The organism is Deltaproteobacteria bacterium PRO3, assembly GCA_030263375.1.
In the GTDB taxonomy this organism is placed as follows: Bacteria; UBA10199; UBA10199; order DSSB01; family DSSB01; genus DSSB01.
The window spans coordinates 1-55928 of record SZOV01000008.1 but is presented as its reverse complement, the minus strand read 5'-3'; the positions used below and the strand labels follow the sequence as shown (position 1 = coordinate 55928).

Here is a 55928-nt window from a genome sequence, read left to right as displayed (position 1 = left end):
CTCCTGCGGAAATTCTCGCTCCAGGGTCTCGAGGGCCTCGGGCTCCTGCAGGCGCTCCCAAAGGCCGCGCTCCGGATCGCGCCGGCAGAGGAAGAAGAGGGCGGCGTCGGAGAGGAGGAAGAGCGGCGAGCGCAGGACGCCGACCAGCGAGAGGTCGTCCGCGGGATCGGCGAGGAAATAGACGAGGCGGTGCAGGTCGAGGATCTCCTGGCGCTCGAAAAGGTTCTGTCCGCCGCGGACGCTGTAGGGGATGCCGCGGGCCTGGAGCTCGCGGATCAAGGGCCCGGCGGAAGAGCTGGCGCGGTAGAGGACGGCGATTCGGTCGAGCGGCAGCTCCCCGCGCCGCGAGGCGACGGCCTCGGCGACGCATCGGGCCTCCGCCGCGGCATAGCTCTCGGCCCCTTCGCCGTCCCCCTGCGGCCGAATCTCGACCAGTCGGGCGAGGCTCTCGGCGGAAGAGGGGCGTTGGGCGACGGAGTCCCGCGCCTCGGGAAAGGCGCCGCGCGAGAAGGCGTTGACCAACCCGAGTACCTCGGGCGTCGAGCGGAAGTTGACGACAAAGTCGAATTTCTCGCCGCCGCCGGCCAGGATCTCCGCCTCGGTCTTCTGCAAAAGGTTTCGGTCCACGTCGCGGAAGCGGTAGATCGACTGCTTGGGGTCGCCGACGCAGAAGAGGCGCAACCGCTTCCCCGCCGCGCGTCCCTGGGCGCGCAGCGCCTCGATGAGGCGGATTTGGATCGGCGCGGTGTCCTGGAATTCGTCGACGAGGATGTGCGCGACCGGTTGGAGGAATTGTTTCAGCGTCTCGGGCGGCCGCTGGAGCAATTCGAGGGCGCGGCGCTCCATGTCGGCGAAGCTCATCCAGCCCAGGGCGCGCTTCTGCGCCTGGATCTCCTCCCAGAGGGGCCCGCCCAGCCGCTCCACCGCCTCCAGCAGGAGCCGCTCTTCCTCCTCCGGCGGCGGCAGGGGCAGGCCTTCCTCGGGCTCCATCGGAAGGAAGGCGAGGTAGCGCTCGAGGATCAAGCCCAGGTCGCGGATCCCGAAGCGCCGGAGCAGCCGGAGGGCGTCGGGGTCCTCGGCCTCGAAGCGCCGCCGCAGGTAGGCGCGGAGGACGGATTCTTGCAGGGCGGATTCGAGGGCCTCGTCGACGATCTTGACGGCGGCGCGCTCGCCGGCGCTGCGCGAGGCCTCGATGATCCGCAGGCAGTATTGATGGATGGTCCCGATCGGCCCGTTGAGGATCTTCGCGCGGTAGTCGCGCAGCACCTCGTCGGGCAGCCCGGCGAAGCCGGGGTGCGTGCGCAGCCGCGCGACGATGCGCTCTTTCAATTCGTTCGCCGCCTTTTCGGTGAAGGTGAAGGCGACGACCTGGGCCGGCTCGAGGCCGGCCTCCAGCAGGGCGAAGTAGTGCTCGACCAGCAGGTAGGTCTTGCCGGCGCCGGCGTTGGCGACGATGATCGCGTCGCGGTCCAGCAAGCCGACGGCGCGGGCCAGCAGGGCCTCGTGCCCGTCTTCAGTTTCTCGGTTTGTCGTCATAGCGGCAGATCTCGCGGTATTCGCAGCGGGGCCCCAGGCATTGGGCCGGCGTCAGGGAAAAATCCCCGCGCAGGATCCTTTGCAGGATATCGATCGCGGCGGTCTCCAGCCGCGCCTCCAAGGCCTCGAAGTCCTCGTCCTTCAAAAAGCTCTTCGCCTGGGCGGTCGGTTTCTTTTTCAAGTAGTCCTGGATCGCCTCCCGCCTCGCCATACCCTGGTCTTTTTTCGTCTCCTTGAGATCCCAATAGAGCCCGCCGAGGGCCTCGGCCCGCGGGTAGAGCAGGCGGCGCACCGCCCGCAGGTAGATCCAGAGCTGCAGGCTGAGCCCTTCCCGGATCTCGCGGGCCAAGTCGGAGGTCTTCGAGGTCTTGTAATCGATGAGCAGAAACCGGCTCTCATCCTCGCTGACGTCGATGCGGTCGACGGCGCCGGTCAAGGGCAGGGAAGGGCCGCCGGGCAGATCGAGGGTCAGCGGCGGCCGGCCGCCGCGCCCGAAGCCCCATTCCAGGTGGCGGGGGATGAGGCGCGCGGGGGCCTCGCTCCAGGCCGCCTGCTCTTGCTCAAGCAGGGCCTGCGCCGTGCCGCGCAGCCGTTCGAGTTGGTCGGTGAGCAGGACCCGGGGGACGCGGGAGGCCTCGGCCAGGGCCGCGTCGCGCAGTCGGGCGAAGGCGGTCTCCAGCGCGGCCCGGGTGTCCTCGGGCGTGGGAAAATTTCCGCGGCTGAAAAAATTCTCGATCAAGCGGGCGAAGCTCTCCTCGAGGAGGCGGTGGCTCAGGCTGCCGCGGCGCCTCGGGTCGATCTCGAGGTCTTCCTCCGGCTCTTCCTTCAATTGCAAAAAACGCTTGGCGAAAAAACGCCAGGGGCATTTGGCAAAATCGTCGAGATAGGTGGCGCTGAGCGGCCGGCGCAGCAGCTCGTCGAGAATAGTCCCCCCGAGCGGGAGGGAGCTCAAGCGGCCCGAGTCCAGGCCGGGCTCGGCCCCGCGGTGCCGGCGCGCCTCGCGGGCGGCGTTTTCCGCGAAGTAAGGGTGCCGGCCCTCGCGCCGCGGCGCGAGTTCGACCTCCGGTTCCCGCCAGGTCGCCGCGTCCAGATCGGCCAGGAGCGGCGAGGGGGGCAGCGCGCGGCCGGAGAGCGAGAGCTGCGCGTAGCTGAGCGTCGCCTCCTCCTCCGCCAAGTGCAGCAGTTGGCGGAAGGCGAGGCCCTCCTCGTGCAAGGTGAAGAAGCGCAGGCTTTCTTCTTCGAAAAAGGCGGGCGAAGGAGGAGAAGGATACGAACCCTCGTTCATCCCCGCTACGGCAATATGTCGCCGCCGGGCGAGACCGGGGCGCTCGAGGCGGCGCAGCGGCAGGCGCTGCGCGGCGCCGGCGGGAGCGGCGAGGCGGAGCTCGAGCAGGTCTTCCTTCAACTCCGCCAGCCAGGCGGCGCGCGGGCGCGCCTCGGGGGCCGGTGCCTCGGCCCTCGCGCAGTCCAGGAGCCAGCGGCGCGCGGCATCGAGGTAGCGCAGCGAGTCGAAATCGGCGTTCGCCGCCAAGGTCTCCTGCAGGGATTGAAAGACGGGGGCGGCGTCCGCCGCCAAAGACGAGAAGGGAATCGGCGCTTCCGAAGCTAAGTCCCCGGCCAAGCCGGCCAGGATCCGGGCGGGCAGCTGCGTGGCGGTGGAGCTCACCGCGAGCTCGGCCTCGAGCAGGGGCCCCACCGGGCTGAAGGCCGGCGTCCAGATCCCCTCGCGCGCCTCGCGCAGGACGCCGCGGGCCTCGTGCAGCGGCGTGGCGTAGGGCCGGATCTCCAGGCGCGGCGGGCGCGGCATCGGGAGGCTCTCGCCGTCTTCGGCCAGGGACTGCAAGCGTTGCAGCCAGGGTTCGAGCCGGCGATCGGCGTCGACGAACTGCTCCGGCGGCGGGAGGAAGAGGTGGATTTCCATGCGCGGGTAGGCACGCAACAAGGCCTCGATCGGATTGAGCAGGGCGACCTCGGGAAAGCGGAAGCCCAGAAACCAGCACTCTTGGACGAGCTCGAGACCCGAGGCGCGGCTTCTTCCCAACAGCCCCCAGGCCTCGGCCATCTGCCGCTCGGCGGTCCAGGCGCCGAAGTCCTCCGCGAGTATTTTTTGGAATTCGCCGTCGACCCGCTGTCCCAATCCCGCGCGGCCCCTTGTCCGTAGGTCGGCTAGGCGGCGCAGGTCTTGGAGCTCGCGCAGGCACTTCTGCAGCGAGGCGCCGTCCAAATTCCAGTCCGGCTTCAGCCGCGCGAGGGCGCGCCGCAGGGCCCGGCGTTGGACCGGCAACGTCGCCAAAGGCCTGGGCGCCGGGTGCTCCAGCAGGAGCGTCTGCGCGAGGGAGTGGAGGGTGAGCAGGCTCTTGCCGATCAGGACGCCGCCCAAGGCCTCGCGGCTCAAAAACCGTTCTTCGAGGTCCTGGCGGCTCTCGGCGTCGGGCGTGACGATGCGGAAGCTGTCGCGCAGCTTGAAGTCGATGTGGCGGCGGATCAGGGGCGCGAGGATCTCGTCGAGATAAGGGGCGACGGAGGGGACGTAGCGCAGGCGCAGCGGCACGCCGTCAGCCCCTTTCGACGGGGGGCAGGGGGGTTTTCCCCGGCCCTTGGCGGGAGACCAGCGCGACGGTGTCGGCGAGCAGGCCGAAGAAAAAGACCACCATCGCCGCGAGCCAGAGGAGGACCGTGGTGTCCCCGATGTTGCGGTGCCAAATATCGTAGACGCTGAAGGGGATCGCCACCGCCGCCAAGGCCAGGCTGGAAGGAATGAAGATCTTGAGCGGGGCGAAGAGGGCGATCATCCGGACGATCAGCAGCATGGTGCGGAAGAAGTCGCGGAAGGAGACGCGGCTCTTTCCGGTGGTGCGGCTCTTGAGGCCGACGGGCAGATAGCGCACCTGATAGCCGCTGCGCATTACCGCGAGGGTAATGGTAGTGGTGAGCGAGAAGCCGTTGGGCAACAGGTGCAAAAACTGCATCGCGAGCTCGCGCGGCAGGGCGCGCAGGCCGCAATTGAGGTCGGGGATCTCGTGGCCGACCAGGTAATTGGCGACGCGGTAGAGAAACCACTTCCCCGAGCGCCGGCTCAAAGCCCCCGAGCCCTTGGGGCGTTCACCGACCGCCATGTCGCAGTCCTTCAGGGCTTCGACCAATCGGCCGATGTCCTCGGGATGGAATTGATCGTCGGCGTCGAAGAAGACCACGGTCTCGTGGCGGGCGTGGCGGATCCCCGTCTTGAGGGCTCCGCCGTAGCCGAGGTTGTAGGCGTGCCGGACGACCTCGGCGCCGGCGGCCTTCGCGAGCTCGGCGGTACGGTCTTTAGAAGCGTCGTCGATGACCAAAATTTCGTCGTGGGGCCGAAGCGCCTTGAGCTGCCGGACGACCGATTCGATGGCGGCCTCTTCGTTGAAGGCGGGAACCAGGATGCTGACAGGATTTGCCGACATGGAGGCCTGGTTCTACACCCTCCCGGAAACGATGGCAAGTTCTTGACTCCCTTACGTTTCACCCCTAGAAAACCCCGGATGCGGAAAGTCCTCATAGCTTTGGGCCTGGCCCTTCTTGCCGCGGCGGGAGGCCCGGCGCGGGCCGACGCGCCCGGCGCGAAGTCCGCGGAGAGCGTCCCCGCCTTGCCCCCCGAAAGTGCGCCGGCGCCCGCGGGGCCCTACGGCAGCATCGTCTTTTTCCCGGCCAGCGAGAGCCGTCCCTCCGACGAGCGCTTTCGGGTGCAGGCCGGGCAGGAGATCCCCGTCTGCGTGAGACTTTCCGCCCAGGCCTCGGCCTATCTGGAAAAGCTGAGCGCGAAGGCGATCGGCTTCCTCCTGATCCTCGAGGACAGCTCCGAGCCGCCCAAGCGCCTCTCCATCGCCCTGGGCAATCGCCTGCAGCGCCTCAAACCCGACGCCTCCGGCTGCTTCGGCGGGGAGTGGAAGCTGCCCGAGACGGTGCAGCCGGGCGTATACCAGGTCGCGGACTTGTTTTGGGCGACGAGCGACGAGAGCTTCTACTCGCTGCGCAATTATCTCTACGAATTCCAAAGGGTCGAGGAGTTGGAGGTTCAGAATCCGCGGATCGACGGGGAGGCCCCCAAGCTGAGCCGGATCGTGACCTATAAGCGTCCGCCCTATAAAGCGCAGTTTTATTCCGGAGTGCTGAGGATCCGCTTCGAGCAGGGCTTCGAATTCGAGGACAAGGTCGCCGGCCTCGAGAAAAACTCGCTGCGCGTCTTTTACCGGGTGGAGGTGGACGGGACGACGGTCGACCTCCTCGAGGCCAAGTGCAAGCCGGTGCCGCAGAGCAAACGCCTGCGCTGTATGATGGACATCGCCAATCCCAATATCCTTTGGGGCCTCAACAAGGTGACCTTGCACCTCGAGAGCCTTTCGATCCGGGACAAGGCCGGCAACGCCCTTTCCCTGAAGGGGGCGGAGGCCATCCTGGCGCAGGCGCCGGGCTCGACGGTGACCGTCGAATTTTCCCGCGGTAAGAAGTGGCCGAAAAAGCCGGAACTCGATTTCGAAAAGGATCCCAACGTACCGCCCAAGGCGAATTTTTAGGTTGTTTTCCGCAGGGCGAAACAGTAAGTGCTGTCGCGATTTTACAATCCGGCCAGGTAGCCAAGTGGTAAGGCAGAGGTCTGCAAAACCTCTACACGGGGGTTCGATTCCCCCCCTGGCCTCTATTCGCTCGCTCGAAGTAAATTCGAGCGGGCTAAAGCTCAGGGGGCGGATTCCATCCTCCCCCTTCAACCCCCATCGGTTGGGGTATATTTTCATTAAAGCCCGGGTGGCGGAATTGGTAGACGCACAGGACTTAAAATCCTGAGGTCCGAAAGGGCCGTGCCGGTTCGATTCCGGCCCCGGGCATATTGTCCAGCTAATCCCCGCAGGCCAGCCAAGCGAAAAATTCCGCCTGCTGCGGCGCCAGCGCGGCGGCGATCACGCCGTTGTTTCGCTTCCACTGACAATAATAGGTCTTTATCTCGGCGAGAGACCCCGGCGAGAGCCCGGGGCGACCGGCCACCCAGGCCTCCAGGCCGCCCTTGGCCGCGTCCCCCGTTTTAACGATGGCGAGCTCCCCTCCGCTTAGCGGCCTATGGCCCTGGATCCCCAACTCTTCCAAACGCATTCCCAGCATCTCGATCCGGGGCTCCGGCGAGGGAAGCCGCAGATCCGCGACCGCCTTGGCCCAGGGCGCGGCGACTCGAACCCCGTCGGCCAGGCGCGGATCCGTCGCCTGCGCGTAGAGGTAATAGCAGACCTTTCCCGAGCCTTGGGCGGGCCAAGCGCAGGGCAGGGGAGGGCTGGATTGGAAGTTCCAGAACCGCGGTTCTCCGGAAGGAAGAGCCGGCGGGGCGACTGTGCGCCACTCTTTCGCCGCCAGGGCGTTGACCTTTTCGGATAGAGAGGTGCTCTGAGCCATCACGACCCCCGCAAAACCCGCCAGGGAACAGAGGAGGGCCAAAAGACCCCGGACTGCCGGTGGAGAGAGGCCTCCTGAAAATAATCCGCGAAAAGACACGGCTTCCTTGTCCGTCTTTTACCCTTCCGATTCAAGCTATTTTCCCGATTTATTAAAATAGGAATTGAAGAAATCTTTGACTCGAGGCAAATCTTTCCAAAGGACCTATGCCGCCAACATCCGAAGATATCCTGCTCAGCGAAGACGAGATCGCCGCCGGGGTCGCCCGCCTCGCCGAGGCGATCAATCGGGACTACCAGGGGAAAGAGCTGGTCGTCATCGGCGTCTTGAAGGGGGCCGTCTTGTTCATGGCCGACCTGATCCGCCGGCTGCGGATGCCCTTGCGTTGCGACTTTCTGCGCATCTCCAGCTACACCCGGGAGGGGACCTCGGGCGACCTGCGCCTCGAGTTTGACCTCACTCAGCCCATCGCGGGGCAGCACGTCCTGGTCCTGGAGGACGTCGTCGACACCGGCAAGACCCTCCAGTTCATCCTGCCTCACCTGCTGAGCAAGGGGGCGGCCTCGGTGCGCTTCTGCAGCCTACTCAAGAAACGCGGCTCGCCCTCCGGGCTGGCTTTGGATTACCTTGGATTTGAGGTCCCCGACGACTATGTGATCGGATATGGCATGGACCTCGACGGCCTCTACCGAAACCTCCCCTGGATCGAGCGCCGGCGGTCGACAAAACCCTAGACAAGACAGGGGCTTGTCTTTATAAACCGAGGGGAATATGAAACCCGAGAATATCCTTAGATTATTCCAGGACACCGCGGAGCGTCGAGGCGAGGAGGCCTGTCTCCGCTTCAAACAGGGCGGCATCTGGCGCTCGCTCAGCTGGACGCAGACCCTCGCTCAAATCAAGCACCTGTCGGAAGGGCTCAAAAAGCTGGGCATCCAAAGCGGCGACCGGGTGGCGCTGCTCTCCAACACCCGCTACGAATGGACCCTGCTCGACATGTCCATCCTCTCGCTGGGCGCGGTGACGGTTCCCATCTATCACAGCTCGGTCTCCGAAGAGATCCAACACATCCTCAACGACAGCGGCGCCAAGGCCGTCTTCGCCGAAAATTCCACGCAGCTCGAGAAGGTCCTCAAGGTGAAGGCCAACCTCCACAACGGCCTCCAAAAAATAATTTTGCTCGACGGGAAGGTGATGGGCGACGGCCTCATGACCTTCGACGAGTTCAAGGCCCTGGCCGAGGGCGTCGAGAGCGACTTCGGCGTGCGCATTCGTCAGATCGAGCTCGACCAGCTGGCCACCCTGGTCTACACCTCCGGTACGACCGGCCCCCCCAAGGGCGTCATGCTCACCCACGGCAATATCGCCTACGAGGTGGACGCGGCCGAGAAATCCTTCCCGATCGACCCCAACGACGTGAGCCTGATGTTTCTGCCCTTGGCGCACATCCTCGCGAGGGTCATTCAATTCTTCCAGCTGAAGGTCGGCTTCACACACGCCTACGCCGAGAGCATCGAGAAGCTCCTCGAGGACATCGGCGAGATCAAGCCGCACTTCATGGTCAGCGTGCCGCGCATCTTCGAGAAGATCTACACGAAGGTGATGAACGACGTCGAAAGCGGCTCCGGCTTCAAGCGCAATATCTTCTATTGGGCGCTCGAGGTCGGCAAAGAGCGCTCCGATTACGTGCTCAAAGGAAAACCGCTGCCCTCGGGGCTGAAGCTGCGCTATTCCGTGGCCAGCAAGCTCGTCTTCTCCAAGCTGCACAAAAAGCTGGGCGGGCGAATTCGATTCTTCGTCTCGGGCGGCGCGCCGCTTTCCAAGGACATCGCCGAGTTTTTCCACGCGGCGGACATCCTCATCCTCGAGGGCTACGGCCTCACCGAGACCACCGCGGCGGTCAATCTCAATCTGCCCAACCTGATGCGCTTCGGCTTCGTCGGCAAGCCGCTCCCATATATCGAAGAAAAGATCGCCCCCGACGGCGAGATCCTGGTGCGCGGGCCGATGATCTTCAAGGGCTATTGGAACAACCCCAAGGCGACGGCCGAGGCCCTCGAGCCGGACGGCTGGTTCCACACCGGCGACATCGGCGAGTTTGACGAGCAGGGGATGCTGCGCATCACCGACCGCAAGAAAGACATCATCGTCACGGCTGGCGGCAAAAACGTCGCCCCGCAAAACATCGAAAACCTCATGAAGAGCAAGCCCATCTTCAGCCAGGTGGTGGTGCACGGCGACCGCCGCAAGTACCTGACGGCCGTCGTGACGCTCAACCCCGACGAAGTGAAGGCCAAGGCCAAGGAGATGGGCATCCCCTTCGAAAATTATTCGCAACTGGTCCAAGAACCCAAGATCTACGACTGGGTGAAGAAGGTCGTCGACGAGATCAACCACGAGCTGCCCAAGTACGAAACCATCAAGCGTTTCGCCATCCTCGACAAGGACTTCTCCATCGAGACCGGCGAGCTGACCCCGACCCTCAAGGTCAAGCGCAAGGTGATCAACGAGCGTTACCGCGACCTGTTCGACAGCCTGTACAGCGACTGAGCGATTTTATCCCAAACATAGGAGGAAACCGTGGAACAACAAGCCCAACCTCAAAACACCGGCGGAAGCTCGGGCGGCAGCGGATTGGCGCCCAACATCGCGTCGATGCTCTGCTACCTTTGCACCTTCGTGACCGGGATCATCTTCCTGATCATCGAGAAGGACAACAAGGACATCAAGTTCCACGCCTGGCAGGCGATCTTCCTGGGCGGCGCATATTTCGCCTCCTGGATCGTGTTCATGGTCCTGGCCTTCATCCCCTATGTCGGCATCGTCAGCGGCATCCTGAGCATCGTGGTCTATATCGGCCTCTTCGTCATCTGGCTGATCGCGATGATCAAGGCCTACCAGGGCCAGCGCTGGCTGATCCCGGTCATCGGACCGATGGCCGAGCAGCAGGCCAACAAGTAATTTGAGCCATCCATGAGAGGTCTCGGGGCGATAGCTTTCGTCGCGCTCTTGTTTGCGGGCGCGGCGCTGGTACCCTTGGCTTGGATCGAGGGGCTGCCGCTCTGCATGATCCGCGAGGCCACCGGCTGGGATTGCCCCGGCTGCGGCTTAAGCCGGGCCTTTCTGGAGATGTTTCATGGTCACTGGCGCCAAGTCTTTCAGCTGAACGCCCTGGCGCCGGTGATCGCCCTATATTTGGCCGTCTTGGCCGCGGATCGGTTTTACACCGCCCGGGCCGGCCGCCGGCCCCTCTGGTACAGCGCCGGGGGCAGCCGTTGGATCAGCTCTTTGTTTGGAGTCCTGGCTTTGGGACAATGGCTCTATAAATCCGGACTTCACTTGGTAAAAATACTCTAACGATTGAAGGAGACGAAATGTCGACCCCGAAAGAAATCTTCGAGCAAAAAATTCCCGAAAAACTGAAGGCCAACGAGGCCAAGATCGCCGGCAACACCGCGATCTACGAGTTCAACATCACGGGCGACGGCGGCGGGGTCTGGTCGATCGACCTCTCCGGGCCCGACAAGAAGGTCGTGGCCGGCTCCACCGGCAACGCCAAGTGCACCGTGACGGTGGCGGCGGCCGATTTCTCCGACATCATCGATGGCAAGCTCAATCCCCAGATGGCGTTCATGACCGGCAAGCTGAAGGTGGGCGGAGACATGGGCCTGGCCTTGAAGCTGGGAGCCATCCTCGGCTAGATATCAAATTTTGCGGATTTCTAAGGGAACCTTCGGGTTCCCTTTTTTTTACCTCGAATTTCGAAATTCGAATTTCGAATGCGGTCCGCTGCCCGAAATTCGCATGCGAAATTGGAAATTGGAGGAGGGGAGGGCTCAACCCTCGCCTTCCGAGGCCTTGGCCTCCTCGGCGTAGACGAAGCTGGACTTGAGATACTCCCGGTTGAGCTTGGCGATCGTCGTGATCTTGATGCCGGCGGGGCAGGCCGCCTCGCACTCGTAGGTGTTGGTGCAGCCGCCGAAGCCCTCGGCGTCCATCTGGGCGACCATGGCCTGGGCGCGCTTGTAGCGCTCGGGCTGGCCTTGCGGGAGCTCGGCGAAGTGGGTCACCTTGGCGGCCACGAAGAGCATGGCCGAGGCGTTCTTGCAGGAGGCCACGCAGGCCCCGCAGCCGATGCAGGCGGCGGCGTCCATGGCGCGGTCGGCGCTCTCTTTGCCCACCAGGATGCAGTTGGCGTCCTGGGCGTTGCCGACGTTCACCGAGGCATAGCCGCCGGCGGAGATGATGCGGTCGAAGGCCGTCCTATCGACGACGAGGTCCCTGAGGATGGGGAAGGCCTTGGCCCGCCAGGGCTCGATGACGATGGTGTCGCCGTCCTTGAAACGCCGCATGTGCAGCTGGCAGGTGGTGGTCTCGCGGTCCGGTCCGTGGGCCTGGCCATTGATCATCAGGCTGCACATGCCGCAGATGCCCTCGCGGCAGTCGTGGTCGAAGGCCACCGGCTCCTCTCCTTTCTTCAAAAGCTCTTCGTTGAGGACGTCGAGCATTTCGAGGAAGGAGGCGTCGGTGGAAACTCCCTGCACGGGATAGGTCACCAGCCGTCCCTGGGCCTGCGGGCCCTTTTGGCGCCAGATCTTCAAGGTGAGGTTTAATTTCTTTTCCATTTATTTATAACTCCGTTGAGTCAGGTGGATCGACTCGAAGGCCAGCGGTTCCTTGTGCAGGACCGGCTCCTTGTCGTCGCCCTGGTGCTGCCAGGCCGAGACGTAGAGGTAGTTCTCGTCGTCGCGCTTGGCCTCGTTCTCCTCGGTTTGGCTTTCCTCGCGGAAGTGGCCGCCGCAGGATTCGCGGCGATTGAGGGCATCGCGGCACATCAGCTCGCCCAGCTCGATGAAGTCGGCCACACGGCCGGCCTGCTCGAGGCTTTGGTTCAGCTCGGCGTTGCCGCCCGGGATCTTGACGTTGCTCCAAAATTCTTCGCGCAGGGCGCGGATCTTGGCGATGGCTTCTTTAAGTCCGGCCTCGCTGCGCGACATACCGCACTTGTCCCACATGATGCGGCCCAGCTCGCGGTGGAAGCTGTCGACGCTGCGATTGCCGTTGATCTTCAATAACCGCTCGACGCGACCCTTGGCGGCATGCAGGGCCTCCTCGAACTCTGGGCCGTCGGTCGAGACCTTGGGGAGCTTGCGCCCGGCCAAGTGATGCCCGACCGTGTAGGGCGCGATGAAATAGCCGTCGGCCAATCCCTGCATCAGGGCGCTGGCGCCCAGGCGGTTGGCGCCGTGGTCCGAGAAATTGGCCTCGCCCAGGACGAAGAGGCCGGGGATGGTGCTCTCCAGATGATAGTCCACCCAAAGCCCACCCATCGTGTAGTGGGGGGCGGGGTAGATCTTCATTGGCGTGTGGTAGGGATTTTCGCCGGTGATCTTCTCGTACATGTGGAAGAGGTTGCCGTACTTCTGCCGGATCACCTCGCGGCCGTCGCGCTTGATCGCGTCGGCGAAGTCCAGATAGACCGCCTGCCCGGTCTCGCCGACCCCGCGGCCCTCGTCGCAGACCGCCTTGGCGTTGCGGCTCGCCACGTCGCGGGGCACCATGTTGCCGTAAGTCGGGTACTTGCGTTCGAGGTAGTAGTCGCGCTCGTCCTCGGGGATGCCTTCGGGCCGGCGCTTGTCGCCCTTCTGCTTGGGCACCCAGACGCGCCCGTCGTTGCGCAGGCTCTCGCTCATTAGGGTCAGCTTCGACTGGTAGTCGCCGTGCTGGGGGATGCTGGTCGGGTGGATCTGCGTGAAGCAGGGGTTGCCGAAGTAGGCGCCGCGCTTGTAGGCCCGCCAGATCGCGGTGGCGTTGCAGCCCTTGGCGTTGGTCGACAGGTAGAAGACGTTGCTGTAGCCGCCCGTGCAGAGCAGGACGGCGTGGGCGGCGTGCTTTTCAAAATTACCGTTGGTGAGGTCCCGTGCGATGACGCCCCGGGCCACGCCGTCGACCAAGACCAAGTCCAGCATCTCGTGGCGCGAATACAGCTTGACCTTGCCGCGCTCGACCTGGCGCATCAGGCTGGAGTAGGCGCCCAACAGGAGCTGTTGCCCCGTCTGGCCGCGGGCGTAGAAGGTGCGCGAGACGAGGACGCCGCCGAAGGTGCGGTTGGCCAGGGTGCCGCCGTATTCGCGCGCGAAGGGCACGCCCTGGGCGACGCACTGGTCGATGATGTTGGCGCTGACCTCGGCCAAGCGGTAGACGTTGGCCTCGCGGGCGCGGAAATCGCCGCCCTTGACGGTGTCGTAGAAGAGACGGCCGACGCTGTCCCCGTCGTTTTGGTAGTTTTTGGCGGCGTTGATCCCGCCCTGGGCGGCGATGCTGTGGGCGCGGCGCGGGCTGTCTTGAAAGCAGAAGACCTTGACGTTGTAGCCCAACTCGCCCAACGAGGCGGCGGCCGAGGCCCCGGCCAAGCCGCTGCCGATCACGATGATGTCGTACTTGCGCTTGTTGGTGGGGCTCACCAGCTTCAGCTCGTTCTTGCACTTGGTCCATTTCTCGCTGAGCGGACCGCTGGGGACGCGGGCGTCGAGGCTCATAGCTGCACTCCGTATTTCTTAAGCATGGCCCAAACCGGGAAGGAGGCGAAGCCCAGGGCGAGGACGACCGCCAAGACGACGCCGACTTTTTTGATCAGCGGGGTGTATTTGGGGTGGTTCCAACCGAAGGTCTGGAAGACGCTCTGAAAGCCGTGGAGCAGGTGCCAGCCCAGGAAGAGGCTGCCGACGAAGTAGACGCCGGCCGAGACGGGGTCTTGCAGCAGCCGCAGGGCCTTGGCGAAAGGCTCTTCGCCGTCAGGGCCCGGGTTGCGCAGGTGAAAGCGAAAGTCGGCCAGGTGCAGGAGGATGAAGCCCAGGAGGATGGCGCCGGAGACAAACATCAGCGCGGAGGGCGTGGCCGCCGTGCGATCCTGTTTGGAGCGGCGCATCTGGTAGCCCTCGGGGCGCGCCGCACGGTTTTCGCGGGTGATGCCGACGGCGATGAGGATGTGGGCCAGGAAGAGGGCCAGCAGGCCGAGCTCGGCGACCAGGACGAGGCCGGGCTTGGAATGCAGGGCGTGGGCGTAGTTATTGTAGTCTTCGATTCCGACGTAGAGGAGGAGATTGCCGGCGAGGTGGACGATCACGAAGCCGATGAGCAGGAGCCCCGTCAGGCCCATCACGAATTTCCGGCCGATCGAGGAGCCCAGGGCCTTTATAAGCCAATTCAAAAGATACTCCTTTCCCAACGAAACGCAGCCTGCCCATAGCGCAGGAGTATTGGAAAAAACAAATAAAATTTCACCGCTTCGCGCGAAGGCGGGGCCGGAAACCGGACAAACCCTTCAGCGCCGCGCCAGGGCCTTCGAAACACAGCTTAGGGCCGGGCCTTGCGACCTGCAAGGGCTCGGCCCCAGGGGCATTGCGGATTTTGGGCAAAAAAAAACGGGGCGCCGTCGTAGCGACGCCCCGTAATCTTTAGGAACGGAGAATCATTCTCACAAGCCGCCCGAGGCCTTAGTCCTTCGCCTCCTCGAACTCGGCGTCCACGACGTCCTCCTTCTTGGGCTCGGAGGAGGCTCCGCCCTCGGAGGCCCCGGCCGAGGCCTGCTCGGCGCCGGGCGCCGCGCCCGAACCGGAGGCGGCCTTGTAGAGCTGCTCGGCCATCTTGTGAGAGAGGGTCGTGACCTTCTCCATGCCCGACTTCATGTCGTCGACGTTGTTGGCCTCGATCGCCTTCTTGAGCTCGGCCACCGCGGCCTCGATCTCGGAAACCGTCCCCGCGTCGACTTTCTCCCGGTTTTCCTTGAGGGTCTTCTCGGTCGAGTAGACCAGGGAGTCGGCGTGGTTCTTGACCTCGATTTCCTCGCGGCGCTTTTTGTCCTCGGCCGCGTGGGACTCGGCCTCCTTCACCATCCGGTCGATGTCCTTCTCGTTCAAGCCGCTGGAGGCGGTGATGGTGATGTGCTGCTTCTTATTGGTCGCCTTGTCCAAGGCCGAGACGTTGACGATGCCGTTGGCGTCGATGTCGAAGGTGACCTCGACCTGCGGCACGCCGCGCGGCGCGGGCGGGATTCCGTCGAGGATGAATCGGCCGAGGGTGCGGTTGTCTTTGGCCATCTCGCGCTCGCCCTGCAGGACGTGGATCTCCACGCTGCTCTGGCTGTCGGCCGCCGTGGAAAAGATTTGCGACTTGCGGGTCGGGATGGTCGTGTTGCGCTCGATCAGCTTGGTCATCACGCCGCCCAGGGTCTCGATGCCCAGGGAAAGCGGGGTGACGTCGAGCAAGAGCAGGTCCTTGACGTGCCCGGAGAGCACGCCCGCCTGGACGGCGGCGCCCAGGGCGACGACCTCGTCGGGATTGACGCCCTTATGGGGCTCTTTTCCGAAGAACTTCTTCACTTCCTCCTGGACCCGCGGGATGCGGGTGGAACCGCCGACCAGGACGACCTCGTCGATCTCGGAGGCCTTCTTGCCGGCGTCGGCCAAGGCCTTCTTCACGGGCTCCATGCTGCGCATAAAGAGGTCCTCGCAGAGCGCCTCGAACTTGGCCCGGGTCAGCTTGATGTTCATGTGCTTGGGCCCGGTCTGGTCCGCCGTGAGGAAGGGCAGGTTGATCTCTGTCTCCATGACGCTGGAGAGCTCGATCTTCGCCTTCTCGGCCGCTTCTTTGAGGCGCTGCAGGACCATGCGGTCCTTGCTGACGTCGATGCCCTGGTCTTTCTTGAACTCCGCGATCAGGTAGTCGATCAGGCGCTGGTCGATGTTGTCGCCGCCCAGATGGGTGTCGCCGTTGGTCGAGATGACCTCGACGACGTTCTCGCCGACCTCGAGGATCGAGATGTCGAAGGTGCCGCCGCCGAAGTCGTAGACGGCGATGATCTCGTTTTTCTTCTTATCCAGGCCGTAGGCGAGGGCGGCCGCCGTGGGCTCGTTGACGATGCGCTTGACGTCGAGGCCGGCGATCTTGCCGGCGTCTTTGGTCGCCTGGCGCTGCGAGTCGTTGAAGTAGGCCGGGACGGTGATGACCGCCTCGGTGACCTTCTCGCCCAGGTAATCTTCCGCCGCCTGCTTGAGCTTCATGAGGATCTTGGCGGAAATCTCCGGCGGGCTGTAATTCTTCCCTTGGATCTCGACCGCGGCGTCGCCGTTGCCGGCCTTGACGACGTGGTAGGGGACCATCTTGATCTCCTCGCCGACCTCGTCGTACTTGCGGCCCATGAAGCGCTTGATCGAGTAAACGGTGTTTTCGGGGTTGGTGATCGACTGGCGCTTGGCCACTTGGCCGACCAGGACCTCGCCGTCCTTGCTGAAGGCCACCACCGAGGGGGTGGTGCGGTTGCCCTCTTGATTGGCGATGACCTTGGGCTGGTCGCCCTCCATGATGGCCACCACGCTGTTGGTGGTGCCCAGGTCGATACCGATGATTTTGCTCTTGTTAGCCATAATCGAATGAATTCCTTTCGTGGGGTAGGGAGCCTCCGAGATTTTTTCGAGTATAATTCAATGCCTTAGGAAGGTCTCCCAAAAATCCTAAGCGAGATATAAGTCCCTCCGCCGGGATGTCAAGGCTTACACCCCGAAAATATCGTGGAATTTCAGGGGAGCTCTTCCTCGTCGCCCAGCTTGGCCAGCTCGTCCAAAAAATCGAGGTTTTCCTGGTCGTCTCCCTTGGGGGTCTCGCCGTGGTGGAAATACAGCTTGTCGATGGCGGTGCGCTTGACGCTCTCGTCGGGCTTGGCCACGAAGGAGTCCCTAATGACGACGGGGGCCGCGGGTTTGGGGGCGGGCGCGGCGGCGCCCTCGGGTTTCGCCTCGGCGGCGGCCTCGGCCTCGCGCTGAAAGTGATACCAGAGCTCCAAGCGGCGCAGGGGCGAGGCGTGCTTGTCCAACACCGCCTCGAGCAGGGCCTTGAAGGCCGCGTTGTAAAGCAGCTCTTCCCCTTTTTTGAATCTGGGCAATATCTGGGCGTTGACGATCTGCCGCCAGGCCTCGAGGGTCAGGTTGGTCTCGAAGCGCAACACCTTTTGATACAGCTCCCCGGTCCAGGCCAAGGGCCGGGGGCCGTCCTTGAGGCGCCGCGGGTCGAAGGGCTTCTTGATCTGGGCCTGGAAGAAGTAGGGCTTCAGGGAGTCGAGATCCGCCCGTTTGAAACGGTAGAGCCCCTTGCCCCTGGCAAACTTTTGGCAGGCACCCTTCCATTGGTTGAGCGAAAAGCGGCGGGCGTCGATGAAGCCTTGCTGATAAACGTCGGCGATGAGGGCCTCGGAGGCGCTTCGGACGCCTTCCTCTTCCTCGGGGGTCAATTTTTTCCAGACGTAGTCTAAAAGTTCCATGATTCTTAGGGGATATCTGTCCGATCCGCATTGACAATCCCAAAATAATGATTATCTACCTCCGAGGCTTTTGGCAAAGGTCAAATCGTGAAGCGGGATTATTACGAAATTTTGGGCGTGCAGCGCGAGGCCTCGAGCACCGAGATCAAGACCGCCTACCGTAAAAAGGCCCTCGAGTACCACCCCGACCGCAACCCCAGCCACGAGGCCGAGGAGCTGTTCAAGGAGGCCTCCGAGGCCTACGAGGTCTTGAGCGACCCCCAAAAACGCGGACTCTACGACCAATACGGCCACGCCGGCCTACGCAATCAGGGCTTCCACGGCTTCGAGGACGTGGGCGACATCTTCAGCCACTTCTCCGACGTCTTCGAGGATTTCTTCGGGATGGGCGGCCGCCGCGGTCGCAGCCGCACGGGCCCCGCCGCCGGCCGAGATATCCGCTACGACCTCGAGATCGGCTTCCTCGAGGCCTTTCACGGCGTCGAGAAGAAGATCGAGGTCGAGCGCCAGGAAGAGTGCGCCCGCTGCGGCGGGCAGGGCTACCCCAAGGGCCAGGAGCCCATGGTCTGCCGCCACTGCGGCGGGAAGGGCCAGCTCTACCATTCCCAGGGCTTCTTCACCATCTCCACCGCCTGCGCCGCCTGCCAAGGGCAGGGCCGGGTGGTCAAAGAGCACTGCCCCGAGTGCCGCGGCCACGGCACGGTGGCCAAGGCGAAAAAGATGACCGTCAAGGTGCCCCCCGGCGTCGACACCGGCACCCAGCTCTGCCTGCGCGGAGAGGGTGAGGCGGGCAAGCGCGGCGGTCCGCCGGGCGATCTCTACGTCGTCTTGCACGTCGAGGAGGACGAGCGCTTCCAGCGCCACGGGGCCGACCTGCACTTTCAAAGCAAAATCTCCATGGCCGCGGCGGCCTTAGGGTTGGAGATCGAGGTCCCCAGCCCCGAGGGCGTCGAAAAGCTGCGCATCCCGCCGGGGGCCCAGACCGGCGACGTCCTCAAGCTGGCGGGGAAGGGGATGCCCAGCCTGCGCGACAAGCGCCGCGGCGATCTCCACGTCCACCTCTTCGTCGAGACCCCGAAGGACTTAAGCGCCAAGCAGCGCGAGCTGCTCGAGGCCTTCCTGCGGGAAGGCGGCGAAACGCTTAAGGAAAGTTCCTTTACCAAAGCCTCAAAAAAATCTAAGAAGTCCAAGGGTTGGTTTTAAACCCCAAGCCCCCGGCGGCTCGTTGAAGCCCCAGCGACATTCCTATTCCACGGGAGGACGGCATGCAGCATGAGATTCAGCAGAACCTCGAGCGGGTGAAGGCCTATCAACCGGTGCTCAGCTCGCTGCTCGAGGAGATCTCCAAGGTCGTGGTCGGCCAGCGCTACATGGTCGAACGCCTCCTGATGGGCATCCTCCTCGAGGGCCACATTCTAGTCGAGGGCGTCCCCGGTCTGGCCAAGACGACCACGGTGCGGGCCCTGGCCAAGGTCCTCGATGTTAGGTTCCAGCGCATCCAATTCACGCCCGACCTCCTGCCCGCCGACCTGATCGGCACCCAAATTTTCAATCCCAAGACGCAGGAGTTCACCGTCAAGCAGGGGCCCATCTTCGCCAACGTCATCCTGGCCGACGAGATCAACCGCGCGCCGGCCAAGGTGCAGAGCGCCCTGCTCGAGGCGATGCAGGAGAAGCAGGTCACCATCGGCAACAACACCTTTCCGCTCGAGCCGCCCTTCGTGGTGTTGGCGACGCAGAACCCGATCGAGCAGGAGGGCACCTATCCGCTGCCCGAGGCCCAGGTCGACCGCTTCATGCTCAAGCTCAACGTCTCTTACCCCAGCAAGGAGGAGGAGATCGCCATCATGGACCGGGCCCGCAGCGGCCACTGGGAAGAAGTCGCGGCCAAGGTCAGCCACAAAGAGCTGGGCGAGATGCGCCGCCTGATCGCGCAGATCTACCTGGATCCCAAAATCAAGGACTACATCGTCCGCATCGTGATGGCGACGCGGCATCCGGCCGAGTTGAAACTTGGCCTGGAGAGCTACATCCAATTCGGCGCCTCCCCGCGCGCCAGCATCTACCTGGCCGAGGTCGCGCGCTGCTACGCCTTCCTGCAGGGTCGGGCCTTCGTGACGCCGCAGGACGTGAAGACGATGGCCCATGACGTGCTCCGACACCGGATCCTCTTGACCTACATGGCCGAGGCGGAGGGCCTCTCCAGCGACGAGGTGTTGAAGAAGATTTTGGATCAATTGGAGGTACCTTAATCTAAGTGTCGAAGTGTCTAAGTGCCTGAGTGTCAAAGTTTCTTTCGCCCTATTTTATTTTTTTACATGGATACGGCGAAAAAAACTTAAGCACTTAGACACTCAGGCACTCAGACACTTAAAGCCGTATGCTTCCTCCCGAGATACTAAAAAAGATCAAGCGCATCCAGCTTAAGACCAACTACCTCGCCAACGAGATCTTCGCCGGCGAGTACGAGAGCGCCTTCCGCGGCCGCGGGATGGAGTTCGAGGAAGTGCGCGAGTACCAGCCCGGCGACGACGTCCGCACCATCGACTGGAACGTCACCGCGCGCAGCGGCCGGCCCTTCGTGAAGATCTACCGCGAGGAGCGCGAGATGACCGTCATGATCCTGGTCGACATGTCGGCCTCGCTGGACTTCGGCACCCGCGAGCGCCTCAAGCGCGAGGCCGCCGCCGAGGTCGCGGCGGTCCTGGCCTACGCGGCGATCAAGAGCAACGACAAGGTCGGCCTGATCCTCTTCACCGACCGGGTCGAGAAGTTCATCCCCGCCAAGAAGGGCCGCGGCCACGTCTACCGGGTCATCCAAGAGATCCTGAGCTTTCAGCCGCAACACCCCAAGACCCAGATCCGCGTTCCCCTCGAATACCTGATCCGGGTCATGCACCGCCGCTCCATCTGCTTTCTGATCTCCGACTTCCTCGACCAGGGCTACGAGCGCGCCCTGGCCATCGCCAAGCGCCGCCACGACATGGTCTGCATCCAGCTCCACGACCCCGCCGAGGCGGAGTTCCCCAAGGCGGGCTGGCTTAAGTGGCGCGACCCCGAGACGGGCGAGCTGCAATGGGTGAACAGCTCGCGCCCGGGCTTTCAGAAGAAATTCGCCGAACTCGCCCAAGATCTGCTGCTGACGCCGCAGCGGACCTTCCAGTCCCTGGGCGTCGACTCGGTCCTGATCGACCAGAGCAAGGACTACATCCACCCGCTGCTGCAATTTTTCCGCTTCCGGGAGAAACGACAGTAAGCCATGCCCACGCCCCTGCCCAAGCTGGAAGAGATGACCGACATCCTCGACCTGAAGGACATCCAGGCCTGGGACGTCCGCTGGATCTGGGCCCTGGCCGCCTCGTTGGCGGCGATCTTGATCTTCCTGCTGCTCCGCTCGCTGTGGCGGCGTCCGCGCAAGGCCAAGGCCGAGGCGGCGGTTCCCTTGTCGCCGCTGGAGGCGGCCCTCAAAAAGCTCGACGAGCTGGTGAATAGCCGCTTGGCCGAGTCGGGGCAGGTGCGGCGCTTCTACTTCTCCCTCTCCGACCTGTTTCGCGAATTCATCGAGCGCGAGCTGGAGATCCCGGCCTGCGAGGCCACCCTCGAGGAGCTGCGCCCCAAGCTTAAGACCTCGCCCTGGCTCGACCCCGACCGGGTACGCGAGGCCGTCGGCCTGCTCGAGTTGGCCGACATGGCCAAGTTCGCCCAATACGTCCCGCCGCGCGACGAGCTGGTGAAGAGCGTCAAGCTCGCCCGGGCTTGGATGACCCAGGTCGCCGAGGGGCGTGCCCGGGCCCTCGCCGAGAGCCTGGCCCGAAAGGAGGCGAGCGCCTAGGATGTTCCGTTTCCTCTATCCCTGGGTCCTGACGGCGCTGATCCTCCCGGTCGGCCTCCTCCTGCTCGAGCGGCTGCGGCGCGGTCGCGGTTACTTCCGCTTTCCCCTGGCCACGGCCCTGAAGCCGCTGTACCGGCGGGGCGACGGCCTGGCGATGCGCCTTCCTTCCTGGCTGATGGCCCTGGCCCTGGCCTGCCTGATCGTCGGCCTGGCCCGCCCGCAGCGGGGGCGGGCCGAGACCGAGGTGACCAGCGAGGGCATCGACATCATGCTGGCCATCGACGCCTCCGGCAGCATGGCGGCGATGGACTTCAAGCTGGACGGGGAGGCGGTCAACCGCCTGGTGGTCGTCAAGAAGGTCGTCTCCGAATTCATCCGCGGGCAGAAGGGCGACCGGCTGGGCATGGTGGTCTTCGGCGAGGAGGCCTATACGCAGTGCCCGCTCACCCTCGACTACGACGTCCTGACCCAGCTTCTGGACCACGTCGAAATCGGCATCGCCGGAGACGGCACGGCGATTGGCGACGGCCTAGCACTGGCGGTGAAGCGCTTGAAAGATCTCCCGGGCAAGTCCCGCGTCGTGATCCTGCTGACCGACGGGCGCAACAACGCCGGATCGGTCTCGCCGGAGAAGGCTGCCGAGATAGCCAAGACCTTCGGCATCAAGGTCTACACCATCGGCATCGGCACCAAGGGTCCGGTGCCCTTTCCGCAGCCGGGCATCTTCGGCAATCGCCTCATCTACGTGAACCTCGACATGGACGAGGAGACCCTCGAGAAGATCGCCGAGACCACCGGCGGGCGCTACTTCTACGCCACCGATACCAAGAAGCTGGAGGCCATCTACAAAGAAATCGGCCAGCTCGAAAAGACCAAGGCCAAGGTCAAGCATTATGAGATCTACGAGGAGTGGTACGCCTATTTCGGCTTCGCCGGGCTGGGCCTGCTGCTTTTCGAATCCCTGCTCGCGGCGACCTGGCTGAGGAGGCTGGCCTAGGATGCGCTTCAACCACCCCGACTTGGTTTTCCTGTTCTTCCTGGTGCCCTTGCTCCTGGCGCTGCTCTTCTACCAGGCCTACCGCCGGAAGAAGGCCTGGCGAGCCCTGGCCGACGAGCCCCTGCGCGCCAACCTGATGCCCCAGCGCGCGCCCTGGCGCATCGCCCTCAAGAACGGCCTCAAGGTCCTGGCCCTCGTCTTTATGATCCTCGCCCTGATGGAACCGCAGTGGGGGATGAAGGAAGAAGAGGTCACGCTCAAGGGCGCCGACCTGATGCTGGTGCTGGACGTCTCTAACTCGATGCTGGCCCAGGACCTCAAGCCCTCGCGGATGGAACGGATGAAGCGCAAGCTCCGCGACCTCTTGCAGATGCTGGCGGGGGACCGGGTCGGCCTGATCGCCTTCGCCGGCCGCAGCTTCCTGCTGTCCCCGCTGACCATCGACTACGGGACCCTCGAGATGTTCGTCGACGAGCTCAGCCCCAACACCATCCCCGTGCAGGGGACGGACCTGAGCGGGGCTCTCTCGCTCGCGATCAAGGCGATGAGCGACAAAGAATCGGCCAAGGCGATTCTGGTATTCTCCGACGGAGAGGATTTCAGCGAAAAGCTCGACAAGATGATCGAGACCTTAAAAGAGAAGAAAATCAAGGTCTTCGCCCTGGGCTTCGGCACCCCGGAGGGGGCCCCCATCCCCGAACCGGGCGGAGGTTTTAAGACCAACCCGGAAGGGGAAATGGTCGTATCTAAGTTGAAGGAGGAGGCCCTCAAGGACCTCGCCCTTAAGACCGGCGGGGCCTACGTGCGAACGGTGAGCGGAGACGAGGACCTGCGCCAGCTCTACGTCAAGGGGGTCCGCGGCGCCCTCGAGCTGAGCGAGCTGAAGGCCGCCCGCAAGCAGGTCTGGGAGAGCCGTTTTTACTGGCCGCTGGGGATCGCGCTGGCCTTCCTGGCGCTGGAACGCCTGATCTCCGAATCGCGACGCCCGAAAAAGGGACTGAATTTCGCCAATGGATATTAACCGGACGCTAAAACTTCTCGGCATCCTAGCCCTCACGCTGGCGGCGGTGGGCGCGATTCCCGTCCGCGCCTGGGCGGGTCCTTGGGACACTTGGCGGGAATACCGGGGGCGCAAGGCCTACGAGGAGAAGAACTACCCGGAGGCCCAAAAAAACTTCGAGGAAAACTTGAAGGCCGACGCCGACGCCCAAGACTACTACAACCTGGGCGCGACGCAGTACCGGATGGGCGCCTTCGACAAGGCCCGCGAGAGCTTCGAGGCCGCGGTCAAGACCGGAACGCCGACGCAGCAAGAACAAGCCCTTTACAATCTCGGCAACACCCAATACCGCTTGGGCAAGCTGCCGGAGTCGATCCAGGCCTACGAGCAGGCCCTGAAGCTGAAACCCGACGACGCCGAGGCCAAGCTCAACCTCGAGTTCGTCAAGCGCCGGCTGCAGAAGCAGCAGGAGGCCCAGCGGCAACAACAAGAACAGCAACAGCAGCAGAACCAACAAGGCGAACAACAGCAACAACAGGCCCAGGGCGGCCAGCAAGACCAACAGCAGCAGAGCTCCGGTTCGGACCAGCAAAAACAAGACCAGGCCCAATCCCAGGGGCAAAAACCCCAGGACCAACAGCAGCCAGGGCAGGGCGGTCAAAAACAGGAGCAACAGGACTCGCAGCAGGCCCAAGGCGGCCAAGGTCAAGACCAAAAGAAAGAGGCGCCACAGGCGGAGCAGGAAAAGCCTCCGCAAGAGGGCCAAAGCGGCCAGCAGCCCGAGCCACAAAAACAGGCGGAGGCGGGAGAACAGGGCAAGCAAAAGCAAGCCCAACAAGGTTCTAAGCCGGATTCCGGATCGCAGGCCCAGCCCCAGGGCGCCGAGGGCGAAAAGCCGCAGCCTCAGGCCCAGGGCGGATCCCAAGGCCAAGCGGAGCCGGAAAGGTCTGGAGACCAAAAATCCCAGGGCCCGCAGGCCGGCCAACAACCGGATCGAGCCGAGGGCGAGCCGAAAACACCGGAACCCGGCGAAGGCGAGCAGGCCGGAGACAGACAGGCCCAAAAGGATTCCCCCGAGGGCCAGGGGCAAAATCAGGGAGAGACCTCGCAAGGTTCCCAGGACCGCGGCGAAGCAGGGCAGGGTCAGAAGAAGCCTAACCTCGAGGGCCAGCTGGAGGCCGCCGGCGAGGCGCCCAAGGAAGGCCAAGGCGGCGGCCGCCAAGGCAGGGTCAAGGCCAAGCCCGGCCCGGGCGAGCAGGAGGCCGAGCGCTGGCTGGAGATGATCGAGGACAAGAGCGAAGCGATCCGCAATAAACAGATTCGGGAGGCCATGGGCCGTTCCCGGACTCCGGAGAACGACTGGTAGGCGATGCGCAAATTTCGTCTTTACATCTTGGGAGCGCTGACCGCCGCGTGGCTCGGCATGGGGCCCGAGGCCCTGGCGCAGCCCACGGTCCACGTCGAGGTCGACCAAAACACCGTCTCGATGGACGACACCCTGACGATGACCGTCGAGATCCGCGGCGGCAGCGCCCTGACCACGCCTGAGATCCCGCCGCTCGGCAACTTCGACGTCGTCGGCCGCTCGACGGCGAACTCCGTCGAGATCGTCAACGGCGAGATGTCGGTGAGCAAGACCTTCACCTACGTCCTCTCCCCGCGCCGCGTGGGCGATTTCCAGATCGGCCCGGTCAAGGTCTACATCGAAGGGCAGGAATACAGCGCCGGCCCGGTCCGCGTCCGGGTCACTCCGGAGGGCGGCGGGGGAGGTCCCGGCTACCAGACCCAGCCGAGTTTCCCCCAAATGCCCGGCTTCCCCTCGACGCCGCCGGGCTTTCCGCAGCTGCCCGGCATGCCCCAGCCCTGGCCCCGCCAGCCCCCGCAGGCCCCGCCCGACGAGAAGGCCTACGCGGACACCTTCGTCACCGCCGAGACCGACCGCAAAGAGGCCTACATCGGCCAGCAGGTGATCTTCACCTTCAGGCTCTACTCCACCGTCAGCATCTCCGGCGCCACCTTGAGCCTGCCCGACTTCAAGGACTTCTTCACCGAGGAGCTGATGAAGGAGCGCAAGTACGAGACCGAGCTCGGCGGCCGGCGCTACGCCGTCAACGAGTGGCGCTTCGCCCTGTTCCCGACCAAGGCGGGGGACCTGCAGACCGGCGAGACCAAGGTGAAGGGCAACGTCCCGGTGCGGATCCAACGCGGGCCCTTCGACGATCCCTTTTTCCAGGGTTTCGCCATGACCAGCAAGCCACGGACCTTCACCGCGGCCAGCGTGGGGATTCACGTAAAGGAGCTGCCGCCGCCGCCCCAGGACTTCACCGGCCTGGTCGGGCAGTTCGCGATCTCGAGCACGCTCAGCAAGGACAGCCTCAGCCTGGGCGAGACCAGCAACCTGAAGATCGAGGTCGCGGGGAAGGGCAATATTCGCGAGGCCACCCTCCCGGATTTGCAAAACCTGGATTACTTCAAGGTCTATCCCTCCAAGCCGGAGGTGAAGCTCGACAAGAGCCTCCAAGGCCTCTCCGGCAAGAAGACCTTCGAGTACGCCCTGGTCGCCGAACGGCCGGGGACGACGGTCATCCCCGCGCAGGAGTTCAGCTACTTCAACCCGGACACGGGGACCTACGAGAAGCTGAGCACGGCGCCGCTGACCGTCCACATCCTCGGCGGACCCTCTTCGGAAAAATTGGTAACGGCGGGTCTCGAGGACTCCAAGGCCCCCGCCGCGGCGCAGGGGCCGGCCTTCGACCTGCGGCCGATCAAACCGGCCGCGGCGGTCCTCTACAGCCAGGCCCTGCGCCCCTGGGAAGGCGCGACCGCCTGGGCCCTGCTGTTGGGCGCGCCCCTGGGCTTCCTCGGCCTGATCGGCTGGGGCCGCTACCGCGCCCGCTAGCTGGCCCACGCCGACGATCGCAAGCGCAGCCGCGCCTTCAAGCAGGCCAAGGCCGCGGTGCAGAGGCTGGGCGGGGAATCGGACTTCTCGAAGCTGAGCCTGGTCTTCAAACAATACTTGAGCGACCGCTTTTTGGTGAAGGGCACGGCGCTGACGCCAATGGAAATCGAGGATTTATTGAAATCCCGCGGCGTCCCCATCGAGACCTACCGCCGCGCGGTGTATTTCCTCGAGCAGCTGGACATGTGGCAGTACGGCGGCGCGGCGGAGAAGCGCCCCAGCGACAAGATGTTGAAGCTGGAGGCGATGGATTTGTTAAGAGAGATTGAGAAGGCGACGTAGGGACGTAGGGGCGAACCTTGTGTTCGCCCCAGGGCAAGGATATTGCCATTGTCCAACGAGTTTCTACAAACAGGCTCCGGCAGGAGCGAACACAAGGTTCGCCCCTACAACAGCGTCCGAATATTTATGAACTTGAGAAAAATCTTCATCCTCGGCTGTCTTGCGTTCTTTCCCGTCTCCGCCCGCGCCGTCACGCCCGCCGAGCTCGCCAACCAGGCCCAGGCCGACTACCAGGCCGGCCGCTACGAGAACGCCATCCGCGCCTGGAACGAGCTGGGCGAGATCGGCTTCCACAACGGCGACCTCTACTACAACGTCGCCAGCGCCTACTGGCGCCTCGGCAAGGTGGGGCAGGCGCGGCGCTACTTCCTCGGCGCCCGCGACTGGTCGCCACGGGATCCGGACATCCGCCACAACCTGGCCTTCCTCGAGGCCAAGGTCGAGAAGACCCCGCCGGCGGAGGGCCCCCGCGCCCTGCTGCGCAAGATTCCCTGGTATCGCCTTTCCCTCAACGCCTCCGAGGCTTTGGTCCTGGCCGCCGCGGGCAGCCTGGGGCTCTTCGGCTTCCTGACCGCCCATCGGCTGAGGCGCCGGCCCGCCTTCGCCGTCGCGGCGGCCTGCTGCGCCTTGCCGCTGGTTTACGGGATCTTCCAATTCGCGCTGCGCCGGCCTCCCGATTGGCTCTCCGAGCCCGCCCTGATCGTCGCCCCCCGCGTGGCCCTGCGCGAAAACCCGCTGCCCGACGCCGCCAGCCGTGAGGAGTTGAAGGACGGCGCCCTGGTTCGGCTGCGCAAATCGCAGGGTGATTTTGCGCTTGTCAAAAGCGCCTCCGGGAAGGAAGGTTGGGTCGAGAGATCGAGCCTTGGGGAGATTCCATGAAGGCCGCCGAGCCGACGCACCAATTTTTCAAGACCTGGGACGGCTATGAGCTGTACTACCAGTCTTGGATTCCCGAAAAAAAGAAGGGGAGCCTCGTCGTCCTGCACGGCCTGGGCGAGCATTCGGGCCGCTACCGCTTCTTCATCGACTACTTCCTCGACCAAGGCTGGGCGCTCTACCTGATGGATCAACGCGGCCATGGCAAAAGCCCCGGCCCGCGCTCCCACGCCGACCGCTTCCAAGACTTGGTCGACGACCTCGAGCGCTTCGTCGGCCTGGTCCGCGAGCGCGAGGCGAAGCTGCCCTTGTTTCTCGTGGCCCACTCCTTCGGCGGGCAGGTCGGGGTCAACTACCTGGCGCGCAGGCCCAAAGAGCTGAAGGGCGCGGTACTCTCGAGCCCCAATTTGAAACTGGCCCTGCCGGTCCCGGCCCTGAAGAAAATCCTCGGCACCGCCGCCTCCCGCTTTCTGCCCGAGGTCCTCATCCCCAACGACATCCACGCCTCCTGGGTCTCGCACGACGAGGCGGTGGTCCGCGCCTACGAGGAAGACCCCCTGGTCGCGCGCAAGATCAGCCTGAAGCTCGGCGCCGAGATTTTGAAAAACCTCGACGAGGTGATGGCCCTGGCGCCGGAAATTAAGACGCCGCTCTTGATCGTCCACGGCGGCGACGACAAGATTACCGCGGCCGAAGGCAGTCGGGAGTTCTTCGAACGCGTCGAGATCAAGGACAAGCAGCTCAAGGTCTATCCCGGCTATTTCCACGAGACCTTCAACGAGGTCGGCAAAGAGAAGGTCTTTCGCGACATCGAACACTGGCTGGAAGCGAGGTTGCACAAGTGAACGCGGAGCGCCGGCGACGGCTCAAAGAACTGATCCTGAAATTCAGCTACCAGAAGCGGGAGGTGCGCCTGGCCTCGGGCCGGATGAGCGACTTCTACTTCGACGGCAAGCAGACCACCCTCCATCCGGAAGGCGCAACCCTGGTCGGGCAGCTGATGGGCGAGCTGGCGGCCGAGCATTTCGCCGAGGCCCAGGCCGTCGGGGGCCCCACGCTGGGCGCCGACCCCATCGCCACCGCGATCGCCGTCACTTCTTTCCTGCGCGGCTTCCCGCTGCTCAGCTTCATCGTCCGCAAAGAACCCAAGGGCCACGGCACCATGAGCTGGATCGAGGGGGCGAGCCACCTGAGGCCGGGGATGCGGGTGATTTTAGTCGAAGACGTCATCACCTCGGGCGGCTCCATCCTGAAGGCCTGCAAGGCGGTCCGCGAGGCCGGCTTAGTGCCCCTGGGCGTCATGGTGATCGTCGACCGGGAGGAGGGCGGGCGCGAGGCCCTCGAGGCGGAGGGTTTGAAAGTGCGCAGTCTCTTTACCAAAACGGAATTGTTGGCGTGAGGAACACCCCATGAAAAAGCGCGTCCTTTGGCTGCTCGTGCTCTCGCTGTTCTCGGGAACGGCCCTGGCGAAGGACACCGTCTTTCCCGTCCAAGATCCCTACGGCAAGGTCCTCCGGCGCTACACCAAGAAGGGCGAGTACTATAACTGGCAGGACCTCCAGGCCACCTTGATGATCTACGCCACCTACGCCTCCGACGAGTTCCGCGAGGCCTTCCGCGCCGAGTACGACAAGGTCTATCCCTTGGGCCAGGACCAGCGGGCAAAGGAGCGGGCCGCCCCTTGGCTGGCCGCCGATCCCGAGGCGACCTTCTTCGTCGCGCTCTACGGTCGCAAGCGCGAGATGATGGAGTTGGGCAACGAGAAGTCCCTCCAGGATTTAAGCCTCGAGGCGGGAGGCCAGGTCTACAAGCCCAAGACGGTCGAGAAGATCCCCCTTACGGCCTTCGAGCTGTATTTCTTCAACTACCTCAACCTGTGGTACCAGGGTTATCGCGTGGTGTTTCCCTACGAGGGCCTGCGGGATCGGCAGGTGCCCTTTTCTTTGCGGATCCACGGCGTGGCGGGGGGCGGGACGCTCAAGTTTCAGTAGGGGCGAACCTTGTGTTCGCCCCTACGGCTCCAGGATCGTATCCCGGCGATAGAGCTCGGAGGGGGAGGGGAAGTCGAGGTTGTAGTGCAGGCCGCGGCTCTCCTTGCGCCACAAGGCCGAGAGGATGATCAGCTCGGCGACGCAGGCGATGTTGCGCAGCTCCAGCAGGTCGGAGGTCACGACCGAATTCCAGTAATATTCTTTGATTTCTTCCTTGAGCAGCTCGATCCGCTTTTTCGCGCGCAGCAGGCGCTTGTTGGTGCGGACGATTCCGACGTAATTCCACATGAAGTGGCGTATCTCATCCCAGTTTTGCTTGATGACCACCGCCTCGTCGGAATCGGAGGCGTCGCCGGGATTCCAGGCGGGGATGTCCACGCTCGGCGCCGCGGCGTCCGCGAGGCGCTCGGGGGCGTGCTTCGCGGCCAGGTCGGCATAGACGACGGCCTCGAGCAGGGAATTGCTGGCCAGGCGATTGCCGCCGTGCAGGCCGGTGAAGGTGACCTCGCCGCAGGCGAAGAGGTTCTTCAAGGAAGTCTCGGCCCGCTCGTTCACAACCACGCCGCCGCACATGTAGTGGGCGGCGGGGACCACCGGCACCGGTTCGCGGCAGAGGTCGTAGCCGAATTCCAAAAGCTTCGCGCAGATGTTGGGGAAGCGCTCGCGCAGGTATTCGACGGGGATATGGGTCATGTCCAGAAGGACGTAATCGTCGCCACGTTTTTTCAGCTCGTAATCGATGGCTCGGGCGACGATGTCGCGGGGTGCCAGCTCTTTGCGCGGGTCGTAGCGCTCCATGAAGGTCTCGCCGCTCTTCAGGCGCAGGATCCCGCCCTCGCCGCGCAGGGCCTCGGAGAGCAGGAAGGACTTGGCCTTGGGGTGATAGAGACAGGTCGGGTGGAACTGGACGAACTCGAGGTTGGCCACCTTGGCCCCCGCGCGCCAGGCCATCGCCAGGCCGTCGCCGGTCGCGATATCGGGGTTGCTAGTGTAGAGATAGACCTTGCCGGCCCCTCCGGTGGCGAGGACGGTCACTCCCGAGGTGAAGGTCTCGACGCGGCGGTTCACCGTGTCGAGGACGTAGGCGCCCAGGCAGCGGTTGGGCTGGTTTTCCTCGATGCCCAGCTTGCGGGAGGTCAGCAGGTCGACGGCGAAGTGGTGCTCGAGAATTTGAATGTTGGGATGGGCCTTGACGGAGGCGAGCAGGGCCTGCTCGATCACCCGCCCGGTGAAATCCCCGGCGTGCAGGACGCGGCGAGCGCTGTGGCCGCCCTCGCGGCCCAGGTCGAAGTCGCCCGACTCGCCGCGGCTGAACTCGACGCCGAAGTCGATCAGCTCTTGCACGACGTGCGGTCCCTCGCCGACGACGCGGCGGACGACGTCTTCATGGCAGAGGCCGGCGCCGGTCTCGAGGGTGTCCTTGACGTGGGATTCGAGGTTGTCGGAGGGGGAGACGACCGAGGCGATGCCGCCCTGGGCGTAGTTGGTGTTGGACTCGGCGCTGTTCTTTTTGGTGAGGACCGCGACGCTCCCGTGGCGGGCCGCCTGCAAGGCGAAGCTCAATCCGGCGATGCCGCTCCCCAAGACGATGAAATCGTAGTGCCGATTCATAGTGTCAAGTGCCTAAGTACCTAAGTGCCTGAGTGTCAAAGTTTCTCATGCAAAAATGGTCCTTGTATTTCATCGTACTTGGAAAAGCGCCGGTTTCCTGCATCTTCGAAACATATTACCTTGTCAAGCATCGAAGTTTCTTTTGCCTAATTTCAACTTTTTATCGTATTTTGCGCCCAGAAACTTAGGCACTCAGGCACTTAGGTACTTAGACACTTAGAAATTCAGACATGGACAGCTTGAAGACCGCCAAAAAGCGGGAGTATTTCAACCTCCCCAACTACCTCACCCTGGGCAGGATCCTGCTGATTCCCGTCGTTTTGGTCCTGATCGCCAAGATCTCCCCCGAAAAGAGCGTCCGCGACAACCTGGTCATGGGCATCGCCGCCGCCCTGGTCTTCATCCTGGCCGGCGTCAGCGACCTGGTCGACGGCTATTACGCGCGCAAGTACAAGATCAACGGCGTCTTCGGAAAATACTTCGACCCCCTGGCCGACAAGCTGCTGATCCTGGCGGTGATGATCATGCTGATCCCGATCGGCCGCATCCCGGCCTGGATGGTCATCGTATTCCTGGCCCGCGAGATCTCGATCACCGCGCTGCGGGGCATGGCAGCCTCCGAGCAGATCGACCTGCCGGCGGACTACTGGGGCAAGAAGAAGGCCGCCACCCAGACCCTCGCCCTGATCGGCCTGATGGTCTACTACCCCTTCCTCGGTCTCGACTTCGGACGGATGGGCTGGATCCTCCTGATCCTTTCCCTGGTCATCGCCGTCGGCTCCGGGGTCAACTACGTCGTCCAATTCTCCCGCACCATCCTCCAGAGGTACCGATGAGCGGCGAAGATACCGAATGCCCGCCCCTTTGCGATCGAACCGTCCCCGCCGCCTGCGAGCGCTGCGGCCAACCCGTCCGCGCCGAGCACGGCCATTTCAAGTGCAACGCCTGCGGCTGGCTCACGCATTGCTGTGAAGGCGGAGCGGAATGAAGCGAGTCATCGGAATTTTCTTGCTCTGCCTCGCGCTTTGCCCCGCGCCCCTGCGCGCCGAGTCCGAGTGGATCGCCGTGAAGAAGATCTACGACGGCGACACCCTCAAGCTGAAGGACGGCCGCAAGGTCCGCCTGATCGGGATCGACGCCCCCGAGCTGCATCGCAACGACAAGTTGTACCGCGACACCCAGCGCACCCATCGCGACGCGAAGACGCTGCTCAAGATGGGCAAAAAATCCTACGAGGTGCTGAAGAAGCTGGTGGGGAAGGGGCCCGTGCGGCTGGAATTTGACCAGACCAGCCGGGACAAGTACCAGCGCTCCCTGGCCTATGTCTACGTGCGGATGAAACCAGAGCGCTTCGCGAAGGCCGTCGGGGCGCCGCGCCCCAAGAAGGGAGCGGACGACGAAACGAGGGAATACCTGGTCAACCGCGAGCTGATTCGCTACGGCTGGGCCGACGCCTTCCGCAACTTCGATTACCGCTACAAGGCGGAGTTCCTCGACCTGGAACGCCAAGCGCGGCAGCAAGGCCTCGGGCTCTGGAAAGATTGAATGAAGACCTTTCTGCTGAAAAGCTCCCTTTGGCTGCCGACGCCCCGCGCGGAGCTCTTTCCCTTTTTCGCCGACCCCGGCAATCTGCAGCGGATCACGCCACCCTGGCTCCATTTCAAGGTCCTGAAGTCCAGCACGCCCGAAATCCGACAGGGCACCGTGATCGACTACCGGCTGTGGCTGCGCGGCCTCCCCATCCGTTGGCGCAGCGAGATCAGCGTCTGGGAGCCGCCCTTTCGCTTCGTCGACGAGCAGCGGCGGGGACCCTACCGGCGCTGGATTCACCAGCATCTCTTCACCGAAAGGGACGGCGGCACCCAAGTCGAAGACCTCGTCGAGTACGCCGTCCTGGGCGGGGCCCTCGTCAACCGGCTTTTGGTGCGCCGCGACCTCGACAAGATCTTCGCCTACCGCTGCCGCGCCCTCCAAGAGATCTTCCCGCCCGGCCCGGAGGGCCTCGGCGCGCATCTGGACTAGCTGCCATGATTCTCCGAAAATAAGCGCAAAAAGCCTTGCCTTCGCCGGCCCGGCCCCGCTAGGAACGCAGCCCAAGGAAAACTATGAAAAATCCCGCGCACAACGAGAAGATCCGCAACGTCGCCATCATCGCCCACGTCGACCACGGCAAGACCACCCTGGTCGACTTCATGCTGAAGCAGGCCGGCACCTTCCGGGCCAACCAGGAGACCGTCGACCGGATGATGGACAGCATGGACCTCGAGCGGGAGCGCGGCATCACCATCGCCTCCAAGAACTGCGCGGTCAGCTACAAAGGCACCAAGATCAACATCATCGACACCCCCGGCCACGCCGACTTCGGCGGCGAGGTCGAGCGCGGCCTCAAGATGGTCGACGGGGCCATCCTGCTGGTCGATTCCTCCGAGGGCCCCTTGCCCCAGACCCGCTTCGTCCTCAAGAAGGCCCTTGAGGGCCACCTCAAGATCATCGTCGTCATCAACAAGATCGACCGCAAGGACGCGCGCCCCCAGGAGGTCTTGAACGAGCTCTACGATCTCTTCATCGACTTGGACGCCGACGAGACCCAGATCGAGTTTCCCATCCTCTACGCGATCGGCCGCGAGGGCATCGCGCAAAAGACCTTGCAGGACAGGGGCACGGACCTGGGCCCGCTCTTCGACGCTATCATTCAAGAAGTCCCGGCGCCGGGCTACGACCCCGCCGAACCCTTCCAGATGCTGGTCACCAACCTCGGCTATTCCGACTACCTGGGGCGCCTCGCGATCGGCCGCGTCTTCCAGGGTACGGCCAAGAAGAACGACAGCCTGACCTGCATCGGCAAGGACGGCCAGGCCAAGGCCCTCAAGGTCTCCAACTTGCAAACCTACGAGGGCCTCAAGTTCCAGGAGGTCGACCAGGTCGAGCCCGGCGACATCGTGATCCTTTCGGGCATCGAGGACGTCGCGATCGGCGACACCATCTGCACCGTCGCCCAACCCAAGGCCCTGAAGCGCCTGGTGGTCGACGAGCCCACCGTCGCGATGAAATTCATGATCAACACCTCGCCCTTTTCGGGGCGGGAGGGGAAGTTCGTCCAATCCCGAAAGATCCTCGAGCGCCTGCAGAAGGAGACCCTGCACAACGTGGCCTTAAGGGTGGAGGAGGGGGAGACCCCGGACAGCTTTTTGGTGAAGGGCCGCGGCGAGTTTCAGATGGCCATCCTGATCGAGACCATGCGCCGGGAGGGCTTCGAGCTGGCCGTGGGCCGGCCCCAGATCATCTTCAAGGAAGAAGGCGGCGTCCAGCTCGAGCCCATCGAGCACCTCTTCGTCGACATCCCCGAGGACTTCATGGGGGTGATCACCGAGAAGCTCTCGATGCGGCAGGGCCGGATGATCAACATGGTCAACCACGGGACCGGGCGGATCCGACTCGAGTTTTCGATCCCCTCGCGGGGCCTGATCGGCTACCGCAACGAGTTCCTCACCGACACCAAGGGCGTGGGCCTGATGAATTCCTACCTAAGCGGCTACGAGCCCCTGCGCGGCGAGATCAAGAGCCGGGTGAGCGGTTCGCTGGTCTGCGACCGGATGGGCGAGAGCGTGCCTTACGCCCTGTTCCACCTCGAGCCCCGCGGCGTCCTCTTCATCGGCCCCGGCGTCCCCGTCTACGAGGGGATGATCATCGGCGAGCACAACCGCGACAACGACCTGAACGTGAATCCCTGCAAAGAGAAGAAGCTGACCAACATGCGCGCCGCCGGCAAGGACGAGAACGTCATCCTGACCCCCGTCCTGCCCATGACCCTGGAGCGGGCGATCGAGTTCATCAAAGATGATGAATTGGTTGAAGTGACGCCGAAAAACATTCGATTGCGCAAGACGATTTTGCCGGCCAATCAGCGCAAGTAGTTCGCTCAGCACTCCCGAAGGCAATACTCTCCAAGCAAAACTCCGCAAGTAATACTTTAATAAATTGCGTCCTAGGCGATGGGCCTGGAACGGGTGGCCGGGCGGGGGCCCCCCGCCGCGCGCAGCCTGCGAGCACGGTGGGGGTGCAGACCGGACAGGACCCGTTCCAGGCCCATCGCCTAGGACGCACTCCTTTAAAGGTAACCGAGAGGTTATTTACATCCCGCCCGCTATTCGTTACAAAGCTAGGGCACTCCGTTTTTTAAACGAGAGCACCATGAAACGGACGTCCTCCTACCAACCCTTCCAGCATCCGGCGCTAAAGCTCTTCTTCACCCGCTTCCCCCACCCCTGGGTCACGATCGCGATCTACGTCCCGGCGGGCCTAGCCCTGGTCCTCTGGTCCCTGCATTTAGAAACAAGGTCCTGGCAATCCGCCTTGCTCTGGATCGGCCTGGGAGTCTTCGCCTGGACCTTGGTGGAATACTTGCTGCACCGCTTCTCCTTCCACCGAACGCGGGGCGGAGAGCCCTGGAAGACCTTCCACTCCGGCCTCCACCTGGCCCACCACCGCGACGTCGAGGCCCAAGACCTGATCTTGGCCCCTCCCTTTATCGGCTTTCTCCTGGGCCCCGCGGAGGTCCTGCTCTTCACGCTCTTAAGCGGCGGCCTGGCGCGAGGCCTCCTGATGGAGGCGGGGCTCTTCATCGGTTATTTCCTCTACGAATGGGTGCATTACTCGACCCATTTCGGCCCGGCCCGCGGCCCTCTGATGAAATTCTGGAAGACCCACCACCTGCGCCACCACTTCAAGGACCCCCACGGGAACTTCGGCGTCACCACGCCGCTGTGGGATTGGGTCTTCCGCACCCGGGTCCAACCTTGAGCCTTTTGCTTGGACGGGGCGGCGAAGCGTGCTAGCCCAGGCCCATGCAAGAGCTCTTCGCCCTGATCACCAACCTCCACACCCCCGAGGGCATTGAGGCCCTGATCCGCTCCGGCGGACTGGCGGTCCTGATCGCGATCGTCTTCGCCGAGACGGGGCTCTTGGTGGGCTTTTTCCTGCCGGGCGACTCGCTCTTGGTGACTGCGGGCGTCCTTTGCTCGCGCTCGCTCAGCGGGGGCGAACCCATTCTCAATATCTGGACCGTCAACCTGACCTTGATGGCCGCCGCGGTGATCGGAGACCAAGTAGGTTTCCTACTGGGCCGCAAGACGGGACCCAAGATCTTCGACAAGCCGGACAATCGTTTCTTCAAGAAAAAATACGCCCTCGAGGCCCACGCCTTCTACGAAAAGCACGGTGGCAAGGCGATCATCCTGGCGCGCTTCGTGCCGATCATGCGGACCTTCGTGCCATTCATCGCCGGCGTGGCCGACATGTCCTACCGCAGGTTCGTGATGTTCAACGTCTTCGGCGGCATCGGCTGGGTCCTTTCGATGACGATGCTGGGGTATTTTTTAGGCCGCAGCCCCTGGGGGGAAAAGATCCACCTGATTATCTTGGTGGTGATTTTCATCTCCATCCTGCCGATGGTCGTGGGGATCGCCAAACGCCTGCTCTCCGGCGCGCCCAAGGCGAATTCCGCCCTGTAACCGGGTTCCCGAAAATAAAGGTTTTTAATTAGTCCCCGGACTCCTATAATTTCCCCATCCCAAAAACCTCGAAAGGAGTCTCCTATGGCCGTCGCTCGCAAGACCCAAATCGTGGCTTCCTCGAAGGAAAGCTTCCACGACGCCGTCAACCAGGCCATCTCTCGCGCCGCCAAGACCCTGCGCGGCATCACCGGCTTGGAGGTCGTCGCCCAAAAGGCGAAGGTGGAGAAGAAAAAGATCGTCGAGTACCGCGTCGAGTGCTGGATCACCTTCGTCCTGGACGAGTAGGCAAGGGCTCGCCTTTCAACCAATGCAATAGCCAGGGGAAATGATCTTCCCGCGCGTCGGGGTGCGTCAGGATGTCGATGTGCCCGTAGTCGTGGAGGTTTCCCCAGCGCCTTCCCAAGATACGATATTCGAAGCGGCCGGGATGCGTCTCCTGGATGAAATCCTCCACGTCGCTCGGGTGTCCGAGGCTGCGGTCCGCGCAGCCCACGAGGTGCAGGGTCCGCGGCAGCTTCGCCTCGGCCAGGGCCGCCGCGTAGTCGAAGCCGTCGGCCGGGTCGATCCAGGGATAGTTCGGCTGCACCCACAGGCGGTTTTGCCGGTGGGAGAGGGCGGTCTCGTTGTCGGCGCCCAGGCGCAGCTCTTTCATCGGCAGGTAGCCGTAGAGCCCCACCAGGAACCTGGCCCCCCAATTCCAAAACAGGTCGATCTTGACGAATTTTTCCCAATTGAAGACGCGGATGCGCCGCTTGCTCGCGAAGCAGGCGAGGGACTTCACCCAGGGCCTTATCTCGGGAAAGCGCGCGTAGGCGGAGGCCAGCAGGACGCCGCCCCAGCTGTGCGCGATCCAGTGCTGCGGGACGGGGCCCCGCCGTTCGCGGATGGCGCGGAGCATCGCGGGGATATCCTCGGCGATCTGCTCGGTCTGCCCGTAGCGCGAGCGGGGCCCGATCGCGGGACGGGAGGCGCCGCGGCCGCGCAGGTCGCCGACGTAGACGTCGTAGCCGTGCTCGGCCAGGTAGGGGGCGAGGCCCTTGCCGGCCTCGGAATAAAAGACGCGGCCGTTTTCGACGGAGCCGTGGAGCAGGAAGAGGGGCGGGCCCTGGGGATTTTTCCAGATGCGGCGCAGGTGCAGGCGGTCCTTCTCGCCGACCGGGACCCACAGCGATTTTTGCCGCACCGTCCGCCTCGTCACGCGCTCACTCCCCCCGGCCGCTCGCTGGGGCGCCCATTGCAGGCTTAACCCAATAAGCCGCCGCCAGGAAGACTGCCGCGCTCAGGCCGTAGGACAGGGCGAACTCCGGCGCCGCGGCCCAGCCGAAATGATTCTGCACGCCCAACGCCGTCAGGTCGTAGGCGTGGATGAGGCCCACCGCGGCCAGGACGGCCGCCGCCGCGCACCAGGCCGCGGCCTTGCGAAATTCCCGCTCGACCAAAAATACGACCACCGAGGCCAGGATCATCGAGCTGATCAGGAATCCTTGGTTGAGCGCGATCACGCCGTGGATGAAGAGCTGGTTGCCGAATTTGGGCGCGACCGCGAGGAGCGTCGTCCCCGCCTTCTGCAGAGAGGTCTCGACCACCATGAGCGTCCAGGCCGCCAGCGAAGGGATGAGCCCCATCGCCACCGCGAGGGCGTGGCGCCGAGGCACCTCCTGGAAGGCCTGGGCCGTCATCACCAGACCGATCCAGAGCAGGATCCCCAGCGTCGCCTCCAGGGGCACGAACCTCAAGACCAGGGAGATCCCGCCGAACAGGCAGAGCAGGGTGATGAGGGCGCCGTTCAGCAGCGAGTAGCCGATCCGCGCGCCCATCGCCTTCCAGCCGGGGTGCCCGATGTAGATCGTCGTGGGAAAGGCCGAGCCGAGGAAGGCGGCCAGGACGCTGCACAGGCCGTTGGCGATCAGCGAGGGCCGCGTCTCGTAACGGTCGCCGGCCGCCTCGGCGCTCTCCAAGTTTTGCAGCGAGCCGATCAAGTTGAACAGGGCCATGGGGAAGATCACCGCCATGTGCCGCCAGCCCCAGGAGCTGCCGAGCATCGCGACGAAGTCGCCCGGCACCGGCTGCGGCGGGTGAAAGCCAAAGCTGTAGTTTAAGGCCGCCGGCTGGAAATAATCGAAGCCCAGCAGGCGCAGCAGCCAGGCCAAACCGACCCCCAAGAGGACGGCGACGAAACCCCCGGGCAGGCCCAAGGGCAGCTTCACCTTCGCCGCGTAGGCGAAGAGGATCAGCATCATCGGCAAAAGCGCGACGGCCGGAGAGGCGAAGATCTGGAAAATGAAGCCCAGGGCGATGAAGGTGAGCGCGACGCCGGCCAGGGAGGAGAGCAGGGCCGCCCGCGGCGTGTGGCGCCGCAGCCAGTCGCCGAAAAAGGCGCCCACGGTCTCGAGCAGGCCGCTCAGCAGGCAGGCGAAGAGACCGACCTGCCAGACCAAGGTCGGATTTTTCGTCTCCTGATAGATCGGCCCCATGATCAGGAAGAGGAAGGCCACCAGGCTGGGGGTGTTGATTCCGTAGGGAAGGGCGGTGACGTCGTCGCGCCCGCTGCGCTTGGCCAGGCGCCAGGCCTGCCAGGAATAGAAGACGTTGCCCAAGAGGATGGAGACGGCCGCCCCCGGCAGGATGCGGTGGGTGACCAAGTCCTCGGGCAGGCCCGCCACCGCGGTGCTGAAGACGGCGATCAGCATCAGCTGCAGCAGATTGTCGATGAAGAGGCCGAAGAAGCCGTCCAGGTCGCCGGGGACGAAGAGCCGCGGGGTTTTGGGGGTCATGGGCGGAACCTAAAAGAATCCCCCCGCCAGGTCCAGCGAATGCTGGCGCCTATTTGGTCACCGGCCGGTAGACCGTGTCGCGCTGCTGGTACTCCAGGGCGGTGATGACGCCGTTGCGGTCGTAATCGATGCGCTTGAACTCCTCGCTCTTGCCGCGCCACTCGGTCTTCGAGATGATGCCGTCCCGGTTATCGTCGAGGCTGGCGAAGCTACGGTCGCCGGACTCTCGCTTGCGGTAGAACTCGGCCCGGCTCAGGACCCCGTCGCGATTGTCGTCGAAGCGCTCGAAGAGCTCGCGGCTCTCCTTCCATTCGCCTCGCGAGACAATGCCGTCGTTGTTTTTGTCGAGGTTGTCGAAGCGGTCGAGGCGTTCGTCCTCGCGGTCGGAGAATTCCACGCGGGTGAGGACCTTGTCGCCGTTGTCGTCCAGCTTGTAGAAATCGCGGACATTGCCGCGCCACTCGGTCTTGACGAGGATGCCGTCGTTGTTGACGTCCAGCTCCTCGAAGCGCGCCTGGTAGGTCGTCTCGAACCCGGAGCCGGGGCGCTTGGCGCCGACCTGCAGCTCGATGCCGGAGAGGACGCCGTCGTTGTTCCAATCTTGGTTGCGGAAAGAGCGGCTGCTGCCGCGCCATTCCTGGCGGGTGATCACGCCGTCCTTGTTTTTGTCCAGGCCCTGGTACTTCGTTTTGGGGGCCTCCAAGGCCTGGGCGGAGACGGCGCAGGCGGCCAAGGCGATGCCGCCGAGGACGCGCAGAAAAGAAAGGGTCTTGGAACGCATGGTCGGCCTCCTTAAAAAATCCGTTTTCTCCGAATGTCCCTTAAGACGCCGGCGCGTTGCCATCGGTTACAGAAATCTCGCCCGGCTTGCGGAAAAACACTGGATTTCGCGAAGATAAGTCGATTAGGCTTCGAGGCCAAGGAGAAAAACATGTCCAATCCTCGAGTTGTTTCGTTCCATTACGCCCTGACCGATCCCAACGGCAATCTCATCGATTCCACCGAGGGCGGCGAACCCTTCACCTTCATGGAAGGAGTGGGGCAGATGATCCCCGGCCTCGAATCCCAAATGGGCGGCCTGAAGAAGGGCGACAAGAAGACCCTCCAGGTACCCCACGGCCAGGCCTACGGCGAGCGCGACGAGAGCCTCGTGCTCCAGGTACCGCGCGACAAGTTTCCGGTGAAAGAGATCCAAATCGGCGACAAGTTCCAAGTGGGCAACGCCCCCGGCGGCCCCCCCATGACCGTCGCCGACCTCGACGACAAAAACGTGATCCTCGACGGCAACCACCCCCTCGCGGGCGTCGACCTCACCTTCCAAGTCGAGATCGTCGACGCGCGCGAGGCTACCGAGCAGGAAGTGGCCCACGGCCACGCCCACGGCGCCCATGGACACGATCATTAACGGCCGCAAGCTCTTCGTCCGCGAGGCGGGGGACCCGCGGGGGCTTCCCGTGGTCTTCCTCCATGGCTTTCCCTTCAGCCACGCCATGTGGCGCCCGCAGCTCGAGGCGCTTCCCGCCGGTCTCCGCGCCATAGCCTACGATTTGCAGGGCCTCGGTGCCAGCGACCCGGGAGACGGGCAGTACACGCTGGAGGGCCACGTCGACGACCTGATCGCCCTCCTGGATAGGCTCTCGATCGAGAAGGCGGTCGTGGTGGGCCTTTCGATGGGCGGCTATATCGCGCTCCGCGCCCTGGAGCGAAACCCCGAAAGGTTTCTCGCCGCCGCCCTCTGCGACACCCGCAGCGAGGCCGATGCCGACGAAGCCAAGCTCCGCCGCGCGGCCCAAGTCAAAGAGGTGAAGGAAAAGGGCTCGGCGCATTTCGCCGAGGGCTTCCTGAAGGCCGTCTTCGCGCCCGAGAGCTTCGAGCGCCGACCCGAGGCGGTGGCCTTGATCCGCGGCATCGTCGCGGCCACCCCGCCGCGCGGCATCGCCGGCACCCTGATCGCCCTCGCGGCGCGCAGCGACACGACGGCCTCGCTCGAAAAAGTCCGGGTACCGGTCCTCATTTTAGTCGGGGAAAAAGACCGAACCACGCCGCCGGAAGCGGCGCGGGCCATGCACGAAAAAATCCGCGGCTCGCGTCTCGAGATCATCCCCGGCGCCGCGCATATGAGCAACCTCGAGAACCCCGAGGCCTTCAACCGTCGCTTGTTCGAATTTCTTGGCTCTGTTCCCAGGCCGTGAAGCGTTGAAGGTCGCGGCGGATCGAGGACAATACCAGGCCGACCACCACGGCGTCGTCGACAAAGCCGAAGGCGTAGATGAAATCGGCGATAAGATCGAAGGGATTGAGGAAGTACAACACGGCCCCCGCCGCGGCCAGGAGCGACTTCCAGGGGACGTCGCGGTAGCGGCCGGTCCCGTAGGCGCGCAGGAGGCGGAGCAAAGTTTTCAATTCGTCCCAAAAGGCACCCAGCCGCGACTGCTGGGCCTGGGCCTTGGCGTCGGCCTCCTGAACCAGCTTGTCGAGCTGTTCGGGGTCTTGGACCAGGCGCAGGGCGCGCTGCTGCAGATTTTTGATCGAGGGAACTTCCATAGGGCGGATCATGAATCAAGCCGGGTGGTTTGTCTACATCCTGAAATGCGCCGACGGCAGCCTCTACACCGGCATCGCCAAAGACCTCGCGAAGCGCCTCGAACGGCACCTGGAGGGCAAGGCCTCGCGCTACACCCGCGCCCGTCTGCCCGTCACCCTGGTGTATCAGGAGCCGCAGCCCGACCGCTCCGCGGCCTCGATCCGGGAGGCGGCCATCAAGCGGCTCTCGCGCCCGGATAAAGAGGCCCTCATTCAAAGCGCCTGACCCGCCGCGAAGCCCGAGGCCCAGGCCCATTGAAAGTTATAGCCGCCCAGCCAACCCGTCACGTCCACGACCTCGCCGATGAAATAAAGCCCGGGGACTTTTTGCGACTGCAGGGTCTTGGAAGAAAGCCCGGCGGTGTCGACGCCGCCGCGGGTGACCTCGGCCTTGGCGTAACCCTCGGTTCCCTCCGGCACGAGCTCCCAATTTTTCAACAAGGCGCCCAGCTCGCCGAGCTCCCGGTCGGAGTATTGGGGGAGGGGACGGGAGGGGAAGTGCAGCTCGCACCAGCGCTCGACGAAGCGCTTGGGCAGGAGGGCGGCGAGGAGGTTTTTCAGCTCGGAGCGCTCGCCGGCCCTTTTTTTCTGCAGGAGGTAATCCCGGACCTCCAGATCCGGCAGCAGGTCGATGCGAAGCGGCTCTCCGGCCTCCCAGTAGGAAGAGGCCTGCAGAATGGCCGGCCCGCTCAGGCCCCGGTGGGTGAAGAGCAGGGCCTCGCGGAAGCTCGCCCTGCCGCAGGACACCCGCACTTCGGCGGAGACGCCCGACAGCTCGCGCCAGCGCTCGCTCAGCGCGGGGGGCAGGGTGAGGGGGACCAGGCCCGGCCGGCACTCAATCAGGCCGTGGCCGAAGCGGCGGGCGATCTCGTAGCCGAAGGGCGAGGCCCCGAGCTGGGCGTAGGACAGGCCGCCCGTGGCCACGACGAGGGCGCCGGCCTCCAGGAGACCCTGGTCGGTGTCCAAACGAAAATGCCCGTTATTCTCGATGGAAAATATACGGCTCTTCAAGTGTATCTTGACCTTGGCGGCCGCGCATTCCTTCAGCAACATGGCCACGATTTCTTTCGAGGAGCCGCGGCAGAAGAGCTGGCCCAGGGTCTTTTCGTAGTAGGGGATGCCGTGGCTTTGCACGAGGTCCATGAAGTCCTCGGGGCGATAGCGGGCGAGGGCGGAGCGGCAGAAATGGGGATTGGCCGAGAGGAAGTTCTCGGGGCCGACCTTGCGGTTGGTGAAGTTGCAGCGCCCGCCGCCGGAGATGAGGATCTTCTTGCCGACCCGGTCCGCGTGTTCCAGGACGAGGACCCGGCGGCCCCGTTTCCCGGCCTCGACGGCGCACATCAGCCCCGCGGCTCCGGCCCCGATGATGACGGCATCCCAATGCATGGGCGCCCTAGATCATATTTCGCATTTTTGATAAAGAAGGGGATAGCAAAGGGGTTCCTCCAATTTCGAAATTCGCATGCGATTTTCGAAATTGGAGGTAGGGGACTAGGTTTTCGGAACGGTTGACAATTCCGGGGGAGGCCGATATGAGCCTCCCACCCATGCGGGAGTAACTCAGTGGTAGAGTGCAACCTTGCCAAGGTTGACGTCGCGGGTTCGAGCCCCGTCTCCCGCTCCATGTCTTAGGTGGCCCAAAAGGCCACCTTTTTTTTATCCAAAAAAAACCTCCCTTTAAGAATCCAAGGGGCTCGGACCCACGGCTTTAGCCCGCTCGAATTCACTTCGAGCGGGCGAATCGTCTCGAGCCCCGTCTCCCGCTCCATGTCTTAGGTGGCCCAAAAGGGCACTTTTTTTTACCCAAAATGGTTCGCCCCTGCATAAATCCTCTACAAAAACGCCGCATTTAACCGATCGCGTCATTCCCCGCTCCAGGCCCCTTCATTTTTTCCAAAGATTGTTTTGGGGACTTGACTCGGGATGGATTAAAATTCCCATCAGAGGAGTTTGTGAGCATGAAGTCCCTTTCGCCCACCGCGTTAAGGATTTTGGAGGCGCGCTATTTGCGGAGGGACAGCCTCAACCGCGTCGTCGAAAGCCCCAAAGACCTGTTTCGCCGCGTCGCCCACGCCGTCGCCCAGGCCGAGGCCGCCTTCAGCTCGCTGGACGAGGTCGATTACTACGAAAACGAATACTACCAGATGATGTCCCATCTGGAGTTCCTCCCCAATTCCCCGACCCTGATGAATGCCGGCAAGGAAAAGGGCCAGCTGGCCGCTTGCTTCGTCCTGCCTGTGCCCGACAGCATCGAGGGCATCACCAAGGCGGTCCAGCAGATGACGCTGCTGCACAAGACGGGGGCCGGCACCGGCTTCAGCTTCTCCTCGATCCGGCCCAAAAACGACCCCGTCAGCTCCACCGGGGGCCTGGCCAGCGGGCCGGTCTCCTTCCTCAAGCTCTTCGACAACGCGACCGAGGTCGCCAAGCTGGGCCGCCAGCGAAGAGGCGCCAACATGGGCGTGCTGCGCGTCGACCACCCCGACGTGATGGACTTCATTCGCGCCAAGGAAGAGGGAGGCCTGGAGAACTTCAACCTCTCCGTCGCCGTCACCAGCCACTTCATGCGCTGCCTTAAAAAAGGGACAACTTATCCCCTGGTGAATCCCCGCAACGGCAAGATCGTCCGCTTCGTGCCGGCGCGGGAGATCTTCGAGGCGCTCTGCAAAGCCGCGGCCGCGACCGGCGACCCGGGCCTGTTGTTTCTGGACGAAATCAACCGCCACAATCCGACTCCCCAACTGGGTGCCCTGGAGGCGACCAATCCCTGCGGCGAGCAGCCGCTCCTGCCCTACGAAAGCTGCAATCTGGGCTCGATCAATTTGGCCGCCTTGGTGAACCAGGGCGAATTCGACGAGGAGCGCTTCGAAATCCTGATCGATTTGGCGGTGCGCTTCCTCGACAACGTGATCGACGTCAACCACTACCCCTTACCCGAGATCCAAAAGCTCACCCTGGGCAACCGCAAGATCGGCCTGGGCGTGATGGGCTTCGCCGACATGCTGATGAAGCTTGACATCCCCTACGACTCGGCCAAGGCGCGCAGCTTCGCGACGACCACGATGAAGCTGTTTCTCAAGCGCTGCCGCCAGGCCTCGATGTCGCTGGCCAAGCAGCGGGGGGCCTTCCCCAACTACAAGGGCTCGGCCCTGGAGAAGCTGCGGATGCCGCCGATACGCAACGCCACCCTGACTACGATCGCGCCCAGCGGCACCTTGAGCCTCATTGCCAACACCACCGGCGGCATCGAGCCGGCCTTCGCCCTCTGCTACTATCGTAAATTTTTGGAAGGGGAGGAGGCGCTCGAGATCCTCCCGACCTTTCTCGCCCGAATGAAGGCCGAGGGATTGAACGACCGCGAGCTCTTCACGAAGATCGCGGAGACGGGGAGCGTGCAGGGCCTGGCGGGGGTGCCGAAGAAATTGCAAGAGCTCTTCAAGACGGCGATGGATCTCAAGCCGCTCGATCACGTGAAGATGCAGGCGGTCTTCCAGAAATACACCGACAACGCGGTCAGCAAGACGGTAAATCTGCCGGAAGACGCGACCTGGGAGGAGGTCTACCAGGTCTACATGTCGGCCTACGAGCAGAAGTGCAAGGGGATCACGGTCTACCGCTACGGCAGCCACGGCGACCAAGTCCTGAGCCTTGGGAAGGCGCCAAAGAAAAAGAAGACCCGCGCGGTGCTGGCGGGAGAGGCCGAGGCCTGCGATTACTGCATCACCTACCTGTAGGGGCGAACCTTGTGTTCGCCCGCCCCGAGACGCGCCGAATTGGATAATTCAGAGTATGGCTTTGTCGCAGCGGCTGTAGGGGCCGTTCGCGAACGGCCCCTACTGTTCCGCCAAGATCCGATCCAGCGCCTGATGCACCAATTTCTTCGAGATCCAATTAGGGAAGGGCCGCCCGTTGATGAAGACCGCCGGCGTTCCTTGGACGTTCGCCTTGTTGCCCAGCTCGATATCAGCGAGGACGAATTGCTTGGCTTCCTCCGAGCCCAGGCAGGCCTGGAAGGCGCTTAGATCCAACTTCAGCTTCTTGGCGATGTTCTCCAGCGACTCCCGGGAGAACTTCGGCTGCCGCTCGAAGGCCGCGTCGTGATACTCCCAAAACTTCCCCTGCTTGCCTGCGCAGTAGGAGGCGTAGGCCGCGTTGCAAGCGTTGACGTGCAGGTCGCGGGTGATCGCCGGGTTGCAATTCTTGTCCAAGGGATAGTTCAGGAAGACCAGTTTCACCTTGTCCTTGTAGTCGCTCAGGATGGGCTTGAGATTGAAGGCGGCGACCTTGCAGTAGGGGCATTCCATGTCGCTGAACTCCGCGATCACGACCTTCGCGTCGGGATTTCCCCAGAAGGGCCGGCCGGAGACGTCAATGTTGTAAGGCTGCTGCGCGAAGAATTGCTCGAGGTAGGCCTTAGCATCGGCGGGGGACAGCTCCTTCGCATACTGCTTGTGGCTGGTGTGGAGGAGGATCCCGCCGATCGCGAAGACGATCGCGAAGTAGGCGAGGCTCTTTCCCCAGGGGATGCGCTTGAAGAGTGTCACGGGTCCTCCTTGCCCGATCAGGGCCTTGAGTAAAAACCAGAGCAAGATATTCACGACGTAGAGCGAGGTGCAGAAGATGCACATCGAACGCAGTTGGAAGAAGCTGACGTAGGCCAGGAAGAGGCTGAGCAGGACGGAAAACAACGCCAAGAGGGCGGGGAGGGCCAAGACCTCCGCCAGGCTGTCCGGGGCCAGCCGCGCGTAGAGCAGGGCGCCCAGGAGGTAGACGTAGAAGACCAGGCCCAGGCCTCCCAGGGGGAGGGTGCCCAGGCTCGCATAGACGCTGGTCAGGACCAGGTCGCAGTTCAAATAGGCGCTGATATTGCAGAGGGATTTCGAGGTGAAGGCCGCCTGCAGGTGCAGAAAATGCTGCTGGACCAGATAGGCACTCGCCCCGATGCCGATTAAGACCACCAAGAGGGTCGCCCACCAAATTCCGCCGCGAAATCGTTGAATCATGGCCTCGCCCATAACCTCTTTACACGGGGGAGACAAGAATTTTGGGCTATTGACTTCCTTGACGCGATGAGGCAAAGCCCGGAAATCAGGAATATTTCGGGCGGGTGTTTCGAAAAGGGGTAAGCGTATGAACGCCCAAGCACAACAAGACTGGCAGTCCTTCCTCGACGAGGTCACGGCGACCGAATCCAAGCATTACCTGTGGTTACGCTCGCTTTCCTACCTCGAGTACATCGGCTACCGCAAAATGGTGAAGGCCCTGGGTTACGACAACGTCAACAAAGGCGTCTACCACCACCTCACCGACGAGATCCAACACAGCTACATGCTGAGGGAATTGGCCGAAAAAAATTTCGGCCGCCAGAAGGGGGAGAGTTTTTCCCAAGAATACCAAGACATCGCGGAGGACTATTTCCAAAAGATCGACGGCGAGATCGACGCCTGGGTGCAAAGGGCCAACGGCGCCGAGAACCCGCTTTACTGCTACCTCCTGACCAGCTTCATCGTCGAAAAGCGGGCGATGAGCGTCTACCCCCATTATTACAACCGGCTCTCCGAGGCCCCCTCGAAGATCATCATTCAAAAGATCATCAAGGACGAGAGCGAGCACCTAAGCTACCTCGAGGGCAAGATGCCGCTCGTCCCCGGCTTCAGCGAGGGCGAAGCCGACGCCTTGCTCGCCTTCGAGTCCGAATGTTTTTCCGAATACCTGCGGCGCATGCAGGCCTGCTTCCACCGGGCCTACGCGGCCTGACCCGTCCGACGGGCGAAATCCCGCAAATCATTGACTCTTCCGCCTTTCAAAAGTAGGACAGCCTGGCCAGGCAAAGGTGGATTCATGGGCCAGTCCGAAGACCTCAAAAAACACCGCGACCGCATCGACGCCCTCGACGCCAAGCTTCTCGACCTGCTCTCGAAACGGGGCAAAGAGGTGCAGGCCATCGGGCGCATCAAGCAAAAGCAGGGCAGCGCCTTCCACATCCCCGAGCGCGAGGCCCTGGTCTTCCAGCGGCTGCGGCGGCTCAACCGAGGTCCCTACGACAACCGGGCGGTGGAGGGGATCTTTCGCGAGATCCTCAGCGCCTCGCTGGCCCTCGAAGCACCGCTCCAGGTGGCCTATCTCGGGCCCGAAGGAACCTACACGCACCTGGCCGCCATTAGGAAGTTCGGGATCGCGACGCAGTTCGTTCCGCAGACCACGCCGCGACAGGTCTTCGAGCAGGTCGTCAACTCGCGCGTCGACTACGGCATCGTCCCCATCGAAAACTCCACCGAGGGCGTCGTCTCGCACACGCTCGACCTCTTCATGGAGTTCACGCTCACGATCTGCGGCGAAATCCAAATGGAGATCAACCACAACCTCCTCTCCAAGGCGAAGGACCTGCGCGCCATCAAGAAAGTCTACGCCCATCCGCAGGGCCTGGCCCAATGCCGCAATTGGCTGGAAGAGCACCTGCCGGGGGCCAAGCTCCTGCCGACCGACTCCAACTCGAAGGGCGCCGTGCTCGCGGCCAAAGAGAAGGGCGCCGCCGCCATCGCCAGCGACTACGCCGCCAAGCTCTACGGCCTGAACGTCCTGCGCCGGCACATCGAGGACTATCCGAACAACTTCACCCGGTTTTTGGTCATCGGCAAGCGGGCCACCTCGCCGACGGGGCAGGACAAGACCTCGATCATGTTCTCGACCCGCGACGAGCCGGGCGTCCTGTTCCGGCTGCTGAAGCCCTTGGCCGACCACCGCATCAACCTGACCAAGATCGAATCCCGGCCGCTGAAAAAGCGGGCCTGGGAGTACGTCTTTTTCATCGACTTGGACGGCCACCAGGAGAGTCCCGAGATCAGGGAAGTGCTGGCGCAGATGGAGAAGGAGTGCAGTTTCTTCCAAATATTGGGTTCGTATCCGCGGGAAGTGGGAAAGTAAGACAGTGGCGAAGCTCTACAACAACATCGCCATCCTCGGCCTCGGCCTCATCGGCGGCTCCATCGCCCTCGACCTCAAGAAACGCCGCCTCGCCCGGCGCGTCGTCGGCTACAACCGCTCGGCGCCCTCCCGGCGCGCGGCGCTCAAGCGCAGGGCCTGCGACGCCGTGACCGGCGACCCGGTCGCGGCAGTGCGCGACGCCGACCTGGTCGTCCTGGCGACGCCCGTGCGCCACATCCCCGAGCTGCTGCGCAAGATCGCCCCCGGCCTGAAAAAGGGCGCCGTCGTCACCGACGTCGGCAGCACCAAGGAGAACATCGTCCGCCGGGCCAAGAAGCTTTTGCCGAAGGGCGTGGTCTTCGTCGGCGGCCACCCCATCGCCGGCACCGAGAAGACCGGCATGGCCTCCGCCCTCGAGGGCCTCTTCGAGGGGCGTTGGTGGGTCTTCACGCCCGATTCCGCGGCGAGCCAAAAGGCCGCCAAGCGCCTCAGCCGGCTGGCCAAGGCCCTGGGCGCCAAACCCCTCGCGATCTCGCCCAAAGAGCACGACGAGATCCTCGCCGCGATCAGCCACCTCCCGCACATGCTCGCCTACGCCCTGGTGCACGCGGCGATGGGCCTGCAAGGGGGCAAGGCCCTGAAGCTCTCCGGCAGCAGCTTCCGCGACGTCACCCGCATCGCGGCCAGCTCGGCGCAGATGTGGACCGACATCGGCCTCGACAATCACCGCGAGATCCTGCGCATGATCGACCGCCACGAGCAGTTCCTCAAGCAGCTGAAGGGCCTGCTGGCCAAGCGGGACGCTAAGGGGCTGGAGAAATTCTTCGAGTCGGCCGCGAGGGTGCGGAGGAAGCTGTGAAGAACGTCCGCGTCCACCCCGCCCCGACGCTGAGGGGCGAGATCCAGGTCCCCGGCGACAAGTCGGTCTCGCACCGGGCCGTCATGCTCTCGGCCCTCTCGGAGGGGGTTTCCACGCTGCGCGGCCTCTTGATGGGGGAGGACGTCCTCTCCACGATCGGCTGCTTCCGGGAGCTGGGCGTCCAAGTCGATATTTTTCCGGACCGCGTCGTCGTCCAAGGCGTCGGATTGAGGGGCTTGAAACCCCCGCAAAAAGTCCTCGACTGCGGGAACTCCGGCACGACGATGCGCCTGATGATGGGCATTCTGGCCGGCCAGCCCTTCGAGTCGCGCCTGACCGGCGACGCCAGCCTCAACCGCCGTCCCATGGAACGGGTCGCGAAGCCGCTGCGCGAGATGGGCGCCCAGATCGAGGAATTCCGCGCCTCCGAGACCGAGCGCGTCGTCAAGGTCACGGGGCGCCCGCTGCGCGGCATCCATTACAAGCTCCCCGTGGCCAGCGCCCAGATCAAAAGCGCCATCCTGCTGGCGGGCCTCTACGCCTCGGGCGAGACCGGCGTGGAGGAGGGGACGGCCTCGCGCGACCACAGCGAGCGGATGCTCCGGCACAAGGGCGTGGCACTGGAAATCTCCGGCGGCCTGATCCGCCTCCGCTCGGGGCAAAGCCTCAAGGCCGAGGACCTCGAGATCCCCGGTGACATCAGCTCGGCGGCCTTCTTCCTAGTGGGAGGGGCGATCGGCAGTGGCTCCGAGATCCTGCTGAAAAACGTCGGCATCAATCCCACCCGCACCGGCGTCCTCGAAGTGCTGCAGGCGATGGGGACTCCCTTCGAAACTCTGAATCCCCGCGAAATCGGCGGCGAGCCCGTTGCCGACCTGCGCGTCCGCTCCGCCCCCTTAAGGGCCGCCCGGATCTCCGGGGCCTTAATCCCGAGGTTGATCGACGAGATCCCCATCCTCTGCATCGCCGCCGCGGCCGCCCAGGGGACCACCGAGGTGCGGGACGCCGAGGAGTTGCGGGTCAAGGAGACGGACCGCATCGCGGCCATGGAACGCGAGCTGGCCAAGCTGGGGGTGAAGGCGAGGGGAGTGTCGGACGGCATCGACGTGACGGGACCGGCGAACTTTCAGGCGGGCGACTTCGAGAGCGGCACCGACCACCGGGTGGCCATGAGCATGGCCGTCGCCGCCACCCGAGCGCCCAGGCCCTCCCGGGTCCTCGACGTGGACTGCGTACAGACCTCCTATCCCAATTTCTTCGACCAGCTCCAATCCCTGGGCGCCAAGGTCGAGTTTGAGGGCTGAACCCCGCCCCTAACTATCCAGAAACTAGGCATTTTCTTTTTGACACGTTTAGGCAAAGCCACTATAGTCCGCCGACCTTTTTCAAGGTAAAATTCAGAAACCCAGGAGGTTTTTAAACTGTAATATGCAAAATCAAATCGAAGACTTTGGGGCTCTTTTTGAAGAATCCCTTAAAAAACATCCCCTTAACGAGGGCGAACTCGTTAAAGGCACCGTGGTCAAGGTCACTCGCGACTATGTCATGGTCGACATCGGCTTCAAGTCGGAGGGGCAGATCAACATCGACGAATTTCGCAATCTGGACGGAGAAGTCACGGTCCAACCCGGTGATAAGGTGGATGTGGTCTTTGAGGCCGCGGAAGACGAATCCGGCATGGTCGTACTCAGCAAGGAGAAGGCGGACGCCCTCCAGGCCTGGGACAAGCTGGCCGAGGTCGAAAAAGAAAACGGCATCATCGAAGGCGTCATCATCAACAAGATCAAGGGCGGCATGGTCGTCAACGTGGGCGGCGTGCGCGCCTTCCTCCCGGGCTCGCAGATCGACCTCAAGCCGGTCAAAAGCCTCGACCGGCTGATCGGCAAAAAGTTCCGCTTCAAGATCCTCAAGCTCAACAAGGCCAAGGGCAACGTCGTGTTGTCCCGCCGCGCCATCCTCGAGCTGGAGCGCGAGGTGCAAAAGGCCGAGCTGCTCAAGAATATCGCCGAAGGGCAGGTGGTCGAGGGCCAAGTCAAAAACATCACCGACTACGGCGCCTTCATCGACTTGGGCGGCATCGACGGCTTGCTGCACATCACCGACATGACCTGGGGCCGCATCAACCACCCCTCCGAGGTCGTCGCGCTGGGCCAAACCCTCAAGGTCGTCGTCCTCAAGTTCGACCAGGACAGCCACAAGGTCAGCCTGGGCTTAAAGCAGCTGCTCCCCGATCCTTGGGAGAGCGTCCCCGAAAAATACACCGTCGGGACGCGGCTTAAAGGCAAAGTCGTCAACGTCACGGATTACGGCGCCTTCGTCGAGCTCGAAGAGGGAGTCGAGGGCCTGGTGCACGTCAGCGAGATGAGCTGGCTCAAGAAGGTGAAGCACCCCTCCAAAATCGTCAACGTCGGCGACTTCATCGAGGCGGTCGTCCTCGACTTCGACTCCAACAGCCGCCGCATCTCACTCGGCATGAAGCAGATCGAGCCCAACCCCTGGAGCCAGCTGCAGCAGAAGTACCCGCTCGGCTCGCGGGTCAAGGGCGTGGTCAAAAACGTCACCGACTTCGGCGTCTTCATCGGCATCGAAGAGGGCATCGACGGCCTGGTGCACGTCAGCGACTTCTCCTGGGCCCACAAGGCCAAACACCCCTCCGAGATCTATCAGAAGGGCCAAGAGGTCGAGGCTGTGGTGCTCAACATCGACCAAGAAAACGAACGCTTCTCCCTGGGCGTCAAGCAGCTCGACGAAGACCCCTTCCAGAAGATCATCCGGGGTTTCGCGCCCGGCAGCCACGTCAAGGGCAAGGTCACCGCGGTCGAAAACCACGGCGTCAGCCTCGACATGGGCGACGAGGTCCAAGGCTTCATCCCCAACAAAGAGCTCGACGGCGAGTCTCCGGCGGTGGGCGACGAGATCGAGGCCCAGGTCACGAACATCGACGACAAGGAACATCGCGTGGTGCTCAGCATCCGCGCCTACCACAAGTCGACCGAGAAGCAGGCCCTCGAGGACTTCCGCGCCAAGCAGGGCGACGCTACGGCGACCCTGTCGGACGTCTTGTCGAAGAATTAATCCGGCACATTTCCGGCGCCCCGGCGGCCCCGCGGCCGACCGGAGCGCCAACATCGTAGGGGGCGTTCACGAACGCCCCCTACGGCGGTGTTTCTTAAATGAAGGGAAAAAGCTTCTGGCTGTTCATTCTCAGTTTCGCCCTCGTCGGCCTGTCGGCGGCGATGTTCCTCCTCGCCATCGCCCTGGTCTCGGAGGGGGAGGGCGGCTCGATCTTCGGCAAAAATTCCCTGGCCGTGGTCGAGATCAAGGGCGGCATCTTCGACCCGAAGGAGACCCTGGACGAGCTCAATCGGGTCTATAAAAACGACGACCTGAAGGCCTTGATCCTGCGAATCGATTCTCCGGGCGGGGCGGTGAGCCCCTCGCAAGAGATCTACCAGGCGGTCCTTCGGGTGAAGGAGAAGAAAAAGGTCATCGTCTCGATGGGGACGGTGGCGGCGTCGGGCGGCTATTACATCGCGGCCGCGGCCGACAAGATCGTCGCCCTTCCGGGCACGATCACCGGCAGCATCGGCGTCCTGATGGATTACGCCAACATCGAGCAGCTCTTGAGCTTCCTCAAGGTGCGCGCCGAGGTGCTCAAGTCGGGCAAGATGAAAGACGTCGGCAGCCCGCTGCGTGAGCTGACGCCCGAGGACAGGGCCTACTTGCAGAACATCCTCGAGGACATGCACCGCCAATTCAAGGAGGCGGTGGCGAAAGGGCGCAATCTCCCGATCGAGGAGGTCGACAAGCTGGCCGACGGCCGCGTCTTCACGGGCGAGCAGGCGCAAAAGCTCAAGCTGGTCGACGAGCTGGGCGGCCAGCAAAGGGCGGTCGACCTGGCCAAGGAAATGCTGGGTTGGACGGAGGAGCCCGAGCTCCACTACCCGAAGAAGAAAAAGCCCGGTCTCTTCGAAATCCTGGCCGACGAGCAGGTCGAGTCCCGGCTGCTGAAATGGATTTACTTCCTGCGCGAGGGTCGCGCACTTTATTGGACAAAGGGGATCATGCCATGAACAAAAGCGATCTGGTCGAAATCCTGACCGAGCAACTGAAGACGCTCTCCCGCAAGGAAGTCGATCTCATCGTCGACACCGTCTTCGACAAGATGACCGAGTCTCTCAGCAAGGGCGACCGCATCGAGATCCGCGGCTTCGGCAGCTTCGAGGTGCGCACCCGGCAGGCCCGGCAAGGCCGCAACCCCAAGAGCGGCGAGAAGGTCTTCGTCACCACGCGCCGCGTCCCCTTCTTCAAGGTCGGCAAAGAATTGAAAGAACGCATCAACGGCGGGCCCGAGGCCGAAGGCGCCGAGCCCAAGCAAAAGGTGAGCGGCGAATGAAAAACCTCTGGGCGCCCTGGAGAAAAGAATTCATCCTGGGCCCCCGGGAGAAGGGCTGCATTTTCTGCAAGCTGCCGCGCAAGAAGGACGACCGCAACAACCTCATCCTGCACCGCGGCCGGCACAACTTCATCATTCTCAACCGCTACCCTTACAACAACGGCCACCTGATGGTGGTGCCTTACCGGCACACCAAGGACCTGGCGAGGCTCAAGCCCGCGGAACAGGCCGAGATGGTCGAGCTCTCGGGCCTCGCGGTGAAGGCCCTCGAGAAGACTATGTTCCCGCAGGGGCATAATTTAGGGATCAACCTGGGTGCCGCAGGGGGCGCCGGGATCCGGGACCACCTGCACCTGCACGTCGTCCCGCGCTGGGTGGGGGACACCAATTGGATGCCGGTCCTGGCCGAGACCAAGACCATGATCGAGTATTTGTGGGAGACCTACGACCGGCTCGCACCCGTGATCACTAAGATCGTCCGAAAGAACAAAAACCGATAGGAGGCCCCCATGGCCATCTGGCGTTTTGTCAAAGTCATCCTCGCGGCGCTCATCATCTTCGTCATCGCCAATTTCTTCATCACCAACTCGACCTCCCAGTCGCAGAGCCTGGCGACGCTGGTGAGCTTCAAGTTCAACATGCCGCCCTTCCTGTACCTCGAGTCCATCGACTTCCCGGTCGGCTACCTGCTCATCATCAGCTTCACCTTGGGCATGCTGTTCGCGGCCCTGATTGGCGCGGTCAACGCCTTCACCCGCTCCCGCGAGGTCAAGATGAAGAACAAGACTATCCGCGAGCTCGAAAAGGAAATCGACGAGCTGCGCGACTCCCTGGCCCGCGAGAAGAACGTCCTCCCCGAGGTCAAGCTCTCCGAAGAGCTCAACCGCCTGCCCGAGCAACCCGAAATTCATTAAGAGGTGCCCCATGCCGCGCATCGGAAAAAACATCCTCGAACTGGTCTTCAACACCCCGATGGTGCGCATCCAGCGCCTGGTCTCGGACAATGCCGCCGAGCTCTGGGGCAAGATGGAAAGCGAAAACCCGGCCGGCAGCGTGAAGGACCGGATCGGCCTCAACATGATCCTCGACGGCGAGCAGCGCGGCCTGATCACCCCCGAGACCGTCATCATCGAGCCGACCAGCGGCAACACCGGCATCGGCCTTGCCATGACCTGCGCCGCGCGGGGCTACCGCCTGATCCTCACCATGCCCGAGACGATGAGCCAGGAGCGCAAGTTGATGCTGCGGGCCTTCGGCGCCGAGCTGGTCTTGACGCCCGGCCCCAAGGGCATGCGCGGCGCCATCGAGCGCGCCACCGAGCTGGCGGAAAAAGAATCGAAGGTCTTCATGCCGCAGCAATTCAAGAACCCCGCCAACCCCGAGGTGCACCGCCGCACCACGGGCCCCGAGATCCTCGAGGCCTTGGGCGGGGTCCCGGACGTCTTCATCGCCGGCGTGGGTACCGGCGGGACGATCACGGGGGTAGGGGAGGTCCTAAAGAAGGAAAATCCCAAAGTCCGCATCGTCGCGATCGAGCCCACCGAGTCCCCGGTCCTCTCCGGCGGCAAGCCCGGCCCGCACAAGATCCAGGGCATCGGCGCCGGCTTCGTCCCCGAAATCCTGAACCGCGACGTGATCGACGAGGTGATCCAGGTCTCCTACGAGGAGGCCAAGAAGGTCAGCCGCGCCCTGGCGGAAAAAGAGGGGATCTTCGTCGGCATCAGCTCGGGCGCGGCGATCCACGCCTCCATCGCCCTCGCGGAGCAGCTGGGCAAGGGGAAGCGCATCGTGACGATCTTGCCCAGCACGGGAGAACGGTATCTGTCCACAGGTCTATTCGACCCGATGTAATCCGCTCCAGAGTAATTAGTTCTCTTACGACTTTATTTTTGCGGTAACTTGCAAAGCCTGTCCGGTTATATCTTGCCGCGTCCGCCCCTAGCCGGGGGCGACATGTCCCCGCGGAGACACGGCCTGTTCCCCCAGCAAGCCCGAACTTGCTTCGGGCGCGCAGCAAAGTCGTCAGACTTTGCGGAGTGAAATAGTCCCGGGGGCCAGGCCTCCGCTG

Annotated in this window: 56 protein-coding genes and 3 tRNA genes (1 of these 59 running past the window's edge); 43 read left to right on the top strand and 16 right to left on the bottom strand. The window is 63.5% G+C overall.

The window, feature by feature from the left end; genetic code table 11:
- From FBR05_02935 to FBR05_02925, 3 genes are all read right to left on the bottom strand, one after another.
- Nucleotides 1-1536, bottom strand: part of the annotated coding region (locus tag FBR05_02935; GenBank protein MDL1871139.1) for an ATP-dependent helicase (this coding region is incomplete at its 3' end). Its footprint begins 1085 nt before the window's first position; 1536 of its 2621 annotated nt are in view.
- The gene (locus FBR05_02930) at nt 1514-4087 is read right to left on the bottom strand and encodes a hypothetical protein (protein MDL1871138.1); all 2574 of its coding nucleotides are present in this window, start codon (nt 4085-4087) and stop codon (nt 1514-1516) included. The genes FBR05_02930 and FBR05_02935, both read right to left, overlap by 23 nt.
- A gap of 4 nt (nt 4088-4091) precedes the next feature.
- Nucleotides 4092-4973: a glycosyltransferase family 2 protein gene (locus tag FBR05_02925; protein ID MDL1871137.1), complete on the bottom strand. Its 882-nt coding sequence runs from the start codon at nt 4971-4973 to the stop codon at nt 4092-4094.
- A 78-nt stretch (nt 4974-5051) separates the two neighbouring features.
- Here FBR05_02925 and FBR05_02920 point away from each other — a divergent pair, with 78 nt between their 5' ends.
- From FBR05_02920 to FBR05_02910, 3 genes are all read left to right on the top strand, one after another.
- The gene (locus FBR05_02920; protein ID MDL1871136.1) at nt 5052-6083 is read left to right on the top strand and encodes a hypothetical protein; all 1032 of its coding nucleotides are present in this window, start codon (nt 5052-5054) and stop codon (nt 6081-6083) included.
- Nucleotides 6084-6133: 50 nt separating this feature from the next.
- Nucleotides 6134-6208: transfer RNA gene (locus FBR05_02915), tRNA-Cys, on the top strand.
- 98 nt (nt 6209-6306) lie between these two features.
- Nucleotides 6307-6392, top strand: a tRNA-Leu gene (locus tag FBR05_02910).
- A 10-nt stretch (nt 6393-6402) separates the two neighbouring features.
- Here FBR05_02910 and FBR05_02905 read toward each other — a convergent pair.
- A complete protein-coding gene (locus FBR05_02905) occupies nt 6403-6948 on the bottom strand; it encodes a hypothetical protein (GenBank protein ID MDL1871135.1) in 546 nt (181 codons plus the stop codon).
- 206 nt (nt 6949-7154) lie between these two features.
- Here FBR05_02905 and hpt point away from each other — a divergent pair, with 206 nt between their 5' ends.
- From hpt to FBR05_02880, 5 genes are read left to right on the top strand one after another with little or no spacing between them, the layout of a single operon-like run.
- Nucleotides 7155-7682, top strand: coding sequence for a hypoxanthine phosphoribosyltransferase (gene hpt, locus FBR05_02900; GenBank protein MDL1871134.1), 528 nt, complete (start codon nt 7155-7157; stop codon nt 7680-7682).
- A gap of 37 nt (nt 7683-7719) precedes the next feature.
- Nucleotides 7720-9498: a long-chain fatty acid--CoA ligase gene (locus tag FBR05_02895; protein ID MDL1871133.1), complete on the top strand. Its 1779-nt coding sequence runs from the start codon at nt 7720-7722 to the stop codon at nt 9496-9498.
- Nucleotides 9499-9528: 30 nt separating this feature from the next.
- Nucleotides 9529-9909, top strand: a complete 381-nt coding sequence (locus FBR05_02890) for a hypothetical protein (protein MDL1871132.1) — start codon at nt 9529-9531, stop codon at nt 9907-9909.
- A 12-nt stretch (nt 9910-9921) separates the two neighbouring features.
- A complete protein-coding gene (locus FBR05_02885) occupies nt 9922-10305 on the top strand; it encodes a DUF2752 domain-containing protein (protein ID MDL1871131.1) in 384 nt (127 codons plus the stop codon).
- A gap of 17 nt (nt 10306-10322) precedes the next feature.
- Entirely contained in the window at nt 10323-10649 is a 327-nt protein-coding gene (locus FBR05_02880; protein ID MDL1871130.1) for an SCP2 sterol-binding domain-containing protein, read from the top strand.
- 135 nt (nt 10650-10784) lie between these two features.
- On the opposite strand, the gene FBR05_02875 is transcribed toward FBR05_02880, so the two are convergent.
- From FBR05_02875 to FBR05_02855, 5 genes are all read right to left on the bottom strand, one after another.
- The gene (locus tag FBR05_02875) at nt 10785-11573 is read right to left on the bottom strand and encodes a succinate dehydrogenase/fumarate reductase iron-sulfur subunit (protein ID MDL1871129.1); all 789 of its coding nucleotides are present in this window, start codon (nt 11571-11573) and stop codon (nt 10785-10787) included.
- Nucleotides 11574-13487: a fumarate reductase/succinate dehydrogenase flavoprotein subunit gene (locus FBR05_02870; protein ID MDL1871128.1), complete on the bottom strand. Its 1914-nt coding sequence runs from the start codon at nt 13485-13487 to the stop codon at nt 11574-11576.
- Nucleotides 13484-14158, bottom strand: a complete 675-nt coding sequence (locus FBR05_02865; GenBank protein MDL1871127.1) for a succinate dehydrogenase cytochrome b subunit — start codon at nt 14156-14158, stop codon at nt 13484-13486. The genes FBR05_02870 and FBR05_02865 overlap by 4 nt, the downstream gene beginning before the upstream one ends.
- A gap of 286 nt (nt 14159-14444) precedes the next feature.
- Entirely contained in the window at nt 14445-16373 is a 1929-nt protein-coding gene (dnaK, locus tag FBR05_02860; GenBank protein ID MDL1871126.1) for a molecular chaperone DnaK, read from the bottom strand.
- Nucleotides 16374-16525: 152 nt separating this feature from the next.
- A complete protein-coding gene (locus FBR05_02855) occupies nt 16526-17263 on the bottom strand; it encodes a hypothetical protein (protein ID MDL1871125.1) in 738 nt (245 codons plus the stop codon).
- An 84-nt stretch (nt 17264-17347) separates the two neighbouring features.
- On the opposite strand from FBR05_02855, the gene dnaJ reads away from it, so the two are divergent.
- The 13 genes from dnaJ to FBR05_02790 all read left to right on the top strand — a co-directional run bounded on the left by dnaJ (nt 17348) and on the right by FBR05_02790 (nt 29200).
- Complete coding sequence (gene dnaJ, locus FBR05_02850; protein MDL1871124.1) at nt 17348-18466, top strand: molecular chaperone DnaJ; 1119 nt, start codon at nt 17348-17350, stop codon at nt 18464-18466.
- 62 nt (nt 18467-18528) lie between these two features.
- A complete protein-coding gene (locus FBR05_02845) occupies nt 18529-19515 on the top strand; it encodes a MoxR family ATPase (GenBank protein MDL1871123.1) in 987 nt (328 codons plus the stop codon).
- Between the two features lie 128 nt (nt 19516-19643).
- On the top strand, nt 19644-20519 hold the full coding sequence (locus FBR05_02840; GenBank protein ID MDL1871122.1) for a DUF58 domain-containing protein: 876 nt from the start codon (nt 19644-19646) through the stop codon (nt 20517-20519).
- 3 nt (nt 20520-20522) lie between these two features.
- Nucleotides 20523-21095, top strand: coding sequence for a hypothetical protein (locus FBR05_02835; protein MDL1871121.1), 573 nt, complete (start codon nt 20523-20525; stop codon nt 21093-21095).
- Nucleotide 21096: 1 nt separating this feature from the next.
- Nucleotides 21097-22092 (top strand): VWA domain-containing protein, encoded by a 996-nt coding sequence (locus FBR05_02830; GenBank protein MDL1871120.1) that lies wholly within the window; start codon nt 21097-21099, stop codon nt 22090-22092.
- Between the two features lies 1 nt (nt 22093).
- Nucleotides 22094-23113, top strand: coding sequence for a VWA domain-containing protein (locus tag FBR05_02825; protein ID MDL1871119.1), 1020 nt, complete (start codon nt 22094-22096; stop codon nt 23111-23113).
- Nucleotides 23103-24458: a tetratricopeptide repeat protein gene (locus FBR05_02820; protein ID MDL1871118.1), complete on the top strand. Its 1356-nt coding sequence runs from the start codon at nt 23103-23105 to the stop codon at nt 24456-24458. The genes FBR05_02825 and FBR05_02820 overlap by 11 nt, the downstream gene beginning before the upstream one ends.
- Before the next feature lie 3 nt (nt 24459-24461).
- On the top strand, nt 24462-25991 hold the full coding sequence (locus FBR05_02815; GenBank protein ID MDL1871117.1) for a protein BatD: 1530 nt from the start codon (nt 24462-24464) through the stop codon (nt 25989-25991).
- 57 nt (nt 25992-26048) lie between these two features.
- Nucleotides 26049-26333 (top strand): hypothetical protein, encoded by a 285-nt coding sequence (locus tag FBR05_02810; protein MDL1871116.1) that lies wholly within the window; start codon nt 26049-26051, stop codon nt 26331-26333.
- A 126-nt stretch (nt 26334-26459) separates the two neighbouring features.
- Nucleotides 26460-27212 carry a hypothetical protein gene (locus FBR05_02805; protein ID MDL1871115.1) on the top strand — a complete coding sequence of 251 codons (753 nt, stop codon included), beginning with the start codon at nt 26460-26462 and terminating at the stop codon, nt 27210-27212.
- Complete coding sequence (locus tag FBR05_02800; protein MDL1871114.1) at nt 27209-28054, top strand: alpha/beta hydrolase; 846 nt, start codon at nt 27209-27211, stop codon at nt 28052-28054. The genes FBR05_02805 and FBR05_02800 overlap by 4 nt, the downstream gene beginning before the upstream one ends.
- Nucleotides 28055-28137: 83 nt before the next feature.
- The gene (gene pyrE, locus FBR05_02795; GenBank protein MDL1871113.1) at nt 28138-28608 is read left to right on the top strand and encodes an orotate phosphoribosyltransferase; all 471 of its coding nucleotides are present in this window, start codon (nt 28138-28140) and stop codon (nt 28606-28608) included.
- 10 nt (nt 28609-28618) lie between these two features.
- Nucleotides 28619-29200 (top strand): hypothetical protein, encoded by a 582-nt coding sequence (locus FBR05_02790; GenBank protein MDL1871112.1) that lies wholly within the window; start codon nt 28619-28621, stop codon nt 29198-29200.
- Between the two features lie 21 nt (nt 29201-29221).
- Here FBR05_02790 and nadB read toward each other — a convergent pair whose 3' ends face one another.
- A complete protein-coding gene (nadB, locus tag FBR05_02785; protein ID MDL1871111.1) occupies nt 29222-30811 on the bottom strand; it encodes an L-aspartate oxidase in 1590 nt (529 codons plus the stop codon).
- 230 nt (nt 30812-31041) lie between these two features.
- On the opposite strand from nadB, the gene pgsA reads away from it, so the two are divergent.
- The 7 genes from pgsA (at nt 31042) to FBR05_02750 (ending at nt 36609) form a co-directional block, all read left to right on the top strand.
- Complete coding sequence (gene pgsA, locus FBR05_02780; GenBank protein MDL1871110.1) at nt 31042-31647, top strand: CDP-diacylglycerol--glycerol-3-phosphate 3-phosphatidyltransferase; 606 nt, start codon at nt 31042-31044, stop codon at nt 31645-31647.
- A 148-nt stretch (nt 31648-31795) separates the two neighbouring features.
- A complete protein-coding gene (locus FBR05_02775) occupies nt 31796-32356 on the top strand; it encodes a hypothetical protein (protein ID MDL1871109.1) in 561 nt (186 codons plus the stop codon).
- Nucleotides 32357-32833 carry an SRPBCC family protein gene (locus FBR05_02770; protein MDL1871108.1) on the top strand — a complete coding sequence of 159 codons (477 nt, stop codon included), beginning with the start codon at nt 32357-32359 and terminating at the stop codon, nt 32831-32833.
- An 83-nt stretch (nt 32834-32916) separates the two neighbouring features.
- Complete coding sequence (gene typA, locus FBR05_02765; GenBank protein ID MDL1871107.1) at nt 32917-34725, top strand: translational GTPase TypA; 1809 nt, start codon at nt 32917-32919, stop codon at nt 34723-34725.
- 277 nt (nt 34726-35002) lie between these two features.
- Nucleotides 35003-35611, top strand: coding sequence for a hypothetical protein (locus FBR05_02760; protein ID MDL1871106.1), 609 nt, complete (start codon nt 35003-35005; stop codon nt 35609-35611).
- A gap of 44 nt (nt 35612-35655) precedes the next feature.
- Nucleotides 35656-36321 (top strand): DedA family protein, encoded by a 666-nt coding sequence (locus tag FBR05_02755; GenBank protein MDL1871105.1) that lies wholly within the window; start codon nt 35656-35658, stop codon nt 36319-36321.
- 84 nt (nt 36322-36405) lie between these two features.
- Nucleotides 36406-36609 (top strand): dodecin domain-containing protein, encoded by a 204-nt coding sequence (locus FBR05_02750; protein ID MDL1871104.1) that lies wholly within the window; start codon nt 36406-36408, stop codon nt 36607-36609.
- Here FBR05_02750 and FBR05_02745 read toward each other — a convergent pair.
- The 3 genes from FBR05_02745 to FBR05_02735 form a co-directional block, all read right to left on the bottom strand.
- Nucleotides 36587-37414, bottom strand: coding sequence for an alpha/beta fold hydrolase (locus FBR05_02745; GenBank protein MDL1871103.1), 828 nt, complete (start codon nt 37412-37414; stop codon nt 36587-36589). The two genes, FBR05_02750 and FBR05_02745, sit on opposite strands and share 23 nt — an antisense overlap.
- Nucleotides 37415-37526: 112 nt before the next feature.
- Nucleotides 37527-39098 (bottom strand): NCS2 family permease, encoded by a 1572-nt coding sequence (locus FBR05_02740; GenBank protein ID MDL1871102.1) that lies wholly within the window; start codon nt 39096-39098, stop codon nt 37527-37529.
- Nucleotides 39099-39147: 49 nt separating this feature from the next.
- Nucleotides 39148-39942 (bottom strand): hypothetical protein, encoded by a 795-nt coding sequence (locus tag FBR05_02735; protein MDL1871101.1) that lies wholly within the window; start codon nt 39940-39942, stop codon nt 39148-39150.
- Nucleotides 39943-40029: 87 nt separating this feature from the next.
- On the opposite strand from FBR05_02735, the gene FBR05_02730 reads away from it, so the two are divergent.
- Nucleotides 40030-40503 carry a peptidylprolyl isomerase gene (locus FBR05_02730; GenBank protein ID MDL1871100.1) on the top strand — a complete coding sequence of 158 codons (474 nt, stop codon included), beginning with the start codon at nt 40030-40032 and terminating at the stop codon, nt 40501-40503.
- Entirely contained in the window at nt 40487-41290 is an 804-nt protein-coding gene (locus tag FBR05_02725) for an alpha/beta fold hydrolase (protein MDL1871099.1), read from the top strand. The genes FBR05_02730 and FBR05_02725 overlap by 17 nt, the downstream gene beginning before the upstream one ends.
- Here FBR05_02725 and FBR05_02720 read toward each other — a convergent pair.
- Nucleotides 41244-41654, bottom strand: a complete 411-nt coding sequence (locus tag FBR05_02720) for a DUF1232 domain-containing protein (GenBank protein MDL1871098.1) — start codon at nt 41652-41654, stop codon at nt 41244-41246. The two genes, FBR05_02725 and FBR05_02720, sit on opposite strands and share 47 nt — an antisense overlap.
- Between FBR05_02720 and FBR05_02715 the strand changes: the two genes are divergently transcribed.
- Nucleotides 41653-41907 carry a GIY-YIG nuclease family protein gene (locus FBR05_02715; GenBank protein ID MDL1871097.1) on the top strand — a complete coding sequence of 85 codons (255 nt, stop codon included), beginning with the start codon at nt 41653-41655 and terminating at the stop codon, nt 41905-41907. The genes FBR05_02720 and FBR05_02715 overlap by 2 nt on opposite strands.
- On the opposite strand, the gene FBR05_02710 is transcribed toward FBR05_02715, so the two are convergent.
- A complete protein-coding gene (locus tag FBR05_02710) occupies nt 41895-43067 on the bottom strand; it encodes an NAD(P)/FAD-dependent oxidoreductase (GenBank protein ID MDL1871096.1) in 1173 nt (390 codons plus the stop codon). The two genes, FBR05_02715 and FBR05_02710, sit on opposite strands and share 13 nt — an antisense overlap.
- A gap of 163 nt (nt 43068-43230) precedes the next feature.
- Here FBR05_02710 and FBR05_02705 point away from each other — a divergent pair.
- Together FBR05_02705 and FBR05_02700 are read left to right on the top strand one after the other, a co-directional pair.
- Nucleotides 43231-43305: transfer RNA gene (locus FBR05_02705), tRNA-Gly, on the top strand.
- 334 nt (nt 43306-43639) lie between these two features.
- Nucleotides 43640-45415, top strand: coding sequence for an adenosylcobalamin-dependent ribonucleoside-diphosphate reductase (locus FBR05_02700; GenBank protein MDL1871095.1), 1776 nt, complete (start codon nt 43640-43642; stop codon nt 45413-45415).
- Between the two features lie 99 nt (nt 45416-45514).
- Here the strand turns inward: FBR05_02700 and FBR05_02695 are convergent, their stop codons facing one another.
- A complete protein-coding gene (locus FBR05_02695) occupies nt 45515-46696 on the bottom strand; it encodes a hypothetical protein (protein MDL1871094.1) in 1182 nt (393 codons plus the stop codon).
- Nucleotides 46697-46811: 115 nt separating this feature from the next.
- Here FBR05_02695 and FBR05_02690 point away from each other — a divergent pair, with 115 nt between their 5' ends.
- The 10 genes from FBR05_02690 to cysK all read left to right on the top strand — a co-directional run bounded on the left by FBR05_02690 (nt 46812) and on the right by cysK (nt 55711).
- Entirely contained in the window at nt 46812-47438 is a 627-nt protein-coding gene (locus FBR05_02690) for a long-chain fatty aldehyde decarbonylase (GenBank protein MDL1871093.1), read from the top strand.
- An 84-nt stretch (nt 47439-47522) separates the two neighbouring features.
- A complete protein-coding gene (gene pheA / locus FBR05_02685; GenBank protein MDL1871092.1) occupies nt 47523-48605 on the top strand; it encodes a prephenate dehydratase in 1083 nt (360 codons plus the stop codon).
- Nucleotides 48583-49464, top strand: a complete 882-nt coding sequence (locus FBR05_02680) for a prephenate dehydrogenase (protein ID MDL1871091.1) — start codon at nt 48583-48585, stop codon at nt 49462-49464. Before pheA ends, FBR05_02680 begins: the two co-directional genes overlap by 23 nt.
- On the top strand, nt 49461-50768 hold the full coding sequence (gene aroA / locus FBR05_02675; protein ID MDL1871090.1) for a 3-phosphoshikimate 1-carboxyvinyltransferase: 1308 nt from the start codon (nt 49461-49463) through the stop codon (nt 50766-50768). Before FBR05_02680 ends, aroA begins: the two co-directional genes overlap by 4 nt.
- A gap of 124 nt (nt 50769-50892) precedes the next feature.
- Nucleotides 50893-52539: a 30S ribosomal protein S1 gene (locus FBR05_02670; GenBank protein MDL1871089.1), complete on the top strand. Its 1647-nt coding sequence runs from the start codon at nt 50893-50895 to the stop codon at nt 52537-52539.
- Nucleotides 52540-52637: 98 nt separating this feature from the next.
- On the top strand, nt 52638-53537 hold the full coding sequence (gene sppA, locus FBR05_02665; protein ID MDL1871088.1) for a signal peptide peptidase SppA: 900 nt from the start codon (nt 52638-52640) through the stop codon (nt 53535-53537).
- Nucleotides 53534-53860: an integration host factor subunit beta gene (locus tag FBR05_02660; GenBank protein MDL1871087.1), complete on the top strand. Its 327-nt coding sequence runs from the start codon at nt 53534-53536 to the stop codon at nt 53858-53860. The genes sppA and FBR05_02660 overlap by 4 nt, the downstream gene beginning before the upstream one ends.
- Nucleotides 53857-54360, top strand: a complete 504-nt coding sequence (locus FBR05_02655; protein ID MDL1871086.1) for an HIT domain-containing protein — start codon at nt 53857-53859, stop codon at nt 54358-54360. Before FBR05_02660 ends, FBR05_02655 begins: the two co-directional genes overlap by 4 nt.
- Nucleotides 54361-54369: 9 nt before the next feature.
- Entirely contained in the window at nt 54370-54774 is a 405-nt protein-coding gene (locus tag FBR05_02650) for a LapA family protein (protein ID MDL1871085.1), read from the top strand.
- Between the two features lie 10 nt (nt 54775-54784).
- Nucleotides 54785-55711 (top strand): cysteine synthase A, encoded by a 927-nt coding sequence (gene cysK, locus FBR05_02645; GenBank protein ID MDL1871084.1) that lies wholly within the window; start codon nt 54785-54787, stop codon nt 55709-55711.
- Nucleotides 55712-55928 lie beyond the last annotated feature (217 nt).

Coding starts and splice junctions, on each gene's coding strand:
- FBR05_02660 (MDL1871087.1), top strand. CDS start 53,534: ATGAACAAAAGCGATCTGGTCGAAATCCTGACCGAGCAACTGAAGACG.
- FBR05_02885 (MDL1871131.1), top strand. CDS start 9,922: ATGAGAGGTCTCGGGGCGATAGCTTTCGTCGCGCTCTTGTTTGCGGGC.
- FBR05_02870 (MDL1871128.1), bottom strand. CDS start 13,487: ATGAGCCTCGACGCCCGCGTCCCCAGCGGTCCGCTCAGCGAGAAATGG.
- FBR05_02725 (MDL1871099.1), top strand. CDS start 40,487: ATGGACACGATCATTAACGGCCGCAAGCTCTTCGTCCGCGAGGCGGGG.
- FBR05_02750 (MDL1871104.1), top strand. CDS start 36,406: ATGGCCGTCGCTCGCAAGACCCAAATCGTGGCTTCCTCGAAGGAAAGC.
- FBR05_02880 (MDL1871130.1), top strand. CDS start 10,323: ATGTCGACCCCGAAAGAAATCTTCGAGCAAAAAATTCCCGAAAAACTG.
- pgsA (MDL1871110.1), top strand. CDS start 31,042: ATGGACAGCTTGAAGACCGCCAAAAAGCGGGAGTATTTCAACCTCCCC.
- FBR05_02840 (MDL1871122.1), top strand. CDS start 19,644: ATGCTTCCTCCCGAGATACTAAAAAAGATCAAGCGCATCCAGCTTAAG.
- pheA (MDL1871092.1), top strand. CDS start 47,523: ATGGGCCAGTCCGAAGACCTCAAAAAACACCGCGACCGCATCGACGCC.
- FBR05_02920 (MDL1871136.1), top strand. CDS start 5,052: ATGCGGAAAGTCCTCATAGCTTTGGGCCTGGCCCTTCTTGCCGCGGCG.
- FBR05_02755 (MDL1871105.1), top strand. CDS start 35,656: ATGCAAGAGCTCTTCGCCCTGATCACCAACCTCCACACCCCCGAGGGC.
- FBR05_02835 (MDL1871121.1), top strand. CDS start 20,523: ATGCCCACGCCCCTGCCCAAGCTGGAAGAGATGACCGACATCCTCGAC.
- FBR05_02715 (MDL1871097.1), top strand. CDS start 41,653: ATGAATCAAGCCGGGTGGTTTGTCTACATCCTGAAATGCGCCGACGGC.
- FBR05_02720 (MDL1871098.1), bottom strand. CDS start 41,654: ATGATCCGCCCTATGGAAGTTCCCTCGATCAAAAATCTGCAGCAGCGC.
- FBR05_02670 (MDL1871089.1), top strand. CDS start 50,893: ATGCAAAATCAAATCGAAGACTTTGGGGCTCTTTTTGAAGAATCCCTT.
- FBR05_02805 (MDL1871115.1), top strand. CDS start 26,460: ATGAACTTGAGAAAAATCTTCATCCTCGGCTGTCTTGCGTTCTTTCCC.
- FBR05_02735 (MDL1871101.1), bottom strand. CDS start 39,942: ATGGCAACGCGCCGGCGTCTTAAGGGACATTCGGAGAAAACGGATTTT.
- typA (MDL1871107.1), top strand. CDS start 32,917: ATGAAAAATCCCGCGCACAACGAGAAGATCCGCAACGTCGCCATCATC.
- FBR05_02845 (MDL1871123.1), top strand. CDS start 18,529: ATGCAGCATGAGATTCAGCAGAACCTCGAGCGGGTGAAGGCCTATCAA.
- FBR05_02855 (MDL1871125.1), bottom strand. CDS start 17,263: ATGGAACTTTTAGACTACGTCTGGAAAAAATTGACCCCCGAGGAAGAG.
- FBR05_02815 (MDL1871117.1), top strand. CDS start 24,462: ATGCGCAAATTTCGTCTTTACATCTTGGGAGCGCTGACCGCCGCGTGG.
- FBR05_02760 (MDL1871106.1), top strand. CDS start 35,003: ATGAAACGGACGTCCTCCTACCAACCCTTCCAGCATCCGGCGCTAAAG.
- FBR05_02830 (MDL1871120.1), top strand. CDS start 21,097: ATGTTCCGTTTCCTCTATCCCTGGGTCCTGACGGCGCTGATCCTCCCG.
- FBR05_02770 (MDL1871108.1), top strand. CDS start 32,357: ATGAAGACCTTTCTGCTGAAAAGCTCCCTTTGGCTGCCGACGCCCCGC.
- FBR05_02710 (MDL1871096.1), bottom strand. CDS start 43,067: ATGCATTGGGATGCCGTCATCATCGGGGCCGGAGCCGCGGGGCTGATG.
- FBR05_02655 (MDL1871086.1), top strand. CDS start 53,857: ATGAAAAACCTCTGGGCGCCCTGGAGAAAAGAATTCATCCTGGGCCCC.
- dnaK (MDL1871126.1), bottom strand. CDS start 16,373: ATGGCTAACAAGAGCAAAATCATCGGTATCGACCTGGGCACCACCAAC.
- FBR05_02875 (MDL1871129.1), bottom strand. CDS start 11,573: ATGGAAAAGAAATTAAACCTCACCTTGAAGATCTGGCGCCAAAAGGGC.
- FBR05_02790 (MDL1871112.1), top strand. CDS start 28,619: ATGAAAAAGCGCGTCCTTTGGCTGCTCGTGCTCTCGCTGTTCTCGGGA.
- FBR05_02695 (MDL1871094.1), bottom strand. CDS start 46,696: ATGGGCGAGGCCATGATTCAACGATTTCGCGGCGGAATTTGGTGGGCG.
- FBR05_02800 (MDL1871114.1), top strand. CDS start 27,209: ATGAAGGCCGCCGAGCCGACGCACCAATTTTTCAAGACCTGGGACGGC.
- FBR05_02650 (MDL1871085.1), top strand. CDS start 54,370: ATGGCCATCTGGCGTTTTGTCAAAGTCATCCTCGCGGCGCTCATCATC.
- FBR05_02905 (MDL1871135.1), bottom strand. CDS start 6,948: ATGGCTCAGAGCACCTCTCTATCCGAAAAGGTCAACGCCCTGGCGGCG.
- FBR05_02820 (MDL1871118.1), top strand. CDS start 23,103: ATGGATATTAACCGGACGCTAAAACTTCTCGGCATCCTAGCCCTCACG.
- FBR05_02730 (MDL1871100.1), top strand. CDS start 40,030: ATGTCCAATCCTCGAGTTGTTTCGTTCCATTACGCCCTGACCGATCCC.
- FBR05_02690 (MDL1871093.1), top strand. CDS start 46,812: ATGAACGCCCAAGCACAACAAGACTGGCAGTCCTTCCTCGACGAGGTC.
- FBR05_02895 (MDL1871133.1), top strand. CDS start 7,720: ATGAAACCCGAGAATATCCTTAGATTATTCCAGGACACCGCGGAGCGT.
- FBR05_02925 (MDL1871137.1), bottom strand. CDS start 4,973: ATGTCGGCAAATCCTGTCAGCATCCTGGTTCCCGCCTTCAACGAAGAG.
- FBR05_02825 (MDL1871119.1), top strand. CDS start 22,094: ATGCGCTTCAACCACCCCGACTTGGTTTTCCTGTTCTTCCTGGTGCCC.
- FBR05_02775 (MDL1871109.1), top strand. CDS start 31,796: ATGAAGCGAGTCATCGGAATTTTCTTGCTCTGCCTCGCGCTTTGCCCC.
- FBR05_02740 (MDL1871102.1), bottom strand. CDS start 39,098: ATGACCCCCAAAACCCCGCGGCTCTTCGTCCCCGGCGACCTGGACGGC.
- cysK (MDL1871084.1), top strand. CDS start 54,785: ATGCCGCGCATCGGAAAAAACATCCTCGAACTGGTCTTCAACACCCCG.
- hpt (MDL1871134.1), top strand. CDS start 7,155: ATGCCGCCAACATCCGAAGATATCCTGCTCAGCGAAGACGAGATCGCC.
- sppA (MDL1871088.1), top strand. CDS start 52,638: ATGAAGGGAAAAAGCTTCTGGCTGTTCATTCTCAGTTTCGCCCTCGTC.
- FBR05_02700 (MDL1871095.1), top strand. CDS start 43,640: ATGAAGTCCCTTTCGCCCACCGCGTTAAGGATTTTGGAGGCGCGCTAT.
- nadB (MDL1871111.1), bottom strand. CDS start 30,811: ATGAATCGGCACTACGATTTCATCGTCTTGGGGAGCGGCATCGCCGGA.
- pyrE (MDL1871113.1), top strand. CDS start 28,138: ATGAGCGACTTCTACTTCGACGGCAAGCAGACCACCCTCCATCCGGAA.